The following is a 57,671-nucleotide window of genomic DNA, read 5'->3' as shown; positions in this document are numbered from 1 at the left end:
CCGCTTCGGGCTGTTGCCCGAGCCGGTGAAGCACCTGTTCGCGATCGCCGAACTGAAATTGCAAGCCAATGCGCTGGGCATCCGCAAACTGGAATTGGGCGAACAAGGTGGGCGGCTGGTGTTCGAGAGCAAGCCCAACATCGACCCGATGACCATCCTGCAGATGATCCAGAAACAGCCCAAGCTGTACGCGATGGACGGCCCGGACAAACTGAAACTCAAACTGCCGCTACCGGAACCCATCGACCGATTCAATGCCGCGCGCGGCCTGCTGACGGCGCTATCGCCACGCTGAGTGGCGCGCGCCTTAAAGACCACAAACACCTTGCCACATAGGCGGCACTGAGCGCGCGCATTCGGCACTTCCAACTGGATACCTGCAACACGACAGTCACTCGTGTAAGCAAGCGCGGCGGCGCGGAAAAAATCCTGCCGCTGAGCGCGATGGCGCGCGAGATCGGCCAGCATCTACATTGACCAGTGACACCTACCACCATCTTGCATGGCATGGTCGGTCAGGCGCTCAATCAACGTTGATGTATTGCGCGCAGCACAGCCACTGCGATGCACGCGCAATGCGAGGCATGACGATAGGCAGCGAGGTCATCGATCTCGGCCAAACCACTATGCGCAGAAGGCTCAGACATTCGCTCCCACCCAATCGCGCAGCAATATCGTTCTACAGTGACGCAACGTTGCGATGCAGCAAAAATTTCGCAGGCAACCTGCCATGCGGTCGTCACCAGGCAGATCGGAATCGCGCGGTTTTTATCCCGCAGCGCCGCTTGCCACCACGCCAGTGACATGCGAGTTTGGCGCGGCGCCGCAGCAGCGCACGCCCATCAGGAGCCGATCCGTTGAATGCGACCACCACCGAGCATGTCGCCGCAACCACTGCTACCACGCCGCGGCTTTCGTCCATCGAGAAATTCGGCTACGGTCTTGGCGATGCGGGCGGCACCATCGTCACCTGCCTGATCGCCAACTTCCTGACTTTTTTCTATACCGATGTCTTCGGGCTGACGCCGGCACTGGTCGGCACCCTGTTCACCGTGCTGCGCGTGGCCGATGCGGTATCCGACCCATTGATGGGCCTCATCGCCGACCGTACCCGCAGCCGTTGGGGCCGTTTTCGCGGGTGGCAATTGTGGGTCGCGCTACCGATCGGCATCGCCTGCGTCTTGACCTTCAGCACGCCGCAGCTCAGCCAGAACGCCAAAATCGGCTACGCCTTCGCCAGCTATTTCCTGCTGTCGCTGTGCTACACCGCGATCAACGTGCCGTACTGCGCACTGATCAACAGCATGACCAACGACCATCGCGAGGTCGTCTCGGCCCAATCCTGGCGCTTCGTACTGTGCGGCATCGCCGGGTTCCTGGTCTCGGTCGGCCTGCCCTGGCTGGTGCGCGCGCTCGGTAACGGCGATGCCGCGCGCGGCTACAGCCTCGGTGTGGGCCTACTCGCCGTGCTGGCGGCCGCGATGTTCCTGTGCTGCTTTTTCGCCGTGCGCGAGCGGGTGCCATTCAGCCTGCTCGGCAACGCCAGCATCGGCGAACACCTGCGTGGGCTACTGCACAACGACCAGATGCGGCTGGTACTGCTGATGTCGTTCCTGCTGATCAACGTATTCAATCTCCGTGGCGGCGGCTACCTGTATTTCATCACCTATGTCCTCGGCGGCGACGGCGGTTACACCTCGCTGTTCTTCGCGATGGTGGCGCTGGCCACGGTGCTGGGCGCCATCGTGGTCAACGCGCTGTGCCGCCGCTTCGACCCACTGACGCTCTACCTGCATACCAACCTGGCACTGGCCGCACTGGGCACACTGCAATGGTGGATACCGACCGGGCCGACCCAGCAGACGCTGTGGCTGGGAGTGATTTTCGTCAACTGCCTGGTGCTGGGCTTCGCACTGCCGCTGCATTTTTCGCTGATGGCCTTCGCCGACGACTACGGCGCCTGGAAAAACCGACTGCGCTCCTCCGGCATCAACTTCGCCTTCAATCTTTTCTGCATCAAATTGGCCTGGGCATCGAGCGCGGTGGTGATCGGCGCTCTATTCGTACACGCTGGCTACCATGCAGGTGCCGCGCATCAGACCGCCGCCTCGCTGCGTGCGATCACCCTGCTGGAAACGCTGATTCCCGCCGGCCTGCACGTGATGCTGGCCGTGGCGATCCAACGCTGCCGCCTGCGTCGGCCACTACTGACCCGCATCGCCGCCGATCTTGCCACCCACCCGGTACGCTGACCCTCCTCGCCTTCGTCCAGGACGCATCCCCCATGCCGAATACTCCCTTGCCCTCCGCCGAGCTGCCACTGGACCGCCTGCGCATCGCCGCCCCCTTCTGGCAGCGCTACCAGCGCCTGGTGCAGGAGGTGGTACTGCCCTACCAATGGGATGCGCTCAACGACGCCGTGGCAGATGCCGCCCCCAGCCATGCAATCGAGAACTTCCGCATCGCCGCAGGACGCAGCGATGGCACCTTCTACGGCATGGTGTTCCAGGACAGCGACGTGGCCAAATGGCTGGAAGCGGTGGCCTATCTGCTGGCGCAGCATCCCGACCCGGTCCTGGAACGCAATGCCGATGCGACCATCGAACTGATCGGCGCCGCGCAGCAGGCCGACGGTTATCTCAACACCTACTTCACCGTCAAAGCGCCAGAACAACGCTGGACCAATCTGGCCGAGTGCCACGAACTGTATTGCGCCGGGCACATGATCGAAGCCGGCGTCGCCTATCACCAGGCCACTGGCAAACGCACCCTGCTCGACATCGTCTGCCGGCTCGCCGACCACATCGACGCCACCTTCGGCCCCGGCCCTACGCAGTTGCACGGCTACCCCGGCCACCCGGAAATCGAACTGGCGCTGATGCGCCTGTACGAGGCCACCAGCGAACCACGCTACCTGGCGCTGGCGCGCTACTTCGTCGAGCAACGCGGGCGCACGCCGCACTACTACGACATCGAACAGGAACAACGCGGCGGCAGCTTCTTCTGGGACGCATACGGCCCGGCCTGGATGATCAAGGACAAGGCCTACAGCCAGGCGCACCTGCCGGTGGCACTACAGGACAGCGCCGTCGGCCATGCCGTGCGCTTCGCCTACCTCTACGCCGGTGTGGCGCATCTGGCCCGGCACAGCGGCGACACCGGCCTGCGCACCGTCTGCGAACGACTATGGAACAACGCCACGCAGCGGCAGATGTACCTCACCGGGGCGATCGGCGCGCAGAGCCACGGCGAAGCCTTCAGCGTCGATTACGATCTGCCCAGCGACACCGCCTACAACGAAAGCTGCGCCTCAATCGGGCTGATGATGTTCGCCAAGCGCATGCTGCAACTGGCGCCGGACAGCCGCTACGCCGACGTGATGGAACGGGCGCTCTACAACACGGTGCTGGCCGGCATGGCCCTGGACGGCCGGCATTTCTTCTACGTCAATCCGCTGGAAGTGCAGCCGGCCACGGTACACGGCAACCACACCTTCGACCACGTCAAACCGGTGCGCCAGCGCTGGTTCGGCTGCGCCTGCTGCCCACCCAACATCGCCCGCGTGCTGACCTCGCTCGGCCACTACATCTACACCCGCCGCGACGACGCGCTGTACGTCAACCTCTACGTCGGCAGCGATGCGAGCCTGGAGGTACACGGACAGACCCTGACCCTGCAGCAGCGCGGCGACTACCCCTGGCAGGAACAGATCGAACTGCACGTGGACTGCACCACGCCCATCGAAGCCGCCCTGGCCCTGCGCCTGCCGGACTGGTGTCGCACGCCGCAACTGCGACTCAATGGCGAGCCAGTGGAAATCGACGCACACCGGCAACACGGTTACTGCATGCTGCGTCGGCGCTGGCAACAGGGCGACACGCTCCACCTGCACTTGCCAATGCCGGCGCTGCGGGTCAGCGCGCATCCGCGCGTGCGGCATCTGGCCGGCAAGGTCGCACTGCAACGTGGGCCGCTCGTGTACTGCCTAGAGCAAGCCGACAACGGCGCCCACCTGCACCAGTTGCGCCTGCCCGCCACTGCGGCGATCCATGCGATTGCCGGCAGCGGCGCGCTGGCCGGACAGGTGCTGCTGCAAGCCGAAGGCGAACGCCTGCACGGCGACGACAGCCGCGCCGACACCGCACCGCTGTACCGCTACGATGCGCCGCCGCCAACGCGACAGCCACAGACACTGATCTTCGTGCCGTATTTCGCCTGGGCCAACCGCGGCGAAGGCGAGATGCGGGTGTGGCTGGACGCTGGCGGCAACGGCTGAGCCAGTGGCGCAATGCACCACGCGCGCGCAGCAGCGTAGGCTGCGCGCGCAACGGTGCCTGTGGTCGGTACCGTGCGCGTGGCCGCAATGGTCTGGCGCTTACTTTGCCTTGCCCTGATTCGCCACTGCCTCGGCGGCGCGCTTGGCCGCTTCCGGATCGCCGAGATAGCGATAGGAGCGCACTTGCAAGGCGTCGTCCAGTTCGAACAGCAGCGGGATGCCGGTGGGGATGTTGAGTTCGAGAATCTCCTCGCGCGACACCCCGTTCAAATACTTGTAAAGCGCGCGCAGCGAATTGCCGTGCGCCGTGACCAGCACCGTCTGCCCAGCCTTGAGTTGCGGCGCGATGGCATCGTGCCAGTACGGCAGCACACGATCGAGCGTGCTCGCCAGCGACTCGGTCGCCGGCAACGCATTGCGGTCGAGCGTGGCGTAACGGCGATCGTGCAGCGGATGGCCCGGATCGGCGGCATCCATCGGCGGCGGCGGGATATCGTAGGAACGGCGCCAGATCTTGACCTGCTCTTCGCCGTGTTTGGCGGCGGTTTCGGCCTTGTCCAGCCCCTGCAAGCCACCGTAGTGACGCTCGTTGAGGCGCCAACTCTTGTGCACCGGCAACCAGTCCTGCTCCAGCACGTTCAACGCGCCCTGCAAGGTGTGAATGGCGCGCTTGAGCACCGAGGTATGCGCCACATCGAAGTGCAGCCCCTCCTCGCGCATCAGCCGACCGGCGGCCACGGCCTCCTGGCGGCCTTGCTCGGTGAGATCCACGTCCACCCAGCCGGTGAAACGGTTATCCAAGTTCCATTGGCTCTGGCCATGGCGCAACAATACGAGTTTGCGGGTCACTACGACGGTCTCCGTGAGAGGAAAAGACAGGACATTGCCTACGAATTGTAGCGGCATGACGCAATCGGGTGCCGTCACCGTCACGCCCCCCACGGGCAGGGCCCGATCCGCACGCACGCTCCTGGCGTCCCCTGCGCATCTTCAGCGCATCCACAGCGCGGCAACGCCCACGCTGTCAGCATGCGCACATGCAAATGTCTGAAAACTCCAACGTGTTCGGCGACTGGGATGGCAGCGTCGCGCAAGCCCGCGCCCTGCAAACGACGCTGGCGCGGCAGGTGCGGCTGCACGACGAGGTCACCGATCCACCACGCTGGCTGGCGGGCGTCGATGTCGGCTTCGAAGACGAGGGCCGCATCACCCGCGCCGCCGCCGTGCTGCTAGACGCACAGACGCTACAGCCGCAGCAGGCCGAGATCGCCCGCGTGCCTACCGCAATGGCCTACATCCCAGGCCTGCTGAGCTTCCGCGAATTGCCGGCACTCCTGGCCGCGCTGGCATTGCTGCGACAGCCTCCGGATCTGGTCTTCGTCGATGGCCAAGGCATCGCTCATCCGCGCCGGCTTGGCATCGCCGCACATTTTGGCGTGGTCACTGGACTACCCAGCATCGGCGTAGCGAAAAAATCGCTGGCCGGTCATTTCGACGCACCCGGCGCGCAAGCCGGCGACCACAGCCCGATCCTGCATCGCGGCGAAGTGGTCGGCTGGGCGCTGCGCAGCAAGGTACGCTGCAATCCGTTGATCGTCTCGCCAGGACACCGCGTGAGCGTGGACAGCGCCTTGCAATGGACCCAGCGTTATCTGCGCGGCTACCGTCTGCCGGAACCGACCCGGCTGGCCGATCGGCTGGCCTCGCGTCGTGGCGAGGTCGCCGTACACACCGGCGCAGTCGGGAGCCTGTTCTGAGCCGACGGCACGCGTGGTTGCCCTCGCCGCTTGAGCTTGCTCCTATTTGGCATCAAAAGGCACGTCGCTGATGTCGCCTCCATATCTCGACGACGATCATCTGTCCTGATCTGTTCCAAGACATACACCGATAAACATCGACATGCGCCATGGTCGCCACACGCCTTGACACGTCATGCGCCAAGGCGTGGTCACCCGCACGGATCTCAGCGTTTAGAGATCACGATGCCGCTAGCAGAAATGGTAGCTTGGCGGTCGTAGGGCCACCCACCACGAAAATAGGTGGACACCCCGGCCGTCGCAGTGCCGCCCCTGCATTTTGAGTCACTCATGGCGATAGCAAAATAATTGCAACCCTGGGTTACCTGGACACATGGCACTTTCTGAGCGTAGCCAACCTTGCAGCACACTGGACTGCTCAGATCACCTTCACTGATCAGCAATGCCTTGGCACCGTTAAGATTATTGTTGGCATACATTTTTCCGCCTGTACCTGCGACGCCAAAGCAACGCATATGGCCAGGGCGGCGGGGAAACACAGCAGCGCCCTGCACCAAAGACGAATGTTGGATTATCTGTTGTATCTCGTGCTGGTCATGCATTTTCTCCAGATGATAATGACAAAACGATTCAACGACGACAACACGCCATCGTCGCTTCCAACTCACCACATGCGACATGCGACATGCGAAGCATGTCTGCCACAGCAGACAGTGCCAGATCAGGATCATTAGCCGCAAATATCCAACCATTGGCATCGGCACGAAATGTGATATTTGCAGATGCGCCCAGCTAGTGAAACGACTGGAAATCCATCAAATCACAGCACACCGACGAATTTTTTACTATATAAATTCACAACAGGCGCGATGTAGAAAAATTTCACCCGAATACACATCATTCAATTTATTTAAACCGAGATCACCATCAGGCATGCCGATGCGACGGATGCCTGCCAGAGCCAACACCTGCCACGGTCGATTACCCCACGTCAGGGCACCAGGATGGGAGCGTTGGACAGCAGGCATCGTCATCGCGCCACATCTTGTTCGCCACTTTAAGAGCGTGCTCAAAGTCTCCCGCTGAGATGTGAGACGCTCCAGAGATGAAAAAGAGCTACCCAGCTGCCAGTGGCGCATTACAGTGGACACCCAGGCACTGCCGCATGCGGTGTTCGTGACGACTGCGGAGGTGACTGATCGCAAAAGAGCGCTGCAGGCGCTCGCGCGAGGTCACCGTCCACACCGACGCAGCCGGGAGGTTTTTTGAGGCAAGAGCCCGCGTACTCACTTTCGGCGTTTGCCGGCACCGTCTCAGAGGCTGCTCAGCTGAATGCCATTAACGGTGACTTTGATCAAATTACCTCGCGGACGCGGACGCGGATAAAAACTGATACTTAACCCTGCCATACCAGTACCAGCATCACACGTTGCCGTGCTCATGGCCTGCACTGTGTAGTTCACACCTCAACTCAGCACCGGCCCCTGGACATTGGTACCCTTGTATATCTTGTAGCAACCAACGTTATAGACCAGCAATCCCTTGGCCGCATCAATCTCGGTGGCGAGTTGTGTGGGCACACTTTGCGCCTGGACCGAACCAGCAAGACACGTCGCCAGGACGGCCGCGATACCTAGCAGACACTTGTGCCGAAAACGAATGTTAGATGCTGTTTTCATAAGAAATTTATCCTATCGATGTTGATTGAAGGAAACTATTCATATTTCAATTAATCATAAATGCAAGACCACACCAACAGAACAGTGTCCCGCACTGCGTCGGATGATAAACATGGTCGACACGGAGTTTCAGCGTGATCGCAACACAGTCGCCGTGAGGAGCCAAGGATTGTAACCTTCATTCCTAAGAACTGACGAATGAGCAGGCATCGCGCACAGTTCCAAGTTGACATTTAGGGATAACCTAAACAAGTTATACCCTCGTGATCAACGACTTTACAATCCAATGGGTTGGCCGCTCAAAAGACGCGGGAGATGAGATTGTTCAGTCCTTGGCGGCCGTTGCATGGCCAAGCCCACGCACCGGCCATGCACAACGCCCCCGCCAGACACCAGACACTGACTAGCGCACACCTAGCGCATGTCCACTTTTATAGCTCCGCCCACGCTATCACCTTGGCGATGGTGCTATCGTGCGAAACAGACAACTGCACTCCGGGACAGGCACTGCGCCGGGATAGGGAGGCAGTGATCGCCCGCCAGCAGGAGAACCGCTGCAGACAGCCGATATTGGCGTGAATGGATAAACAAACCGAAACCGTTGCAACAAGACCCATGGGGACATCGCGAATGAAGCTTGCCATCGTATGCAACGTGTTTCTGACGATGGCCGCCGCTCTGCCGGCGGCCACTGCTCTGGCGCAACAGTCCCAGAACTGCCCACAACTGCCGCCGCAGGTCAACTTGCAGTGGAACGAGCGCAGCGACAAGGGCCTCATCGTCTGCCGCGCGGCAACCGCCGACGGCCGCCAGGTGCTGGGCATCATGCTCACCGCGCGCGACCCGCGCATTCCGCTCCCGCGCGCGTTGCGCGAGGAAAAAGGCAGCATCGGTGGCGAGACGATCCAATGGTACCGACCCGACGTGGGTGGTGCCGAGCTACCCGGCCTGGCCTCGCGCCGCATCACCGTCGCAGAACTGAAAAAAGGCCAGTTCGCACAGGTATGGATCGATGCGAGCGATGCGCAGGAACTACAGTCACTGCAAGGGTTGGTACAAGCGCTGGACATGCATCAGGCCAGCCTGGCCTTGGAGCGCTGAGGGCAACGGCCAGGCGGATCGGCCTGGCGCTGCGCTAAAACGACACGGCCTATGCTGCGCTTAGAAGCGCCCTTCCTGGAAATCGACGAAGGCCTGCATCAATTCCTGGCGCGTGTTCATCACGAACGGTCCATGCCGTGCCACCGGCTCGTGCAAGGGCCGCCCAGCCACCAGGATCAGACGCGCCCCCCGCTCCCCAGCATGAAGCTGTAATAGATCGCCACCGCCAAGCACCGCCAAGGTCTGCGCGGACAGTGGCCGCGCCGGCGCGCCCGTGCCCACAACCGCCGCGCCTTCGAACATGTACGCAAACGCATTGTGTCCGGATGGCAGCAGATACGACCAGCTCGCATCCGCGGCCAACGCGATGTCCAGATACAACGGATCGGTGGCCGGCTGCGCAATCGGCCCATGGATTTCGCCGATCTGCCCGGCGATGACCTTGATCGTCACGCCCGCAGCCGGTTGGATCAGCGGAATGCGCTCCGGCGCGAACTCCTGATAACGCGGCGCGGTCATTTTCTCGCGCGCCGGCAGATTCACCCATAGCTGAAAACCGCGCATGCGCCCGGACTCTTGCTCCGGCATCTCCGAATGCACCAAACCACGACCGGCCGTCATCCACTGCACGCTCCCCGGGGTCAGCAGACCTTCGTTGCCGTGGTTGTCCTTGTGCCGCATGCGGCCATCGAGCATGTAGGTGACCGTCTCGAAACCGCGATGCGGATGGCTGGGAAAGCCGCCGATATAGTCTTCGGCGCGGTCGGTGCCGAATTCGTCCAGCAACAGGAACGGATCCAGCTCGGGCAGTTCGCCACCGCCGATCACGCGGGTCAACTTGACCCCATCGCCATCGGCGGTGGCATGGCCGCGAATCGTGCGCAGGATGCGCGCCGGGTCGGTCGTGGAGGTGTCGGTCATGGCAGGCAATCTCGCTGGGTAAGTCATCACTATGGGAGCGACCAATGCAGCAGCCAACCGTGATCAGCGCAACCCATCGTTCCATCGTGCAGATGTCGACGCGGCCACTGCCGGTGGCCGTGGCTGTGTCGCGGCCACATGCAGGTGAGCACCCAATATCAATGGCCGGCCTTGACCGCCCGCAGCATCGCGGCGACGCTTGTCGCATAACTCTAGGAGTACACGCTGCATGAAAAGCGTTTCCAAACTGGCCTGGGCCGCACTCGCCGTGCTGGCGGCGTTCTGTCTCGGCACGCTCGCCCTGCGCCGGGGCGAACCCATCAACGCATTGTGGATCGTGGTCGCCGCCGTCTCGATCTACCTGATCGCCTACCGCTTCTACAGCCGCTTCATCGCCGACACAGTGATGCGACTCGACCCAACACGGGCCACGCCCGCTGTCGTCAACAACGATGGCCTGGACTACGTGCCGACCAACAAACACGTGTTGTTCGGCCACCATTTCGCCGCCATCGCCGGTGCCGGGCCCCTGGTCGGGCCGGTACTGGCCGCGCAGATGGGCTACCTGCCCGGCCTGTTGTGGCTGGTGGTCGGCGTGGTCCTGGCCGGCGCGGTGCAGGATTTCATGGTGTTGTTCCTGTCCAGCCGCCGCGACGGTCGCTCGCTCGGCGAGCTGGTGCGCGAGGAAATGGGGCAGATTCCAGGCACCATCGCCCTGTTCGGCGCCTTCCTGATCATGATCATCATCCTGGCGGTGCTGGCGATGGTGGTGGTCAAGGCCCTGGCGCAAAGCCCGTGGGGCATGTTCACGGTGATCGCGACCATGCCCATCGCGCTGCTGATGGGCGTGTACATGCGCTACCTACGTCCTGGCAAGATCGGCGAGATTTCGGTGGTCGGGCTGATCCTGCTGCTGGCGGCGATCTGGTTCGGCGGTCGCATCGCCGCCGATCCGGTCTGGGCCGCCGCCTTCACCTTCACCGACATGCAGGTCACCTGGCTGCTGATCGGCTACGGCTTCGTCGCCTCGGTCCTGCCGGTGTGGCTGCTGCTGGCGCCGCGTGACTACCTGTCCACCTTTCTCAAGATCGGCACCATCCTCGCACTGGCCATCGGCATCGTGGTAGTCATGCCCGAGCTGAAGATGCCTGCGATCACCGCTTATGCCCACACCGGCATGGGCCCGGTGTGGGCCGGTGGCCTGTTCCCGTTCCTGTTCATCACCATCGCCTGCGGCGCGGTATCCGGCTTCCATGCCTTGATCGCCTCCGGCACCACGCCGAAGCTGCTCGCCAACGAGCAGCATATGCGCTACATCGGCTACGGCGGCATGCTGATGGAATCGTTCGTCGCGGTGATGGCACTGGTCGCGGCTTCGATCATCGAGCCGGGCGTGTACTTCGCGATGAACGCGCCGGCCTCGATGGTCGGCCACGACGCCATCGCGGTCGCGGCCAAGGTCTCGGAGTGGGGCTTCAGCATCACCCCGGACGTCCTTCAGGCGACCGCGCACGACATTGGCGAAAGCAGCATCCTGGCCCGCGCCGGCGGCGCGCCGACCCTGGCGGTGGGCATCGCGCAGATTCTGCACCAACTGCTGCCGGGTGAGAACATGATGGCGTTCTGGTACCACTTCGCGATTCTGTTCGAAGCGTTGTTCATCCTCACGGCGGTCGACGCCGGCACCCGCGCCGGCCGCTTCATGCTGCAGGACCTGCTCGGCAACTTCGTGCCGGCGCTGCGCCGTACCGAATCGTGGGGAGCCAATATACTCGCCACCGCCGGCTGCGTCGCACTGTGGGGCTATCTGCTGTACACCGGAGTCAAGGATCCGTATGGCGGCATTCGCACACTGTGGCCGCTCTTCGGCATTTCCAACCAGATGCTCGCCGGTATCGCGCTGATGCTGAGCACGGTGGTGCTGTTCAAACTCAAACGCGACCGCTACGCCTGGGTGACCCTGATCCCGGCGCTGTGGCTGCTGCTGTGCACCACCTGCGCCGGGCTGATCAAACTCTTCGACGCCGACCCCACGCAAGGCTTTCTGGCACAAGCACATACCTTCCGCGACGCCATTGCCAGCGGCACAATCACCGCACCGGCCACGTCGATGGCGCAGATGCAGCAGATCGTGACCAACGCCTACGTCAACACCGGGCTGACGGTGTTGTTCCTGTGCGTGGTCCTGGCGATCCTGATTTACTCGATCAAGACCATCCTCGCCGCACGCCGCAAGCCGCAGCGCAGCGACCGCGAAACTCCCTACGTCACACTACAACCACACCAAATGGCGGATCTGTGATGCGTACCGACCTGGTCCCCGTCGGCCAATACCAAGCGCACCGTCGATTGTGGCGACGACTGGTGCAGACCGCACGACTGTGCTGCGGCATTCCCGACTACGACAACTACGTTCGGCATATGCTGGAGAAACATCCGGAGCAGCAACCGATGGATTACAAAACCTTCTTCCGCGAGCGCCAGGAAGCGCGCTACGGCGGCAAGAGCGGGTTTCGTTGTTGCTGAGTCGTCCATGCAGTGCAGGCCATGGACGAGCGCATGGCCTCGGCGGCGCATCGGGCGGGCGTCGCTGTCTTGCCGATGCATCCTGTCACGCTGTTGGCTGGTCGTGCGCCATACCATGACCACCACCGGCCATGGCTTCAAAGACCCAATGGACAGGTCGGACGGTGGCGGCATCCGCTTCGTGACGTAAGATCGCAAGCGCATGGGAGATGCTTGCTTGCTCAAAATCAAAAGGAGAGGTCACGCGCGATGAGCCAGGACACCGACGATCACGACGATCACAGCGACAATCCCTATCGCCCGCGCAAACTCAAAATCAAAAGGAGAGGTCACGCGCGATGAGCCAGGACACCGACGATCACGACGATCACAGCGACAATCCCTATCGCCCGCGCAAACTCAAGGTGCGCGATCGGCTGCACGATCTGCAGCTCCTGCGCGATATGGCCATCATCAATGCGCGGGTGCGCGCCGAGCTTGGGCCACTGCCACCTGGCGGATTGCCGGTGGAACCCAAGCGCAAACCCGCGCCACTGCCGTACCCGCCAGCCGCCGCATCTGTGCTCCATTCCCCCGAGGATGCACGATCTGCAGCTCCTGCGCGATATGGCCATCATCAATGCGCGGGTGCGCGCCGAGCTTGGGCCACTGCCACCTGGCGGATTGCCGGTGGAACCCAAGCGCAAACCCGCGCCACTGCCGTACCCNGCTACCGGTCACCTCAATCCGCATCCGGTCAAACGCTACGAAGTGATTGCCACCTCGCATGCGCCGGGGCCATGGGATACGTTTGAGGGGGCCTACATCGGATATGACGTCATCAACCCGAAATGCGTGCCGATGATCCCGCTCGTTGGCCAACGACACATGCCCAATACCGGGCTCGATGTTCCCATGACACAGGTGGACGATCACACGTGGAAGGGATATTTCTACCGCGACGCCTTGTTGGACGAGGATTACTTCAAGCTTGGCATGTGCCACTGGGATGTCACCAGCGTTAGTGCCAGTGCCATAGCAAAAGGCGTTAGGTTTGCTTGGAGTGGTGCGTTTGAAGAACTCCTGCGTGATAGCCCTGAGACAACTTATTTCAAGAAGAACGCGTATGGAGATCGGTCTTTCGCTCACTATGGCGCACCTGACTACTCTCCTCTTCGTCCTGAATACAAACAGAACCCGAGTGAGTTCTTTCCCGTCACCATTGCTATCAAGGAAGTTAAGCCATGAACACTGCCGATCAAGTACGCGCTGACGCAGCCAATGACTCGTATTTCAATCGATCAAAAGTCGATATTGAGAAACATAAAAAAGTTCTTCTCAATGGACACTGGCACCAATTCTTTGGTTACGCAAACGACCCGATTACCGGATTCCACGCGACTGCATATCAAAATATCGCGACTGGTAACATCATCATCGCCTACCGTGGCACCGACCCGGCTTTATTTACCGGAGAGACCAAGGCGGAAAAAGCGCAGCATGCGCTCACCACTCTCCAGGACATCGCCGTCGATGCCACGATGGTGCGCGACGCCGTCAATCCGCAAAAAGCCGCTGCCGATGCGTTCACCGCGCAGATGCTCGCCAAAGCAGCCAAGCAGGGCATTCCCAAAGACCACGTGACCGTCACTGGCCACTCTCTCGGGGGCAAAAGCCGCTGCCGATGCGTTCACCGCGCAGATGCTCGCCAAAGCAGCCAAGCAGGGCATTCCCAAAGACCACGTGACCGTCACTGGCCACTCTCTCGGGGGCGCGCTGGCGCAGATCGAAGCGGCGGAATTCGGCCTGGCCGGCTCCACCTACAACGCTTACGGCGCGGTGAGCCTGCGTCATCACGTGCCGGAGGGCGGCACGGCGGTGACCAATTACGTCCTGGCAGGTGATCCGGTGAGTGCGGCCAGTCGGCATTACGGCACGGTGGACGTGCCGGAGGGCGGCACGGCGGTGACCAATTACGTCCTGGCAGGTGATCCGGTGAGTGCGGCCAGTCGGCATTACGGCACGGTGGTGACTTTGGCGACTCCAGAGAATGTGCAAGCGCTCAAAGACGCGCACTACCTCGACGTCAGCCACGGCGCATCGTCACCCAATCCGCTGCGGGCGATGCGCATGGGCGATCACAGCGGTACACACTTCACTGGCCCGCAGAGCGTGCTGTCCCCGGAGAGGCTGGCGCAGCTCGCGTGCTGTCCCCGGAGAGGCTGGCGCAGCTCCAAACAAGCCAACTACGCGCACAACAAGGCCGCCTTTGACCATGTTCGCCAGGACATACATCAGGACCGCGAGCTACTGAACATGGCCCTGAATCCTGGCGCGACTGCCGCCATGGCGGCGAAGGCGGAAGCACTGGCGCTGCAGAGGCGTGCCGAACATGCCTACGCGGCCAGTGGTCCCACTGTCGAACGCGTCATCACATGGCCCTGAATCCTGGCGCGACTGCCGCCATGGCGGCGAAGGCGGAAGCACTGGCGCTGCAGAGGCGTGCCGAACATGCCTACGCGGCCAGTGGTCCCACTGTCGAACGCGTCATCAATGCTGCGGCCGAACATGCTGCCGGCCAAGCTTACGAGACCGTCACCCATCCAGGGCAGTGGTTCGGTCAGAGCGCGCCAGCCGCATCCACGCCACATCCTGTCGTGGACAGGCAACAGGCGCAGCAACACCAAGCGCCGCATTTGGTGCGGTCTCCCACGCATGTACATGCACCGCCTCCACAGCACAGCACTGCTGCCCGAACATGCTGCCGGCCAAGCTTACGAGACCGTCACCCATCCAGGGCAGTGGTTCGGTCAGAGCGCGCCAGCCGCATCCACGCCACATCCTGTCGTGGACAGGCAACAGGCGCAGCAACACCAAGCGCCGCATTTGGTGCGGTCTCCCACGCATGTACATGCACCGCCTCCACAGCACAGCACTGCTGCCCATGTGAAAAACCGGCCAGCGTGGACATGCAGGAACAGGCGCGGATCGCGCAATTGCAGCAGCAGGAACAGCAAGCGCAGGCAGCGCGCGAGCAGCAACACCAGATCACGCAGCAACACGCGCAGTTGCACCGCCAAGCCATGGATGCACAGCAACACGAACGCGAACACGACCAGCGCCACAGCCAAGACACCCGTTCGCATCAACACGAACAGCGTCAGGCCGCCGAGCCGATGCTGCACACCCCGCCAGTGGCGAAACCGGCCAGCGTGGACATGCAGGAACAGGCGCGGATCGCGCAATTGCAGCAGCAGGAACAGCAAGCGCAGGCAGCGCGCGAGCAGCAACACCAGATCACGCAGCAACACGCGCAGTTGCACCGCCAAGCCATGGATGCACAGCAACACGAACGCGAACACGACCAGCGCCACAGCCAAGACACCCGTTCGCATCAACACGAACAGCGTCAGGCCGCCGAGCCGATGCTGCACACCCCGCCAGTGGCGCACACACACCACAGCTCCCGCTGATGACGGCACATCCCCTGGAGCCTGGCGACCGCAGCGTCGCCGTGCAGTCCTTGCAACAACACTTGCAGGCCATCGGTGCCACCGACCACGATGGCAAGGCCATCCGGGACGACAAGCACTACGGTCCACGCACCCAACAGGCGGTGGAGAACTTCCAGCGTTGGGCTGGCCGTGAGCCGACCGGTATCGCCGACCCAGGCACGCTCGAAGCGCTGCAGACGCATGCGCAGTTCGCCGCGCGGCAGAAGACACAGGACCTTGCCACCGACCACAGCTCCCGCTGATGACGGCACATCCCCTGGAGCCTGGCGACCGCAGCGTCGCCGTGCAGTCCTTGCAACAACACTTGCAGGCCATCGGTGCCACCGACCACGATGGCAAGGCCATCCGGGACGACAAGCACTACGGTCCACGCACCCAACAGGCGGTGGAGAACTTCCAGCGTTGGGCTGGCCGTGAGCCGACCGGTATCGCCGACCCAGGCACGCTCGAAGCGCTGCAGACGCATGCGCAGTTCGCCGCGCGGCAGAAGACACAGGACCTTGCCACCGACCGTCCGCCATTTGGCAGACCAAGCTAGGCCTGCGCCTTCCCATTCGACCGATGTCTGCCTGCGCCTTCCCATTCGACCGATGTCTTCGCCGAGCGCCCGAACCCGCCTCGCCCCGACCTCGCCACTGCGCAGCAGCAGGCAGCACCCAAAGCGCTGGAACCCTACAGCAGCCCCAATTCCCCCCCCGCTGCACGCGCTCTACGCACAGACCAAGGCCACCCTGGAGGAAAAGGGCATTCCGATGTCCGAGGAACGCCTGCATCAGGTCGTCGGCAAGATGGCGATCTACGATATGACACCAGCAGGGAAAAACGATTTCGTGGTCAAGGGCGATATTTTCGAGGGCTGCGATATCGATGTCTGCTATAAGCACTTCACGCTGGACCTGCGCGAGCCAGCCCCATCGGTGCAGTCCACGCTGCAGCAGGTGCAGAACCAGCAGCAGGTACAGGAAGCAGACAGAGTTGACGGCCATGCGGCAGCAGCCAAAATACGAGCATTCGTATGGCCGATAGCCAGACCGATGGCATGAGCGCCACCGCACGCGATACACGCGGACGCCGCCTCGTTCGATAAACCAAAGACGGCCCAATTGCAGGTGCGGGAACAGGCACGGATCGTGCAATTGCAGCAGGAACAGCACGCGCAGGCAACGCACGAGCAATATGCTGTCGCCTGGCTGGCACGGGAAACGTCCCATGCACCACCAGAGCCGCCAAGCCACGTCACTGCTCCCGTGGCGATCACTGCCGAGGATCTGCGGCCTCCCAAACGTCGCTCCTGGCTATTTACCTATTCGCCGGCAATGAACTCCTAAAAAACACCCAAGGCAGCGTTGCGTAAGGCCAATCGGCTGCAAGTGGTAGCATGGACCGTTTCCGCACCACGCGTCATCCATGGTCAGCCTATTCCGCCGCAACAAGCCCCAGGACAACGCTGGCGAAAGCCGCGCGCCACGTTACAGCATCGAGGAATTGGCTGCGGCCTTCCCGAAGTCCGCTGGCGCGGCGCCTGCCGCCGACGCCGAACCGACGGCGCCCACACACAGCGCGACGGAACCGTCTGCGCCGATGTCGAACACAGCCATCGCTCCTCCACCTGCCGAACCACTGCCGACATCGGCTCCACCAGCACACACCGACGCCCCCCCACCAGTTGCCGCGCCGCCCCACTCCATCTCCACGCCGACCCCTCCTGCAGCAACCACCGCAGTGGCAGCCGACGATGGCCTGGTGCGCAGCGATGCCTTACCCGCCGCGCCGGCGGGCAAACCCGGCTGGCGCGAGCGCCTGCGCAACAGCAGCTTCGCGCGCAGCGTGGGCGGCTTGTTCTCGCGCAATCCCAAACTCGACGATGATCTGCTCGATGCAATCGAGACCGCGCTGATCACCGCCGATGTCGGCATTCCCGCCACCACCGCGTTGATCGAGCAGTTGCGCAAGCGCATGAAAGCACGCGAGTTCGCCGACGCCGCAGCACTGCAGCGCGCACTGCGCGAGGATCTGCTGGCGATCCTGCGCCCCGTGGCCAGGCCATTGCAGATCGACGCCAACGCCAAACCCTTCGTGCTGCTGACCGTCGGCGTCAATGGCGTCGGCAAGACCACCACCATCGGTAAATTGGCCAAGCGCTTCAAGGACGAAGGTCATAGCCTGATGCTCGCCGCCGGCGATACCTTCCGCGCCGCGGCGGTGGCGCAGTTGCAAATCTGGGGCGAGCGCAACGGCGTGAGTGTCATCGCACAGGGCCAAAACGCCGACGCCGCTTCGGTGGCGTTCGACGCACTGCAAGCCGGCAAGGCGCGCGGCACCGATGTGCTGATCGCCGATACCGCTGGTCGTCTGCACACCCAGACCGGCTTGATGAACGAACTGGGCAAGATCCGTCGCGTCCTCGGCAAGCTGGATGCGAACGCACCACACGAAGTGCTGATGGTCATCGACGGCACCACCGGGCAGAACGCGCTGTCGCAGTTGCGCCAGTTCCATGCCGCGGTCGGCGTGACCGGGCTGGTGGTGACCAAGCTCGACGGCACGGCCAAAGGTGGCGTGGTGTTCGCGCTGGCGCGCGAGTTCGGCATCCCGATCCGCTTCGCCGGCATCGGCGAACGCCCCGAGGATTTGCGCGTGTTCGATGCCGAGGCATTCGTCGACGCATTGCTGCCCGAGGCGCTCGGCGGCTGACCCGACGGTTGGCCGCCGTTGTACTGCGCAGCGCACCACTGCAGAGAACCACTCGTGCAACAAGCACACTTTGCCATGCAGCTACCGTTGCAATCCCGTCATGCTGCGCCTAGTGCCTCATACACACTGGCTAGCAGCCTGTGCCGATGAGAACCAAGAGCACTCCCGCACCGATGCGCCAGCCCGCAGACCACTTTGCCGCCCATTTGCTCGCCTGGTTCGACCGCCATGGGCGCCACGACCTGCCGTGGCAGCATCCACGCAGCCCCTACCGGGTGTGGCTATCGGAAATCATGCTGCAGCAGACCCAGGTGGCGGTGGTGATCCCGTATTTCCTGCGCTTCCTGACGCACTTCCCCACGTTGTCCGCACTGGCCGCCGCCGACAACGACGCGGTGATGGCGCAATGGGCGGGGCTGGGCTACTACGCACGTGCGCGCAATCTGCATGCGGCGGCCAAGCAATGCGTGGCGTTGCACGACGGCGAGCTGCCGCGCGATTTCCAAGCGCTGAACGCGCTGCCGGGAATCGGACGCAGCACCGCCGGCGCGATTCTCAGCCAGGCCTGGAACGACCGCTTTCCGATCCTCGACGGCAACGTCAAACGCGTACTGACGCGCTACCACGGCATCGCCGGCTATCCGGGCCTGCCTGCGGTGGAAAAGCCTCTGTGGGCGATGGCGCAGGCCCATGTCGGTGCAGTTCCCGACGGCCGCATGGCCGATTACACCCAGGCGCAGATGGATTTCGGCGCCACCCTGTGTACCCGCGCCAATCCGGCCTGCGTGTTGTGCCCACTGCAGGAGGACTGCGTGGCGCGCCGCGACGGCCTGGTCGATGCACTCCCCACGCCCAAGCCCGGCAAGACCCTGCCAGAACGCGAGGCGGTAGCCCTGCTGCTGGAGAACGCCGCCGGCGATCTGCTCCTGCAGCGGAGGCCGCCAACCGGCATCTGGGCCGGGCTATGGACACTGCCGCAGGCCGAGACCGAAAGCACATTGCGCGACTGGTTCACCCGCCATGCCAGCGGCAGCGCCTTCGACGCGGCCGAGCCACTACCGCCCATCGTTCACACCTTCAGCCATTATCGCCTGCATCTGCAGCCGCTACGCCTGCGCAAGGTCGCCCTGCGCGATGCGCTGCGCGACAATGACGACCTGCGCTGGGTCGCGCGTGCCGCACTATCGGCGCTCGGCCTGCCGGCACCGATCCGCAAACTGCTCGATGGTCTTTAGCCGGTGTGATGTACCCCACGCACCAGCGCCACGACGCACTCTCAGGAACCGCTATGTCCCGTACCGTCTTCTGCCACTACCAACAACGCGACACCGAGGGCCTCGACTACGTGCCCTACCCCGGCGAACTGGGCAAGCGCGTGTTCGCGCAGATCGGCAAGGCCGGCTGGCAGGCATGGCTGGCGCACCAGACCATGCTGATCAACGAGAATCGGCTATCGCCGCGCGACCCCAAGCATCGCGCTTTTCTGGAGGCGGAGTTGGATAAATTCCTGTTCCAGGGCGGTGCCGCCAAGCCCGAAGGCTATGTCGCGCCCGAACAGGAATGCTGAGCGCCACACCGAGGCAGGGCCGACGCCCCCCCCCCCTTGTCGCCATCGCAACCGCGTGCCTACCTGCATGGCCCTGCCTGCGGACGCGGCATAAGACTGCTGCCGATGGCGCGCAACGGATCATGCCCCGTCACGATGAACCCGACAGCGCACCATGCGCCGTCATTCCGCTGTCAGCAACGCACACCAAGCAAGGGCGTGCCGTTGTCTTAACCGGCGTCAGACAGAATCAAATACCGCGCACCAAACGAAAACCCACGCGGGCGCTGGTGCTGTCCGAATCCTGCATCGAGCGCCACGCGGCACGGGTCTGCTCCGGGGCGCTGGCCCAATTGCCGCCGCGTACCACCCGCGAGCGGCAACCGGGGTTGTACCAGGCCGCGCCATCGGCGGGCGCGCGTCGGTAGCTGGCATGCCAGCAATCGGCGACCCACTCGCTGACGTTACCCGCCATGTCGTGCAACCCCCACACATTGGCGGCAAAACTGCCAACCGGCGCCGGCCCCCAAAGTCCATCGGTGTAACCAACAAAGGCGTTGTTCCAATGTCGGCCACTGGCCGAGAGATCGCCACTGCCGGTGAAATTACCGCTATCGCGCGGCGGCGTGGCGGCGTTGCCCCAGGGATAACGACCTTGGCTACCGGCGCGCAAGGCATATTCGAACTCGGCCTCGCTCGGCAACCGATAGTGGCGTCCGGTCTGCTGCGACAACCAGGCCGCGTAGGCCTCGGCATCGCGCACGCTGACGTGGATCACCGGGCTGTTCGGTGCCGCGCGCGCCCCCTTGTAGTCCGATTGCCAGTCCACGCCACTGCGACGCACAAAGTTGCCGCTGCGTTCGTCGTACACCGTAGAGTGGCCACGCCGGGTCGCGCGTGGTCGCACCTGCGTGGCCTGGACAAAGCGGCGAAACTCGGCCACCGTGACCTCCGTGATCGCCATGGCGAACCCACGCTCGAAGCGCACGTAGTGCTGCGGCATCTCGCTCGGTGCGGCATTCGGCTCGCTCTCGCCGGCGCCCATGCGGAAGCCACCGTGCGGCACCACAATCATCTGCGGGCCGCGCGTGCCATCGCGCATGGCGTCGGCGAATACCTGACCAGGGCGAAAGCTGCCGTAATGCGCCACCAGATCGATATGCTCGCGCAGCATGGCGGCAACCGGATCGCCAGGATCGGCGATACGCAACATTTCCTCGAGCCGCGCACGCGCAGCTTTCAAGCCGGCCGGCGTGACCAGATCGCGCAGACCGGCGTCGCATAACGCCGCAATCCGCGCGATACGCATCTGTTCCACTCGCTCGCGCGCATCGTGCACAGTGACGGCGTCATCGCGCACGCGCCCAGCGTGCGCCAGCCAAATGTCGGCAGCGGCAAAATCCGATGCCATGGCGGCCACCTCGGCACGCCGGATCAACGCGCTTTCCACCGCCGCCACGCCTTGCCGCGCACGCGCGTCATCGGCATCCAGTTCCTGGGCCTCGCGGAAATTGGCCAGCGCCCCGCCGCTGCCGTCCTCGCCGAGCCGACCAGCGCGCAGGTCGTCCTCACCTGCACGGTTGTAGGCCAACACCCGCGATGCGGTCTCGAACCGCTGCTGCAGACGCCACAGCGCCGGATCCTCCGCATCCAGCCAGCGCGCCACCATCGCGATGCGGTCAACGCGTTCCAGCACCGCATCCGAACGTTCCGGGTCGCGCAGCGCGTCCTCGCCGAGTTGCAACAGCCGCCGTCGCGCCTTGCGCAGGCCGTCGCGTGCGACGCGATCCTTCGGCGCTAGCGTGCGGATAGCCAGATACAGTGGAATCGCCGCCTGCGCATCCTCGAATAGATGGTCCTCGGCCAACGCACGCGCGGCATCGCGCCGCGCCTGGGCCAGGCCGCTGCGTGCGAGCGTCGGCAGCGGCGGCTGCCATTGCATCACGATCTGCGCGGCGTCTTCGCCACCGACGGTGACACTGGGCGCACGCACCGCTCTGGCCGGTGCCGCCGCAGCCGGCATCGGCGTGGACGTCTGCCGTGCACAGCCTCCAAGCATCCCCACCAGCAGAATCCAGACCATCACCGCGCCGTTCGTGCGCACCTTATCCTCCGAACAGATTGATCTCGTGACACGCGCGCCCTGCGCGCGTGCGACCGACGAGACGACGTTAGGCTATTCTCGCCTGCCTGAGCAAACCCTGCATTCAATCGGAAATCACGTGCCTTATTGGATCAAGCACCCCAACGAGCTGGCTGAGCGCTTGGCGCAACGACCAACCAGGATCGGACTGGATACCGAATTCGTCCGCGAACGTACCTACTGGCCGCAACTGGCGCTGGTGCAAATGGCGGTAGCCGAGGAGATCCTGTTGATCGATCCGCTGATCCCCGACATGCCGCAGGCGCTAGCGCCATGGCTGAGCGATCCAGGCATCCTCAAGATCATGCACAGCGCCAGCGAGGATCTGGTGACGTTCAAGTGCGCCTGCGGCACGTTGCCGCGGCCGCTGTTCGACACCCAGATCGCGGCCGGCTTGGCCGGCATCGGCGCTGGCATGGGCTACCAGAAGCTGGTTCTGGAGATCACCGGCATTCACCTGACCAAAGGCGAGACGCGCTCGGACTGGCTGCGCCGCCCGCTCTCGCCCGCACAACTGGACTATGCCGCCGACGACGTGCGCCATTTATTCGCGCTGCACGACAGCTTGCACGCACGGCTGCAGGTGCTGGATCGCAGTGTTTGGTTACAGGAAGACGGCGAGCGCCTGCTCGGTACAGTGGAGCAGGAGAACGCAGAACGCTGGCCACACCTGAGCATGCGCGCAGCGCAGTTCATGGAACGTCCCGCGCAACTGCGCCTGCTACGCCTGCTGCGCTGGCGCGATGCACAGGCCCGGCATAGCGATAAGCCACGCAGCTGGATCCTGGACAACGAACTGGCCGCCACGCTGGCACGCTCTCCACCGGACGATCGCCACGGCCTGCAAGCGCTATTGGACAAACATCCCCAAGCACCACGCAAGCTGGGCGATGCGGTATGGCAGGCGCTGACCACGCCATTGCCGGACGAGACGGACGCGCCACTGGCGCAGGCCTCCAGCGACAGCCACAAGGCAACATTGAAGCGACTCCAGGATGCGGTCGCCGCACGCAGCGCCGAGCTCGGCCTGCCCGACGGCCTGCTCGCCTCGCGCAAACATCTGGAAGCGCTGCTGGAAAGCGCGCAATGGCCGCTGCCGCTGGCCGGCTGGCGCCGGCGCGAACTGGAACCACGGCTGCAACCACTGCTGAACGGCGTGCGCTAGCCGCAGCGACTCGACCGGCACACCCGGTCGAGCCCGCGGAAAATCAAGAATCCTGCATAAAAGGCCAGCCCCTGGCCTTTACGGCCGGATCAATATTTGAACAGCGGAAACTTCAACTCCGGGTGGCGCGCCTTCCACTCGTTATAAGCGGCGGTACCTTCCCATGCGGCAAACGACTTGGGCGTGCGACCACGGCCAGACCAGGTTTCGCCGGTATGCGGCAACTGATACTTCGGCTTGACATCGCTACGACCACTGGCAGCCTTGGCGGCCTTGGGCGCTGGGCTGGTGACATAAGAAGCGATCTCGTTGCGCTGTTTGGCGGTGAAAAACTCGGCAAACTGCTCCAGCAGGGACAACACGTTGGCGTGCGCCGCATTGGTCTGACCCTCGCGCGCCTGCTTCTCCTGCTCTTCTAACTTGCGCATTTCTTCTTGCAGCTTGGCCTTGGCTTCGGCGATCTGTTGCAAGTTGCGAACTTCCGTCATTGAAAAGACCTATTTCTGTCGTGAATGTTTGGAATGGACGGAATAATAGCGTCCGGAAAGGCGAAATCACGCTTGGAGATTTCGGTGCGGCAGTATATCGGTATCGACCGATAAAATGTATGGCGTTCTGGCGAATAAACAACACCAGCGACGCAGATGTCGTTGCAGCGCGATGCAGCACAGCACCTGGGTCGCCCTACTCCCATTGCAGACGAGGCAGCGCCCCCTTGGCATGCGGCCTTGGCTCCAGCTAAACTATGGCTCTACGTGGGGCGGTAGCTCAGCTGGGAGAGCGTCGCGTTCGCAATGCGAAGGTCGAGGGTTCGATCCCCTTCCGCTCCACCATATTCCCGTCCTAGACGGTACGACCAAGGCTGGAAAGTCCTGACATTACAGGGTTTCCGGCCTTTTTCGTATTCAGTGCAATACAAGCCTGGACCAGCCAACTCTGGCGAAGGCCATCGCGCATGTCCCGGCTCGCCAATGTCGCGACAAGAGAACACAGGCGCGATACTGTCATCTCCTGTCCATGCCGCTCAGCAGTTTCGCTATGACCAAAGGCCCCCTCCGTCTTGATGTCGGCGTCAGCTACGCCCTGCCGCGTGCGGGGCTGCCAGCGGCGGTCAGCTTCCGCAAGTGGGTCGCGGTGGCGCTGAAAGGACGCATCCGCGAAGCCGATCTGGCGATCCGCTTGGTCGACCAACGCGAAGGCCGCGCACTGAATCAGCACTACCGTGGCAAGGACTACGCCACCAATGTACTCAGCTTCCCGGCCGAACTGCCCGACGGGCTACCCAAGGGAATCCGGCTGCCGCTGCTTGGCGATCTGGTGATTTGCGCGCCGGTGGTGGCGCGCGAGGCCGCCGAACAGGGCAAACCACTCAATGCCCACTACGCGCATCTGACGGTGCATGGGGTGCTGCACCTGCTCGGCTGGGATCACGAGGACGACAAGGAGGCCGAGGCGATGGAACAACTGGAACGCGAGATTCTGGCCGAACTTGGCCTGTCCGATCCCTACGCCGGCGAGCGTTGATCCGAGCATCCACTGCATTGCGGCAAGACCATCGCGCTCATCGCGCCTGTTGGAGGGCTGCAAGTGCGAGCTGGCGTCGCATTCGCCAACACCAGCAACCATCGCTGGCGCGCTGGTCAGCCAGCGGCACGGATGGTAGCGTGGAGCGGCACTGTCACTACCTGTTCGCCGCCCGGGGCTCCCAATGCCGACCCGTTCCTCGTTACTTCTGCTCGCGCTCAGTTGTGCAGTGCCGGCTACCGCCGCCAACACCACCTCCACCGCTGCAATCGACCTGCCGGCGCTGCTGGAATGCCACAAGCACGTCACCGATTTCGATGCGTTGAAGCCCCTGCTGAGCGATCCACTGAAAGCCGTGGCACATGGATGGCGGCCATTGCCGCAGACCAACCTCTTCATGAGCGAATACGCACTGGCTCGGCCAATCCACGTGTACGGTTACAGCACCGACCGGATTGCCTTTTCCGGCGCCAGCGTGATGGCGATCCTGGACCTGCCCGATCCGCGAGCGCTGGCCAAGCAACTGAAACTGGAAGCGGCGGTGGATACACCGGAGAAGGCCATGTTCGGCCGCGAAGTGCTCAGTCGCGATGTGCACGACCCCAAGACCGGCGAGCCGATGATCGAGTCGATCATCCTCAGCGTCTCCACGGTGAAGTCGCATCCGGGCAAGACCCTGGCCGGGTGCAGCTACAGCCTGGATTTGCCAGAGGTGCCGGGCGCGCCGCCAGCGCCGGACGTGCTGCATACGCAGCCCAGCGGGGGCTGAGCCCGGATCGGCGGGCACCGCGTGCCTGCAATGCGTGTCGTAATGCGCTCGCGATGGCCCTGCTAGACTTACGCCTAACGCCCGTTCGATCAGGCGAATACCCTCAGAACATGTCCGAAGAAGGCCCGAGTAGCTCCTCCCCCGAACCCCACGAAAAGCGCCGCGGCTGGCTTGAACGGCTGACTTCGGTGTTCTCCGGCGATCCGCACACCCGCGATGAACTGGTCGAAGTCCTACGCGACGCCCAGCACGATGGCCTGATCGCCAGCGACACCCTGCGCATGATGGAAGGCGCGCTGTCGGTCTCGGAACTGACCGTCGGCGATGTGATGGTGTCGCGTTCGCAAATGGTGTCGTTGCCAGCGGAGGCGCGCTTCCTGGATCTGATGAGGCAAGTGGTCGAATCCGGCCATTCCCGCTTCCCCGTCCATGGCGAGAACAAGGACGAGATCCTCGGCATCCTGCTGGCCAAGGACCTGCTACGCGGGGTAGTCGCCGACGATGGCCCCGGCACGGTGCGCGAGTTGCTGCGTCCGGCGGTGCTGATCCCGGAGTCGAAAAAACTCAACGTGCTGCTCAAGGAGTTCCGACTCTCGCGCAACCACATGGCGATCGTGGTCGACGAATACGGCGGCGTGGCCGGACTGGTGACCATCGAGGACGTGCTGGAGCAGATCGTCGGCGAGATCGACGACGAGCACGACGATGCCGAAGACGAGGCATCGCTGATCGCGGCACAGGCCGACGGCCAGTACGTGGTGGACGCGCTGACGCCGATCGAGGATTTCAACGAGCGCTTCAGCGCCGACTTCTCCGACGACGACTACGACACCATCGGCGGACTGCTCACCGAGGCAATCGGCCACCTGCCCGAGACCGGCGAGGAACTGACCATGGGACGCTTCGCGTTCCGTGTGGCACGCGCCGACGCGCGCCGGGTACAAGCGTTCCACCTCACCATCCTGCCAAACGACCCGCAGGAAGCGGCTTGAACGCGCCCCGCCCGCCTGACGCGCGCCGACGCGGCTGGCCGCACGTCTGTCTGAGTTTACTGCTGACGCTCTGGTCCGCGCTGACATTCGCACAGAACGACGCGCTGACGTCACCACCAGCGCTGGCCGCGCCGATGACGGCCGACGCCACGACACCGCGCATCGGCGTGGCCACCATGCAGCCGGGCGATGTGTTCTTCGAGCGCTTCGGCCACGATGCACTCGTGGTGCAGGACCCGCGCGATGGCCAAACCATTTCGTACAACTTCGGCTTCTTCGACCCCAGCGAAGCAGGCTTCGTCAGCCGCTTCGCCGCCGGCGACATGCGCTACTACCTGATGGCACTGCCACTGCAGGAAGATCTGGAGCAGTACCGCGAGGCCGGCCGTGGGGTGGACATCCAGTGGCTGGATCTAGCCCCGGCGCAGGCACGCGCGCTCGCACAAGCGCTGGCCTGGCGGGCACGACCGGAAAACGCGCGCTACCGCTACGACTATTACACCGCCAACTGCGCCACCATGGTGCGCGACACCTTGGACAAGGCCATGGGCGGCGCGCTGCACGCGCAACTGGCCGGACGTTCGCGCGGCAACACCTACCGCAGCGAGTCGGTACGACTGGCCTCGCCTGCATCCTGGATGTGGCTGGGATTCGACCTGGGTTTAGGGCCGTTCGCAGATCAGCCGCTGTCGCGCTGGGACGAAGCGTTCGTCCCGATGCGCTTGGCCGAGAGTTTGAACGAGGTCCACAACAATGCTGGCCGCCCGCTGGTACAGGCACGCCAACGGCTCCTGCCACAACGGCTGGCCCCGGAACCACCGGAGCAGGCACGGCATTGCTGGCCGTGGCTGCTGCTCGGCCTGGCTATCGCGGCAGGCGTGCTGGCACTGGGCCGACATCCGCGCTGGCTGGCGACACTGGCGATGCCCTTCTGGCTGCTCTGCGCGCTCGGCGGCTGCGTCTTGCTGTACTTGTGGGGTTTCAGCGCGCATCGCGCGGCGTGGGGCAACCGCAATCTGCTGCTGCTGGATCCGCTGTGCCTGCCGCTGCTGATCGGCGCCCTGAGTGTGCTGCGCGGCCATCGTCCAGGGCGCTGGTTCGCCGTGTTGCTGTGGACGGTGACGGCACTGGCTGGGGCTACGCTGCTGATCCACTGGTTGTCGATGTTGCAGCCGCAATTCAACCTGCAATGGATCGCACTGCTGCTGCCGATCCACACGGCTCTTGCCTGGGCACTGACTCGCCAGCGCGGGTTGCCCTGACCTTGCCGCACGATTCCGCCACGCACGGGTCTATCTAATGGTTTCTGTCCCCAGCAATCCTGCCTGCGTCATCAACTGCGTGCACTACGATGGCCACGGTCGTCGTCACGACATCGCCTTGGCACAGATCAGCGACGCCCTGGCCGGCGACGATGGTTTCGTGTGGGTCGGCATGTACGAACCCGACGACACGGTGCTGGAGCAACTGCAAGACGAGTTCCAATTGCACGATCTGGCCATCGAAGACACGCGCAAGGCGCACCAGCGCCCGAAGGTCGAGGCGTTCGGCAATTCACTTTTCCTGGCCGTGCACACGGCGCAGGTGATCGACGAGCGCATCGTCTACGGCGAGACCCACGCCTTCCTGGGCACTCGCTTTCTGCTGACAGTGCGCCACGGCGCCTCGCTGCCGTATGCGCCGGTGCGCGAACGGCTGGAGCGCGAATCCAAACTGCTGCAGTTGGGGCCATCCTACGCGCTGTACGCGGTGCTGGACTACATCGTGGACAACTACCAACCGATCCTGGACGCGTTCCGGCACAGCCTGGAACGCCTGGAAAGCGACATCTTCGCCGAATCGTACCGCCGCGACACCGCAATCCGCCTGTACGAACTCAAGCGCGAACTCAACCAGATGCGGCTGGGTGTGGCCCCGTTGCAGGATGTGCTCGCCCATCTCAAGCGTCATCCCGGCCCGCTGATCCCGGACGAAGTGCGGCTCTACCTGCGCGATGTGCTCGACCACGCGGTGCGCACCAACGACGCCATCGACACCCTGCGCGAGATGCTGGGCACCGCCTTGAGCGTGAATCTATCGCTGGTCACCTTGGCCCAGGGCGAGACGGTCAAGCGTCTCGGCGCATGGGCCGCCCTACTCGCCGCGCCCACGCTGATCACCAGTTGGTATGGCATGAACTTCCAACATATGCCAGAGCTGAACTGGCCACTGGCCTATCCGCTGATGGTCGGCGGCGTGGGCGCGGTGTGCCTGGGGTTGTATGCGGCGTTCAAGCGGGCGAAATGGCTGTAATGACCAACGCCGAGCGATGAAGCAGCTCCAGAGCGGATTGAGATTGTCCGAGCAAGCCGCGGCCACGGGGTTTCACCCCACATAGACCGACTTGATGTTCATGAACTCATGGATGCCATGTGCCGCCAGTTCGCGACCGAAACCAGAACGCTTGACGCCGCCGAACGGCAGGCGCACATCGCTCTTGACACTGGCGTTGACGAACACCGTACCGCAGTGCAACTGACAGGCGACGCGTTCGCCGCGATCACGATCCGCGCTCCAGACGCTACCGCCTAACCCGAAGACCGTATCGTTGGCCACGCGCACCGCCTCGGCCTCATCGGCCACGCGCAGGATCGCGGCGACCGGACCGAACAACTCCTCGTCGTAGGCCGGCATCCCCGGCACCACGTGATCCAGGATGGAAGCCGGATAGCCGGCATGGGTGCTCAGGTCAGGCGCGCAGCCGAGCAACGGCGTGGCGCCCTTGGCAATGCTGGCCTGCACCTGATGGTGTAGGGCATCGCGCAAATCCTGCCGCGCCATCGGCGCAAGCGTGGTCGCCGGGTCCTGTGGATCGCCAAGACGGCGCGCGTGCGCCGCCGCAACGAAGCGCTGCACGAACGCATCGGCGAGCGCCTGCACCACCACGAAACGCTTGGCCGCGATGCAGGTCTGCCCGGCATTATCAAAGCGCGACTGCACAGCGGCGGCCACTGCCGCCTCCACGTCAGCATCGTCCAGCACCACGAACGCATCGCTGCCACCTAGTTCCATCACGCACTTCTTCAGTTGTCCGCCGGCGTTGGCGGCGATGGAACGGCCAGCGCGTTCGCTCCCGGTGAGCGTGACCGCAGCCACCCGCGCATCGCGCAGCACCTCGGCAGCCTGGTCGTTATCGATGTGCAACACATCGAACACCCCGCTCGGAACACCAGCCGCCTGCAACAGCACATGGATCGCATCGGCACAGCGTGGCACATTGGTGGCGTGCTTGAGCAAAGCAACATTCCCGGCCATCAGCGCCGGTGCCAGAAAGCGGAACACCTGCCAGAGCGGGAAATTCCATGGCATCACCGCCAGCACACACCCCAGCGGCTCGTAGCGCACGTAGCTGCGGCAGGCTTCGGTGGCGATAAGCTGCTCGCGCAGATAATCCGCCGCATGCTCGGCATAGTAATCGCAGGCCGCCGCGCACTTGTCGACCTCGGCCAGTGCCTCATGGCGCAATTTGCCCATCTCCGCGGTCATCAACCGTTGCAAGGGGATGCGCTGCGCACGTAGTTGCGCACCGACCTCGCGTAGCAAGGTACCGCGCTGCGTCAACGACATCGCCGCCCAAGCCGGGAACGCTTGCGCCGAAGCAGCCAGCCGCTGCTCGATGGCGGTGGCATCCATCAGTTCGACGGAGTATTCGACCTGTCCGGTGGTGGGATTGATCGTGGCGTAAGACATCGCGAGCCCTCTCGGAAAACCTGTGTTTAGCCTAGCGTGAAGAAGGTTGCCACCACGTCGTGGTGCCGCGGTGGCCTGCGGCACCACGACGTCATAACGAAAGCACTCGGTGCTCTTCAGGTAGGTTCCCGCGGTTTGGCTGTCAACGGTAAGGAGCCGATCCGATCAGGCTTCTCCACCATCTCTTGCAACCCAGTCGTATCGCCCTGCTCGAAAATCCAAAACACGCACGGACAATCCACGACGGCAAAGACAGATTCGTTGCGTTGAAACCATGCTGCACAACACCGTCGCTCTTCTGATTGAAGAACAATCTTGAGATAAGCGGCACACAAATAAAAAAATCATGAAATTATAATTCATTTATGAATAATATGTTTGTTAAAAAATATCATAACGCCTGATCGGCTACGTTCTGATTTGACGCCCCCTCAATAACTCGGCTGAACAATTTCGATGCAACTGAACTTTGGCGATACGGAGTACAACGGCAAGCGCAAGCAAACGCCTAGTGAAGTGTGCCGTGAAAGGAAATGATGGTGCTGATCCAGCCAAATTCCTCAAATTTGCGTCATCCAATAAACTGGTTAACTGGGGAAATGCATATCTTTCTCGCCAGAGCAAAAACCTGCACGGCGGAAATATCTTTGAAGCGACGATCATTATCGCGCCAAATTCGTTCGACAAAAAATAAGGACGGTGAACACGATAGAGAGATGCACCGGATGAAGAGGGGCAACCTATTATTATTTGACGAATCTGGGCTGTTCCAGCACGTGGGAATGTATGGCAGCTAACGCCGCTTACATCACCCTGATGCAAAAACTGCTGCACGGCAAGAAAAATACGGTGCGCGGCTATAGCGGCGATACCTGGTTGGAGACGCACAGGGATGATGGTGTCCAAATGCGAGCTGATCGCGGAGAAACCGTCGAAGCTTAAGCAGATCAACAACAAGGGCGAATTGAAATGTGCCGAGCGCTGAAGTACCCGTTCTGGGTCATCAAGCGCCATTCGGCTATCTCAAGGTGCTTTATCGCGGATTTTCCAAGAATACGGTGCAATTGCCGACACTGTTTTCACTATTGAACCTGTGCCTGAAGCGAGCGCAATGGCTGTCTGCTGCAGGGAAGTTGCGTCTGCGATCCTGGAATTTTCTCAGGAATTTGCCGAAAAAGTGCGAAACCACGAAATTTGAAGTGCGAACTGAGTGAATGTTGTTTTATTTTCTGTAATTAGACCTAGTTGCTTCATAATTTACTCAATCGAGGATATAAGTAAAAATGAGAATAATTATTCTTTGTTTAATTTTATTTATTTCATATAATTCAGTGAAGCCAGTGGCGGCCCACGCTTTAGATGTAGATTCAACTAAGGAGAAGGTTTACCTTATTGCAAGCTCCTCGCGGTATGACGAGAGAGTCATACCGAAAATCAAGGCGTTTCTTTACCGACTTGGCTATGTGGCCGACACGAGATACCTGGATCAGAATCCCACCTTGCTCGGCTATGTGAATAATGATGAAAAACGTGCGGCAACTTTGATAAAGGCGCTAAGCGATAAGAATGTGAAATACCTCTGGTTTGTCAGGGGTGGTTACGGCGCACTCAATCTTTATCCTGCCTTGCATGAGAACCGAGCATTGATATCGAAATCAACGCGAAAAATCATCATCGGCTTCAGTGATGTCACTGCTATTCACAGCTTTGTGAATCATGAATTGAACTGGCCTAGTATTCATGGTGTGCTTGCCGAGTACAACAAGGAAATGCATGAATTGGATAGCAAGAAAGTTATTAACATGAACAGCAGCCTGATTGAGGCATTTCAGGCCTTTGATAAAGGAGTGAACTACGCTGGCGTCGAACCACTGAATAGCCTGGCTTTAAAGAGCGTAAGCGGTAAAATCGATGGTGGAAATCTGACGCTGCTGCGGTCATTTTTTTCAACAATTTATGAAAGCATTTACTCTGAAAAAATAATCTTACTGGAAGATAAGGGGGTTTCCCCTGAGCAGCTCGATAGAACTCTACACCAAATTCAATACAACATAAAATTTCGACCAAACGCCGTGATTTTTGGTGAATTTCACAGCCTGAATGCAGGGGAAAATGAAGCGTCATTATATAGGCATGTGATGCAGGGATTTGCAAAAAGAGTCAACTATCCCGTCTATTATTACCCTAAATTTGGTCACGGCAAAGATAATCAACCATTCATCATGAATCAGCGTGCGGATATTTCATGTGGTGAGCCATCCGGATTATGTAATCTGACTCAACCGCCTGTGACGCATGATCGGGATCTGTAAATGGGGGCTGTCAAACAGGTCCTAGTCGGCCTACCGCAGCGGCAGTTGCATGTCACGCCGACACCGCTTCCCGCTTCCCGCTGCGCGCCATCCACCAACCGCCAAGGCAAGCGACAAGCGATACCAACAACACCATCAGCGTCGCCAGGGCGTTGATCTTGGGCGTCAGGCCCATCCGCACCGAGGAGAACACGATCATCGGCAAGGTGGTCGTGTCCGGGCCGGCGAGAAAGTTGGCAACCACCACGTCGTCCAGCGACAAGGTGAACGCCAGCAGCCAGCCGGCCACCAACGCCGGCGCGATGATCGGCACGGTAATCAGGCAGAACACACCCAGTCGATTGGCGCCCAGGTCCATCGCCGCCTCCTCCAACGCACGGTCCAATGCCTGCAGCCGCGAAGACACCACCACCGTGACGAAGGACAGGGTGAAGGTGACGTGCGCGACCCATATCGCAATGACGCCCTTGGGCGCGACACCGATCACCCCACCGATCGACACCAGCAGCAGCAGGATCGACAGACCAATCATCACCTCCGGCATCACCAGCGGCGCGGTCACCAACGCCGCGAACAGGCGCTGACCAGGAAAGCGCCGCAAACGGGTCAGCGCCAACGCCGCAAGCGTGCCGAGCACCAGTGAGGCGGTCGCGGTCGATAACGCGAGCTTGAGGCTGATCCACGCCGCGCGCAGGATCTGCCGGTCATGCAGCAACGCGCCATACCAGCGCGTGGAAAAAGTCAACTATCCCGTCTATTATTACCCTAAATTTGGTCACGGCAAAGATAATCAACCATTCATCATGAATCAGCGTGCGGATATTTCATGTGGTGAGCCATCCGGATTATGTAATCTGACTCAACCGCCTGTGACGCATGATCGGGATCTGTAAATGGGGGCTGTCAAACAGGTCCTAGTCGGCCTACCGCAGCGGCAGTTGCATGTCACGCCGACACCGCTTCCCGCTTCCCGCTGCGCGCCATCCACCAACCGCCAAGGCAAGCGACAAGCGATACCAACAACACCATCAGCGTCGCCAGGGCGTTGATCTTGGGCGTCAGGCCCATCCGCACCGAGGAGAACACGATCATCGGCAAGGTGGTCGTGTCCGGGCCGGCGAGAAAGTTGGCAACCACCACGTCGTCCAGCGACAAGGTGAACGCCAGCAGCCAGCCGGCCACCAACGCCGGCGCGATGATCGGCACGGTAATCAGGCAGAACACACCCAGTCGATTGGCGCCCAGGTCCATCGCCGCCTCCTCCAACGCACGGTCCAATGCCTGCAGCCGCGAAGACACCACCACCGTGACGAAGGACAGGGTGAAGGTGACGTGCGCGACCCATATCGCAATGACGCCCTTGGGCGCGACACCGATCACCCCACCGATCGACACCAGCAGCAGCAGGATCGACAGACCAATCATCACCTCCGGCATCACCAGCGGCGCGGTCACCAACGCCGCGAACAGGCGCTGACCAGGAAAGCGCCGCAAACGGGTCAGCGCCAACGCCGCAAGCGTGCCGAGCACCAGTGAGGCGGTCGCGGTCGATAACGCGAGCTTGAGGCTGATCCACGCCGCGCGCAGGATCTGCCGGTCATGCAGCAACGCGCCATACCAGCGCGTGGAAAACCCGGCCCAGACCGTCGCCAGCTTGGAGGCATTGAACGAATACGCCATCAGCAGCAGGATCGGCAGATACAAAAAAGCAAAGCCGGCCCCGAGCACGGCCCAGTGCAGCGCAATCCCCGTTCCTCTGCGTAGTAGGGACGTGCCCCTCATGCCGGGCCACCGTCGAGCTGGCGTTGCTGTTGACGATGAAACATCAGGATCGGCAGCACGAGCAACGCCAGCAGCGCGATCGCCAGCGCCGACGCCATGGGCCAATCACGATTACTGAAGAACGTTTCCCACAGCACGCGGCCGATCATCAGCGTGTCCGGCCCGCCCAGCATTTCCGGAATGACGAATTCGCCCACCGCCGGAATCATCACCAGCATGCAGCCGGCGATGATGCCAGGCCGCGACATCGGCAGGGTCACAGAGAGGAACGCCTGCCATGGCCGCGCCCCCAGGTCGTAGGCGGCCTCAAGCAGACGCTGGTCGCGCTTGATCAGGGTCGCGTACAGCGGCAGCACCATGAACGGCAGATAGCAGTAGACGATGCCGATGTAGGCGGCGAGCGGGGTATACAGGATGTGCAACGGCGCATCAATCAGCCCGAGCCCCAACAACAGGCGGTTGAGCAGGCCGTTGCTGTCAAGCATGCCGATCCAGGCGTAGACACGTATCAGGAACGAGATACACGATGGCAGTACCACCAGCATCATCGCCATGTTGCGCGCCGACGGCGACAGGCGCGTGATCGCATAGGCCAACGGATAACCAATCAGCAGGGTGAAAAAGGTGGAGATCCCGGCGATCTTGAGCGAGCCCCAGTAAGCCTGGATGTACTGATGATCACGCAATAACGTCAGATAATTCTGCAAGGTCAGGACCAAGGTCCGCACGCCGTCGCGGTCCTGCAGTAATGGGCTATACGGTGGACTACGGATCGCCTGCTCGGCGAAGGAGATACGCAGCACGATCAGAAACGGGATCGCGAAAAACAGCAGCATCCACAGATATGGCGCAGCGATCACCACCCAGCGCGCGCCAGGCAGACGCGGCCCCAGCCGCGTGCGCAGCATCCGCCATGACGCAGACAACGCGGCGGACACGCCCGCAGCGACGGGCGTGCTCATGCGCGTAGCACCACGCCATCGTGCTCGTCCCACCGCAGCCAAACCGTATCACCCCGGCTCAGGCGTTGGCTGGCATGACGCTGCTGATTGGTGACGCTGACCATCAGCGTGAAGCCGACCGGCAGGCGCACGTGGTAGACCGAATAGCTACCGAAATACGTGATGTCCTCGATCACGCCAAGGGCCTTGTTATGCGTCTGGGCCGGTGCCTGCTGGCCAATGCGCAGCTTCTCCGGACGCAGCGCGAAAAACACCGACTGTCCGCCACAACCAGGCAGGCCATGGCCGACGATGATGCGATCGGGGAACATCGCGCTGTGCAGGCGCGTACCATCTGGTTCGTCCGCGTCGATGCTGGCCTCGATCAGGTTGACCGAGCCGATGAACTCGGCGGCGAAGCGATTGGCCGGCTGCTCATAGATTGCGTCCGGGGTGCCGATCTGGCGGATAACGCCCGCATCCATCAGCGCAATGCGCGTGGCCATGGTCATCGCCTCTTCCTGGTCATGGGTGACCATCACGCAGGTGACGGCAGAGGCCTGGATGATCGCGCGCAACTCCAATTGCATTTGTGCGCGCAGTTGCTTGTCCAGCGCCGCCATCGGTTCGTCCAGCAGCAACAGCTTTGGTCGCTTGGCCAGTGCGCGTGCCAGCGCCACGCGCTGCTGCTGCCCACCGGAGAGCTGGTGCGGCTTGCGCTTGCCCAAGGTCTGCAACCGTACCAACTCCAACATCTCGCCGACGCGGGCAACGATGGCGGTACGCGAGAGGCCATCGAACCTCAGACCGAAGGCGATATTCTGCTCCACCGTCATATGCGGAAACAGCGCATAGGACTGAAACATCATATTGAGCGGGCGCTGGTAAGGCGGCAGGTCATCCAACGACTGACCGTCGAGCACGATGCGGCCACGGCTAGGTCGTTCGAACCCACCCAGACAGCGCAGCAACGTGGACTTGCCGCTGCCGGAACCGCCGAGCAAAGCGAAGATCTCGCCCTTGCCGATCTCCAGATCGATCGTATCCAGCGCAACGACACCCTCGTAGTCCTTGCACACACCGGCAATGGACAGATAACCACAGCCCGTGGTCGGCGGCGTGGGTGACTCCGGCAGAGGGTGGGGGCTGACTTGGCTCAACGCCATCGGTTGTTGCTCATGAAAACGCCATCGAGATGCGTCACCGATGCTGCTGACGAACGCAGCACACTGACGCACAGTGTAGCCGCGCTTGCCATCTGCGCGATACCGCAGCAGCGCGCTCACTTCAACAGCGACATCCCCACTCCCCCGCCTGCGCCGATCCAGGACAATGACGGCGCACGACGGCAAACCTGCATGCCTGTGCACTCTTCTTAAAGCACAGATGCCTGGACCGCACTTCCTGGGCGTCGATCAACGACTTCGCATCACCCCGGGAGATGGCAACGTGACGGGGCGTGCATGACGCACCATCCACCGCACCATTGGCGTGGCGCACGATCGTAACCACTGAAGACGCCGAGGCCTGTCGTTCAACGGCCGGTCTTGATCTGCGTCCACAAGCGGGTGTACAGCTTGTCCACCTCGGGCGGGTTGATCGCATAGGTGAACATCTTCGCCGCCACCGCTGGCGGTGGATAGATCGTCGGATCGTGACGGATCTGCGGATTCACCAGCGGTGTCGCCTTCGGTACCGGATTGGCGTAATGGATGAAATTGGTATTGGCCGCAGCCACTGCCGGCGTCAGCAGATCATTGATAAAGGCATACGCGTTCTCCGGATGTTTGGCATCCTTGGGGATGGCGAGCATGTCGAACCACTGCGGCGCGCCCTCCTTGGGAATCGAATAGGCCAGATGCACGCCGTTCTTGGCTTCCTCTGCGCGATCGCGCGCCTGGATGATGTCACCGGACCACCCCACCACCAGACAGGTACTCCCGTTGGCCAGAGAAGTCACATACTGCGAGGAGTTGAAGTTCTGCACATACGGGCGGATGCGTGTGAGCAACGCGGCGGCCTGCTCAAGCTTGGCCGCATCGGTGGTATGCGGATCCTCACCCAGATAATGCAGCGCGATCGGAATCAGGTCCGCGGGCGCATCCAACAGGGTCACGCCACAATCCTTTAGCCTGGCCAGGTAATCGGGCTTGAATACCAGATCCCAACTATTGGCGACGTCGGTGCTGCCGAAAGCCGCCTTGACCTTGTCCACGTTGTAACCGATGCCGGTGGTGCCGATCATGTATGGCACGCCATAGGTGTTGCCCGGGTCCTGCTGCGCGATGCGCTGCATGATCTGCGGGTCGAGGTTGGCAAGATTGGGGATCTTGCGCTTGTCCAACGGCAGGAACAGGCCAGCCTGGATTTGCCGGCCGAAGAAATTCAACGTCGGCACCACCACATCGTAGCCGCTGCCGCCGGCCAACAGCTTGGCTTCCACCATCTCGTCGCTGTCGAACACATCGTAGGTGACTTCGATGCCGGTCTTTTTTTCAAAATCGGGAATGGTGCTCTCGGCGATGTAGTTCGAGTAGTTGTAAACGTTCAGCACCTTTGCTGCGTCCACACCCGGATTGCGCCCATCGGCGCCGACGGATCCATCGCAGGCGGCCAGCAACGTCACCGAAAAGGAAAGCAAACAAAGAATGCATCGCCGCGGCGTCATGACATGGCTCCTGGGGTCCATGGAAAAATCGGGAAGCATCAGGCAGCGCGCGACACACAACAGACCGATAGCATCTCAGCGCAGCACAACGCGCCAGACTCAGGCGATTTGCCCAGCACGTGCGCGGCGTCCTTGCGTGCAATAGTGGCAGATGCGTTCGATATGCGGCAAGTCACGAGGCAGAGGAATGGACACGCCGGTCGCGCTCATGATCGATCCATTGATGAAAGACGACCACCGATCATGCGCTAGCCGATGCGGGCCGCGCTGAGTGCCTCATACATTCAACAACAAGAACTCCCGCTCCCACGAACTGATGACCCGGAAGAATGTCTCGTATTCCTTGCGCTTGACCGAAATATACGCCCGCACGAATCTTGGCCCCAACAATTCCTGCAGCGGCGTACAGTGCTGCAACCCATCCAGCGCCTCGCCGAGCGAACGTGGTAGTTGGTAACCGGTTACCTGACCACTGCCAGTCGTCGGAGCGGTCGGCTCCAATGCCTCGCGTATGCCCAGCAACCCGCAGGCGAGTGTCGCCGCCATCGCCAGATATGGATTGGCATCGGAGCCTGCGAAACGACTTTCCACACGCATATTCTCAGCCGTGTCAATCGGCACGCGCAGGCCACAGGTGCGGTTATCGAATCCCCACAGCACATTGCTAGGCGACACCTCGCCGAACATCAGACGACGGTAGGAATTGACATTGGGCGCCAGGAACGCCATCGCCATCGGCACGTACTTCTGCAGACCTGCCAGATAATGCGCAAAGGTACGACTGTACTCGCCGGCACGACGACCACTGAAGACATTCTTGCCGTGTTTGTCCAGCAGACTCTGGTGGATGTGCATCGCACTGCCCGGCTCGTTCTCCATCGGCTTGGCCAGGAACGTGGCGTAGACACCATGGCGCAATGCCGCCTCACGCATGGTGCGTTTGAACAGGAATACCTGGTCCGCCCGCGACAACGCATCGTCGTGGGTGAAGTTGACTTCCAACTGCGCCGCACCGGATTCATGGATCAAGGTATCCACGTCCAGTTCCATCGCATCGCAGTAGTCGTACATCAGATCCAGGATCGGGTCGAATTCGTTGACCGCGTCGATCGAATACGACTGCCGCGCCGTTTCCGGGCGACCGGAGCGACCAGCCGGCGGTAACAGTGGGAAATCCGGGTCGGTGTTTTTCTGTACCAGAAAGAATTCCAACTCCGGCGCCACCACTGGCTTGCAACCGATCTCCGCGTATGCCGCGAGCACGCCACGCAACACGTTGCGCGGTGCGAGCTCGTGCGGCAGGCCTTCCTTGGTGTAGCAATCATGGATGACCTGCGCGGTGGGATCCGTGGCCCAGGGCACCATGCGTACCGTGTCTGGATCCGGGCGCAACTGCATGTCCGAATCCGATGGTGAGATCAGTTCATCGTAATCGTCGGGATAATCGCCAGTCACCGTGGTGGCGAAAATGCCCTCGGGCAGTCGCGTACCGTAATCATGCGAAAACTTGGCGGCGGGAATGATCTTACCGCGCGCATTGCCAGTGATGTCCGGCACCAGGCATTCCACCTCGGTGATGTGGCGCTCCTTCAACCAGCGCCGCAGTGAACTTTCCTGTTTTTCGGAGCTGTGCTTGTGCGCGCGAGAACCGTTCGCCATGGGATTAGTCCTTACTGCGGCCGGCCGCATAGTGGCGACACGCGTCGCCGAAGAATTGGAAGATGCGCAGATAAAACGCATCGTCGAGGACACGCCATTCCGGGTGCCACTGCATGCCCAACAGGAATCCTGGACCGACACCGCGAAACGCTTCGATCAAGCCATCTGGCGCCAGCGCCTCGACAATCAGATCGCCGCCGAGCCGAGCCACGCCTTGACCATGCAGAGAATTCACACGCGCCCGCGCACCACCGGCGATCTCCTCCAACCAGCCCCCTTCGCTGAAGGTCACCTCATGCGCCGAGGCGAACTGCATCTCCAGCGGTGCATGCGGGTTTTCGCGGTGATCCAACAACCCAGGTTGCACATGCACTTGCTGGTGCAAGGTACCACCCAGCGCCACGTTGACCTCCTGAAAACCGCGGCAGATCGCCAAAATTGGCAGCCCCATGGAAATCGCCTGCGGGATGATGTCCAGCATGTTCGCATCCCGTACCGGATCATGCGGATTGCCAGGCCAGCTCGGCTCGTCACTGTAATGATGTGGCTCGATGTTACTGACCGCCCCCGTCAGCAACAGACCGTCGAGCCGGGACAACCACGCATATGGATCGATCGGCGGCTGCAGCAAAGGCAGCAGTACCGGAATCACACCCGCACCGTCGATGGCGGCGCGCGCATATTTCTCACCGGAGGCCAGAAAGGAATGCTGATCAATAAGCTTGGAGTCGGTCGGTAAGCCGACCAGAGGCGATACAGCCATGCGAAAAACTCGTGTGGCGTCGATGCAAGTTAACCCGCACGTTGTATTTTTACAACACGATACAAAATGGCCCGTGCGGCTCCCGCGCATCTCACGCCAGGCCGGCAGATGCCATAACGATGGCCCATCGCAGCGATACGCGGCACATGACCAGCCACACATATCGACCTTTTGTGTATTTTTGACACCAAGGCGCTCTGTTAGGCTTATCGGGTTACCACAGTGCGCCGCGATGACGACATGCACGACACTCCGCTGCTGCCCCCGGACGATGCCCGTACCCTGCAAGACATCACCGGCTGCGTGCAGATCGACCTGCTACTGCCCGACTGTAACGGCCTGCTGCGCGGCAAACGCATCACTCGCCAGGCACTGGAAAAGGTCTATCGCAACGGGGTGTGCCTGCCGATGTCGCTGATCGCCACCGACATCACCGGGAACACGGTGGAAGAAACCGGCCTGGGCTACGCCATCGGCGACGAGGACCGATTGTGCTTTCCGATACCCGGCACGTTGCGGCCGATTCCATGGGCGCAAGTGCCATCGGCGCAAGTGCTGCTGGCGATGCAGGACGCAGGCAACGCACTCGATTTCGCCCCGCGCCAGGTTCTGGCGCAAGTGCTGACACGATTGCAGGCGCTTGGGCTGACTGCAGTGATCGCAGTGGAACTGGAGTTCTACCTGTTCGATCCATGCGCAGACGCACACGGACGCCCGCAGACGCCACTGCAACCGCACAGCGGGCGGCGCAACGACAGCACCCAGGTCTATTCGATGCAGGATCTGGACGAGCAGCGCGAGTTCATCGACGCGGTGGCAAAAGCCTGCCAGGCACAGGGCATTCCGGCCGACACCGCGGTCGCCGAATACGCCCCCGGCCAATTCGAGATCAACCTCACCCATCGCGCCGACGCGCTGGCGGCCTGCGACGATGCGGTCCTGCTCAAGCGCGCGATCAAGGAGATCGCAAAGCAACAGGGGCTGCTCGCCAGCTTCATGGCCAAGCCGCTGGCAGGGCAATCCGGCAGTGGTCTGCATGTGCACGTGAGCCTGCTCGATGCTGCCGGCCACAATGTCTTCGCCTGCACACCACAGACCCCGGCAGCGCCACTGCGACACGCCATCGGAGGGCTGCAACACGTCGCCGACGACTGCTTGCTGCTATTCGCCCCGCATGCGAACAGCTATCGCCGCTTCGTTGCCAATGCCTTCGTGCCGCTCAACGATAGCTGGGGCTTCAACAATCGCACCGTGGCGATGCGGATACCACATAGCGACCCGGCCAACACCCGTATCGAACACCGCATCGCCGGTGCCGACGCAAATCCCTATCTGGTCGCCGCCGCCGTGCTGGCCGGCATCGAATACGGCTTGCAGCACCACATCGATCCAGGACCGCCGACCCAAGGCAATGCCTACGCGCAGAGCGCGCCACGCCACCCGCACTGGCGTGGCGCAATCGCGCGTTTCCTGGCCAGCGACTTCGTCAGCGAACGCTTCGGTGCACGCTTCCGCCACATCTACGGCCAGCAAAAGCGCCGCGAGATGCTGGATTTCCATACGCAGGTAAGCGACGTGGACTATCGCTGGTACCTGCGGACAGTGTGAAGAGCCGGAATGATCCAGAAGCGGGCACACGCAGGCATCAGACAGCAATCGCTCGAAACGCCATCGAGATGACGTTGATGCGCCGTCAACCAGCATGATCCGAACCGCTCCGCCCCCGCTGCACCGTGCCCCAGGCACCGAGCCGTCCATGGGCCCAGGCTCCTGGTACCTCGACAGCGCGACGCCCCTGCCGGCACAGCCCGCCCTGCGCGGGCAAGTACGAGCGGACGTCTGCATTCTCGGCGCCGGCTACACCGGTCTAAGCGCGGCGCTGACGCTGGCCGAGGCGGGGTATCGGGTCGCGGTCATGGAAGCGCAGCGCATAGGCTGGGGCGCGTCCGGACGCAATGGCGGCCAGGCCATCGTCGGCTACGGCTGCGAGCAACACACCCTGGAAACCCTGCTCGGCCAGGATGATGCACGCCTGCTGTTCGATTTTTCTCGCGATGGCATGCGCCTGCTGCGCGGGCGGATCCAACGCCATGCCATCGCCTGCGATTGGCGCGATGGCCATGCTCACGTGGCGATCACGCCGCGCCACGAGCGCACACTGCGCGCCGGCATCCTCGCGATGGCGCAACGCTACGATTATCCACTGCAATGGTGGGACCGGGGGCAACTGCAGGCGCAGCTAGGCAGTGCGCGTTATCGTGGCGCGATGTACGATGCGGCCAGTGGTCACCTGCATCCACTGGAATATGCCCGTGGCTTGGCACGCGCGGCACTGGCTGCTGGCGTGCGCATCTACGAGCAAAGCCCGGTGACCACGCTGATCCGCGGCGCGCGACCGATCTTGCGTAGCGCACACGGCGAGCTCCAAGGCGATTTCGCCATCCTCGCCGGCAATGCCTGGTTGCAAGGCATCGCCCCGGAACTGGAAACGCGCATCATGCCAGTGGGCACTTACATCGGTGCCAGCGCGCCGCTCGGCGCGGAACTAGCGCACGAGCTGATCGGCAATGACATGGCCGTAGCCGAGCTGATCGGCAATGACATGGCCGTAGCCGACGTAAACCTGGCACTGGACTACTTCCGCCTCAGCCGCGACCACCGCCTGCTGTTCGGCGGCGGCGCAAGCTATTCGGCACTGCCGCCGCCAGGCCTGCGCGGATTCATCACCCAACGCATGCGCAAGGTGTTCCCGCAACTGAACACGGTGGAACTGGATGACGTCTGGGGTGGCTATGTCGACATCACCCGCAACCGCGCCCCGCATTGGGGCCGGCTGACCCCGAACGTCTACTTCGCGCAGGGTTTTTGCGGCCATGGCGTCGCCACGACCGGCCTGGCCGGGGAGGCCATCGCCCTGGCGATCGCCGGGCAGTCGCAGCGCCTGGATGTGTTCGTAAGGATCCCGCACCGTCCTTTTCCGGGCGGCCGCCTGTTGCGTGCCCCGCTGCTGGCGGCGGCGATGTCCTGGTACAAACTACGCGACGCTCTGTGGTGAGACCAAAGCGGTGCAGGCAGCCCCATCGCGGCCTGGAACATGCGACCCGATGTGACGTAAATGCGAAGGCAGCCAGAGTGGATCCATGCAAGACCTGTTCCAGCGCTGAAAGGCCCTGGCAAGCCGCGCAACACGCGCCCTATCCCGCTTGGCCGTCGACAGCACGGCGCTGGGGCAGGCATTTTGCCTTGGCGCCAACGCCGCATCCGCAACACCGACGCCCAGTGGATCTGTCTATCGAAACCAATCACGCGCTCTAAAGTTGTCGCAGACGCAGCCGTTAAATCAGTTTCATACAGAAACGTCACTCTGCGAGGCTTACATGCCGCACATGTTGTCGGCCTCTACCATTATAAATGATCGCGTTAGCGGTTTAGAGAAGCAGCGCATCTTGTTGGTAGAGAATTCGCGCTCCTTCACCGACCTGCTACGCGCGGCCATCGAGCAACGCGTTGAGCTGCAGGTCACTGTCGTGTCCACGCTGGCCGAGGCGGGCAGCGCGCTGGACGATGGCGGCCCCTGGTTTTTGGTGCTCACCGGACTGGTGCTCGCAGATGGGAACCACGACAGCGTGGTGGACTTCTTCGTCGCCCGCGGCGTGCCGACCGTCGTGGTCAGCGGCGTGTACGACGAAGGGCTGCGCAAGCGCATCCTGAACCAGCAGATCATCGATTTCGTACTGAAAAACGCACCAGGCACCATCGACTATCTGGCTTGGTTGGTGCAGCGGCTGGTACGCAATCGCCGCATCGCCGCGCTCGTGGTGGACGATTCGGCGTCGGCACGGGCTTATGCGGCCTCCCTGCTGGTGATGTATGGCTACCAGGTCGTGGAAGCAGCCGACGGTGCCGCCGGGCTGAAGGCAGTGGAGGCGAATCCTGCAATCCGCCTGGCAGTGGTGGATCAAGAAATGCCAGGCATGGAGGGTGTGGAATTCACCCGCAGGCTGCGCGCCCTGCGCGCGCGGGACATGCTTGCGGTCATTGGGCTCTCCGGCACCAGCGACGCCTCGTTGGTTCCGCGTTTCCTCAAGAACGGCGCCAACGACTTCCTGCGCAAACCATTCTCGCGCGAAGAATTCTTCTGCCGGGTATCGCAGAACGTGGACCAACTGGAACTGATCGGCACACTGCAGGATCTGGCGACTCGCGATTTCCTCACCGGCCTGCCCAATCGCCGGCATTTCCTTGAGCAAAGCCAACGCATGTTGCCGCAATGCCTGACCGGTCAACAAACGGTCAGCGTGGCGATGCTCGACCTGGATCACTTCAAGCACGTCAACGACACCCTCGGCCACGACGCCGGCGACGAAGCGCTGCGTGCGGTCGCCTCGGTGCTGACCGCGCACGCACGACCGCAAGACCTGATCGCACGTTTTGGCGGTGAAGAGTTCTGCATGCTGGTGCCCGGTCTCGATGAGGCGGCCACCACCGATTACTTCGAAACCCTACGCGCGCGCGTCGCCGAGCTGCAGGTGAGTGTCGGCGAAAAAACGCTACGTCTTACCATCAGCATCGGCGTGTGCAGCAGCAAGATTAAGAACCAGGCGATGCATCCGTTTCTGGTAGAAGCCGACAAATACCTCTACCTGGCCAAAGCCGGTGGCCGCAACCGAGTCGAACACGCCCCACAGGGAGAAGCGTTCAACGGCGCAGTAGAGGCATTGCCAGCAAGGTCAGCAAGGTCATCAGTGCCGCAACACTGATGTAGTAACCGACCCAGGGCAGGCCGTAATTGGAGGCCAACCATGACGCCACAGATGGCGCGGGCGCAGCACCGAGAATACCGGCCAGGCTGAACGACAACGACGCGCCGGTATAGCGCACCGGCGGCGGATAGAGTTCGGCCAGCAAGGTGCCGCATGAGCCGTAACTCAGTCCAATACAGAAAAAACCCAGGGACAGAAATCCCAGCACGTGCCAAGGCTGACCGCCATGGAACAACGGCGCAAACAGCAGACCGAACAGCACGACGGCGGAACTGGCCACGATCATCGCCAGACGCGTTCCGCAGCGATCACCAAACCACGCCGACAGCGGGATGGCAACGGCGAAACACACGATAGCGAGCATCTGCAACAACAGGAATTGTTCACGGCTGTAGCGCAACGTCGTGGTGCCATAGCCAAGCGTGAACACCGTCATTAGGTAGAACAGGACGAAGGTCGCCAGCAAGGCCAACATGCCCATGAGCATCGCCACGACATGCTGCGACAGCACCTTCAGCATGGGCAAGCGCACCACCTCATTGCGATCCAGTGTGCGCTGGAAATCCGGTGTCTCATGGATACGCAGGCGTACCCACAGCCCGGTACCGACCAATAACCCACTCGCCAAAAACGGGATCCGCCAGCCCCAGCGCATAAACTGCGTCTCGTCCAGCAGCGCACCCAGCAGCAAAAAAATACCCGAGCAAGCACAACATGAAACCCAGCGGCGCGCCCAACTGCGGAAACACAACATGAAACCCAGCGGCGCGCCCAACTGCGGAAACATGCCGTACCAAGCACGCTTGCCCGGCGGTGCATTCTCCGTGGCCAGCAACACCGCCCCACCCCACTCACCTCCCAGCCCCAGACGCATTCTCCGTGGCCAGCAACACCGCCCCACCCCACTCACCTCCCAGCCCCAGACCCTGACCGAACCGGCACAGCACCAGCAACACCGGCGCCCACACACCGATATGCGCCTGGCTCGGCAACAGACCGATCAGCACCGTCGACAACCCCATGGTCAACAGCGCGGCCACCAGCGTTGCCTTGCGTCCAATCCGGTCGCCAAAATGACCGAACAGCGCCGCCCCCAACGGACGCGCGACGAACGCCACGGCAAAAGTCGCCAACGACTGCAATCGCGCTGCATTGAGATCGCCATCGGGGAAAAATAGCGCTGGAAACACCAGTACCGCAGCGGTGGCATAGATGTAAAAGTCGAAGAACTCAATGGTGGTGCCGACCAGACTGGCCAACAGCACACGACGTGGAGAGTTACGTACGGAAAGAAGATGGGACATCGGCAACCGGCCTACAGAGCACAATCCCGATTCTGGCAGATTCGCGCGACGATCACGTAATTTTTGCAACGACAAAACAACGACAACCGCCTGGAGATCGACTCAGACCACGCAGGCCCGCGCACGTCCTCCCTGCTTGGCCAGATACAGTTGCGCGTCGGCCAACTTCAGCAATGGCACCCCCATCGCATCCATGCCAGGCACCATCGCCGCCCCCCCAGACTGATACTCAGCCATGGTCCAAGCGGCGATGCGGCATGCGGATGCTGCCATTGCGCGATCCGCTGCAACATGCGCTGGGCCACATCGCGCACGCCCTCGGCGTCGCTCTCGGGAAGCAACGCAACGAACTCTTCTCCGCCATAACGGGCGATGAGATCGTATGGACGCAGCAAACAACCGGCGAGGGTCTGCGCGAGTAGACGCAAACACGCATCGCCAGACGGGTGACCGTAGCGTTATAGCGTTATCTTTTCCAGCGTCTCCACCACCTGCCACGACGTCACCGACTTGACCAGGTAATCCACGAACGGTACCTCGGCATGACGCTGCGCCTCGCCGAACACATCGCTTTGGTAGGCGGTTAACATCAACACCATTGGGGGCGTGGCACAGGCGGCTCGTATCCCAGCCGCGGCGGCGACGCCATCGATGCCCGGCAAACGCCAGTCCATCAGCACAGCATCGAAGCGCTTGCCGTGTTCATGCGCCTGCACTACTTGCGCGATCGCCTCTTCGCCGCTGCCCACGCCCGCCATGCCCCAACCGTAGGCACTCAACGCATCGATCAACGACTCGCGCACCAAGGCGCTGTCGTCCACCACCAGTACATGGCGGGCAGAACCCAGGCCGCTGATGGGAATCGCACTGTCGTTCGCGTCCAGCGCCAGTGAAAGGTCGAACCAGAACCGGTCGCGTCATAAATCGGCGAAGCGCTGACCAGCACATCCAACAGACGGCCATCGGCATGACGACGCAGGGTCTCGAAATGCGGTACATGCTCGCCCCGCGCGATACGCACCAACACAGACTCTTCCTCGTCCATCAGCTCGGGCGAGACGATCAAATCGCACAAGCGCTGGCCGACCGCTTGCGCCTCGGTATAGCCGAACAACTGTTCGGCGGCACGGTTCCAACTGGTCACCACGCCATCCAATGACTGGCCGATGATGGCATCGGCGGAGCTTTGCAAGACTGCGATCAGGTTTGCATGATCGCGAGCAACCTGTTTGCGTCGCAGACGATTATTGCCAAGGGCGAATACCAGCGCGGCGGCCAGTGCACTGAGCAACACTCCCGTGATCATGGCAGAGCTTACCGACCATAGGGCGTTGGCCACGACGAAATCCCCGCCAGTGGCCATGTGCATATGCCAGTGCCGCCCCATCACGGTGCGCCCCAGGAATGCGCGCGGTGCCTGCGCGAGTGGAGCGTACGGCGCATTGCGATAGAACGGAATCATCGTAGCGTCGGCATTGGTATCGCTCAAGGCCAATTCGATCCGATTGGGATCGACTTTAAGCGCCTGCATCACCTGCGGCATCAGCAATGGCGCATACGTCCAGCCCACCAATTCGCGCTGACGCAAGGCCACGGTCGATGGGGTAAGGCCACTGCGGTACACCGGCAACAACATCAGGAACGCCTGCACACCTTGTGCACCGGCTTGCGCCACGGGTATCGGACCACTCAGGCGCGGCTCTCCGCTCAGCGCCGCCGCCCAAGCCGCCGCGCGACAGGAAGGGTCCGAAGCGATATCCAGCCCTATCTGTGCAGCGTTATTGCCACTCGGCTCGATGTATTCGATAACGAAACGGTCGCCAGCATGCGGCGCCAGCGTGCGAATACGAAAATCCTGTCGCCGTGTTGCCTGCTGGGCGGCGAGGAAGCGTGGCTCGAGCGATAGAGCGCGTCTTCGATACGGCCGAAGGTGGCACGAGCCTTGACGTTCAACTGGGCCTGCACGTGCTGTGCGTTGTCGCGCTGGAATTGCAACGCCACGACAGACTTCAGCGCCATTCCCACCAACAGCATCGTCAGCGCAAAGTACAACGACAAACGATTGGCGCGCAGCTTCAGCATCGTCCGGCACTCCCCAGAGCCCGTTCCCCGGCAGGCCGACACTCGCCCCGCCACCATTGCATCGCGTCATGTCCCGTTTGTGTGGCGGAGGAACGTGCGCTATTGCTCAGCGCGTGATCGGCGCAATGACGGAAAGCTTGATGAAATTCTTCAAAATTTCGTGAATTTTATCAAAAAATATATGCAGCAAGCACAGTGATGACAGCGTTTCCGGCCTGGACGAGCGCTCCGCCCCGACCCATCGTTCCGCGCTGATCAATCCCACACGGGCATGAAAGATCGAGCGCACGAGGCTGATTGGCAGCGTTTCAAGGCACAGCGCCCTGCATCCGCGCTTGTGCGGCAGCCTCCCCCCGCCCCGCCTCAGTGAGCAGCGCCCACTCGCGCGCCTCGTGACGACACAGCAGCACCCATCCCGGCCCTGGACGCCCGTCCAGCGCTGCTTCACCGAGCCAGGCGAGAGTGCGCAGCAGCACGCTCATGCGCACATCCAGGCGCTTGCATAGACGTGGCAGCGGCAGCCCCTGCGGCGCTTGCGCCAAGACCTGCAGCACGCGCGCGGTCAGCAGCAGATCAGCTGACAAGCGCCATTCCGATATCGCGAGGCGCGGCGGCGACCGGGTCGGCCACATGCGGCGTCACCACCACCGGAATCGACTTGGAGGTCGGCGTGCGCGCCTCGTCGGCGAAGCTGGACAGCGGCACCAGCGGGTTGGTCTCCGGATAGTAGGCCGCCAGGCAACCACGCGGGATGTTGTACGCGACCAACATGAAGCGCTTGGCTTGGCGGCGCACGCCATCCTCGCACACGCTCTCCAGATCCACCCAGTCCCCGGCCTGCAACCCCAACTCGGCCATGTCGGCGGCATGGATGAACACCACCCGGCGCTCGCCGAACACACCGCGATAGCGGTCGTCCAGGCCGTAGACCGTGGTGTTGTACTGATCGTGCGAGCGGGTCGTGGCCAGGGTGAACACCGGTTGCCCCGGACGCGCGCGGCGCGCACGGTGGATCGGATGGTCGGTCGGCACCGCCTGCACCTTGAACACCGCGCGGCGCTCCGGCGTCTCCCACACGCGCTCGCGGGCGGAATTGGAGAGGCAAAAGCCCCCCGGTACGCGGACGCGCACATTGAAATCGGCGAAGTCGTCGAAGACCTGTGCGATCAGATCGCGGATGCGATCGTAGTCGGCAGCCAACCAGCGCCAGCGGATGGCACTGCGCGTGCCCAGGGTGGCCTCGGCCAGACGCGCCACGATCGCTACTTCCGACAACAGATGCGGCGAGGCCGGCGGATTGATCCCGGCCGACAGGTGCACCATGCTCATCGAATCCTCGACACTGACATGCTGCGGCCCGGCATCCTGGATGTCGATCTCGGTGCGCCCCAGACACGGCAGGATCAGCGCGTCGCGGCCATGCACCAGATGGCTGCGGTTGAGCTTGGTCGCCACGTGGACCGTCAGATCGCAGCGTTGTAATGCGCGATGAGTGACCTCGGTATCGGGCGTGGCGGTGGCGAAGTTCCCCCCCATGCCGAAGAACACCTTGCCGCGTCCAGCGGCCATGGCTTCGATCGCCGCGACCGTGTCGTAGCCATGCGCGCGCGGCGGATCGAAACCGAACACGGTCTGCAGCCGATCCAGAAACTCGACCGGAGGTTTTTCGTAAATCATCATCGTGCGATCGCCCTGCACATTGCTGTGACCACGGACCGGACACACGCCGGCACCGGGACGCCCCAGATGCCCGCGCAGCAGGAGCAGGTTGACGATCATCTGGATCGTCGCCACCGAATGCTTGTGCTGGGTGATGCCCATGCCCCAACAGGCGATCAACCGCTCCGATTTCAGGTAGATCTCACCGGCGTGGCGCAGTTCGACTTCACTCAACCCGGATTCTTCGACGATGACGTGCCACGGCTCGGCGATCACCTCGGCGGCAAACGCATCGAAATTGGCGGTGTGCTGGGTAATGAACGCCACGTCCAGCAACCGCGGCTGCCCCGCGCGCGCGGCCTCGGCATCGCGCTCGAGCACGTACTTGATGATGCCCTTGACCGCGGCCAGGTCGCCACCGATCTTCAACTGAAAGTAGTCCGATGCAATCCGCGTGGAGCCGTTGTACAGCATCTCCAGTTTGTCCTGCGGATCGGCGAATTTCTCCAGCCCACGTTCGCGCAACGGATTGAATGCGACGATCGAGGCACCACGCTTGGCAGCCTGGCGCAGTTCACCGAGCATGCGCGGATGATTGGTGCCGGGATTCTGGCCGAAGATGAAGATCGCATCGGCCAGTTCGAAATCGTGTAACGACACCGTGCCCTTGCCGACGCCGATCTGCGCCCCCAGCGCCGTCCCCGACGGCTCATGGCACATGTTCGAGCAGTCGGGAAAATTGTTGGTGCCGAACTGGCGCACGAACAACTGGTACAAGAACGCGGTTTCATTACTGGTGCGCCCAGAGGTATAGAAAATCGCTTCGTCGGGCGAGGCCAGGCCATTGAGATGCTCCGCGATCAGCGCGAACGCGGCATCCCATTCCACTGGCACGTAGTGGTCGCTGACGCTGTCGTAGCGCAACGGATGGGTCAGCCGACCCTGGCCTTCCAGCCAATAGTCACTGTACTTGGCCAACTGCGCGACGCTGTACTGCGCGAACAGCGCCGGACTGGCACGGCGTGCGGTGGATTCGGCGGCCACGGCTTTGGCGCCGTTCTCGCAGAATTCGAAGGTCGAGGTATGTTCGCGGTCAGGCCAAGCGCAGCCGGGACAATCGAACCCATCGGGCTGATTGGCATGCAGCAGGGTTTTTGCACCCTGCACGGCCACATCCTGTTCCAACAGATGCTTGGCAACCGAGCGCAGCGCGCCCCAGCCACCCGCCGGCTGCGTGTAAGCCTGGATGGTCTTCTTGCTCATGCGGGTTCTCCTGAATATTCGGACAAAGCAAACCGCTGCGGGTGGCTATAGACAACGCAATCGTGATCGCGGGCGAAGCCGATCAGAGTCAGGCCGGCGCTATCGGCCAACGCGATGGCCAGCGCCGTCGGCGCGGACATCGCGGCCAACAACGGGATACCGGCTTGCGCGGCCTTCAGCGCCATCTCATAACTGGCGCGGCTGGTTATCACAGCGAAACCGCAGGCCGGATCGATGCCTGCAGCAGCCAACGCCCCGATCAGCTTGTCCAAAGCGTTGTGCCGACCAACGTCCTCGCGTATCAGACGAACCTGGCCCTGCGCGTCGGCCCACGCTGCGGCATGGGTGGCGCCGGTCAACGCGTTGAGCGTCTGCTGTTCGCGCAATTCGCGCAACGCGCGCGCCAGTGCCGACGCCGCGATTGGGAGAGTGGCAGAGAGCCGCTTTGGCGCACGCAACACCGCCTCCAACGCGGCATTGCCACAGATACCGCAACCGCTGCGCCCATCCAGGTTGCGCTGCCGTGATTGCAGCGCGGCAGCGTGTTGCGGGGGAATCTGCAAACGCAGCGACACGCCTTCCAAGTGAGTCTCGATGGCGACAATGCGCAATTGCGCCGGCATTGCCACGATGCCCTCGCTGAGCGAGAACCCCAAAGCCAAATCCTGCAGATCTTCGGGTGTGGCCATCATCACCACGAAAGGCGCATCGTTGTAGACGAACGCCACCGGCACCTCAGCAGCCACCAGGTCATGGACCTGCGCAATGTGCCCATCGCGTTGGCGACACACCGCACGCGCTACGGCACCCGGTCTGGGACAGGCCTGCGATTCCACGGGACGCCTCCACCGATCAATCGAACAAGAACACCGCTCATACGGACGAGCTGGACACCGGCACGACGGCGCTACGCCCAACAGGGTCCTCAGCACTATGTTGTAGACCTGTGACGGTGGCGAAGCAAGGCCCGTATTAAGGATCCAGGGCGGCAGCCATGGCGCATCCTGCAACCAGCCGGCCTGCGGACATCTTGGGCGATGTGCGTGCCGTCGCTGGTCACACCCACTGCCCCTAAACCCGCCAGCCCTCGAACGGGTAGTAGATCCAAAAATTGGCCCGCGTGCCGGTGGTCAGTGTCGGGGAGTTGCTCGCGACCGGGAACGGCACCAGATTGACCGGTGTGAACACGAAGGAGAATTTTGGCGGGACTTCGGATATCACGTTGGGCTTGAACCCGCCCTACTAAACCTCAAAGATCGATGCATACCAATATGCGCGTTTGTCCCGGAACCAAGTTGAAAATCTCTCTTGGTCGAATGCGGATAGTTGTTGCATGGAAATTTCATAACGCCGAAATAATGACAGCAGCTCGCGCAAGCAATTTTCAGTGATTGCACCTGCACTGACACGCAAATAAATGACTGGCCCATGGCCCTCGCAGTTTTCGATGCAGGGGATTTTCTTCGCCCAGTCAAAAAACGCCGATTCGTCATTTGCGGAATAGAACCTGACTCTAAGTGCTTCGAGTTCGATTACATCATCAGTCATCGTCTCCGCCCTCCAGGGTAAACATTTATGTAGCCGCCGCCAGGTGTTTGAACATCCCAATGCGGTCCACCATGAGCACTGCCACCTGGCCCAGAAGGTACCCAAACATCACCGTTCGCATCTTCCCAACCACTGCCGGAACCATTTGGATTCTGAACGCCACCTGGCCCAGAAGGTACCCAAACATCACCGTTCGCATCTTCCCAACCACTGCCGGAACCATTTGGATTCTGAACCCAGCGATCGCCTTTTTTGCTTGGGCAATAGCCTTCGGCATCACCCGGCTTGCCTGGGGCTTTAGCACCATTAGGATCAGCAGCGTCTTTTGGTGGCTTATTGTACGCCCCGTTGATGCACGCGGCAAAATTTCCGGCCATCTCACATGATGGGGCACCCATGGGAGATGGCCACAACGCTCCGACAATAACACCACCAGGGCCAGCGCTCAGAATGCCGTCAATCTCGCCAACCCAAGGCGGCAAATAAGGGATGGGAGGTGCAATAACCGCCTCTAGCCCATAGGGGTCAATAAAGGAGATCGGATTACTCCCAACATAGGCGTAACTATTAGGACCGGCAGCCAATTGCAGCGGATCCTCACTAATAAACCGCCCCAACTCCGCCATGTAATACCGCGCACGGTAGTAATACAACCCGCTCTGGTCGTGCTCGCGACCGGTGTATTGATACGGGTTGTTGTAGCTCGTGCTGCTCTGTGTGGTCGCTCCATACGGATCGTAGTCGTAGCGCTGCACCGCATTGCCATTCGTGTCGGTCAATAGCCGCGTGCTACCCAACGCGTCGGTCAGGAAGTAGGTGCGTCCGCCGTTATCGTCGCGCGCATAGCGTTCGTCGATGCCCGGGCCGGTCAGGATCGGGTTGATCTTTGCTCCTTGCGTCTCCTGCACCGCGTCTACGCCGTCGTACAGGTATTGCGTGGTGGTGCCATTCTCCGTCCTGGCGCTGCGGCGGCCCAGCGCGTCGTAGCTGTAGCTGGCGATGACAATGCCACCCTGCGTGATCTGACTCAGGTGGTCGCGGTCGTCCCAGGTGTAGGTTCTGGTGCCGTCGCTGAGCAGGTGGCCGTCGGCGTCGTAGCTGCGTGCGTTGCCGTTGGCCTGGGTCTGACGGTTGTTGTCGTCGAAGCTGTTGTTGGTACTGGCAGGCGGCAGCGCTTGTGGGGCGTAGCTGCCAGTCTGTGCCACCAGTTGTCCCCGGCTGTCGTGACCGTAGCCCAGGCTGCCCAGCGCCGTTTGCTTGTCCCACCTTGCCCCAGGCAAGCCCCGTCACCTGGTTGGCGTCGTTGTACACGTACACCGTCTGTACCTGATTCGGCAGCGTCTTGCTGCTCAAGCGGTTGGCGTTGTCGTAGGCGAAGCTCACCGTGTCGCTACCCTGGGCAATGCTGGTCAGGCGGTCGCCGTCATCATAGGCATACTTCACTGGTGACTGCGTGGCGGGCTGCATGCTTGTCCGTCGGCCTACCGCGTCGTAGCCGTACACGATGCTGCCTTGCGGGCCGTTGGCCTGGGTCACTTGGTCGAAGCCGTCGTAGCTCCAGCTCAGCGTGCCCGACAGGCTGTCGGACAGCGCCATCAGCCGGTTGCCGGCGTCGTAGCTGGCGGTCAAGGTGCCGCCTGCGCCGGGCAGCGCGGCGCTGCTTGGGCGGCCCAGCGCGTCGTAGCTGTAGCTGGTGGTGCGGTTGCGTCGGTCGGTGTGGCTGGCGACACGGTCCATGCTGTCGTAGGTCCAGCTCTCCGCCTGGCCAAGGGCGTCGGTGCGGCTGATGCGGCGGTTGAGTGCGTCGTAGGCATAGGTGACGCCCGCACCGTTCGGCAGCAGGATCGCCGATACGTTGCCGTTGCTATCGAAGCCCGTGGCCACGCTGTTGCCCAACGGATCGACCGCCTTGGTCTGTCGGCCCAGTGCGTCGTATTCGAAACGCGAGACGTTGCCCTGCGCGTCCTGCACGCCGATCAAGCGACCCAGCGCGTCGTAGCGCAATTGCGTCTGCCGGCCCAGCGCGTCGGTGATCGCGGTCAGGTCGTCGTTGCTCCAGGTGAAGCTGCTGGTGTGGCCCAGTGGGTCGGTCACGCTCAGGCGTTGCCCGACACCGTTGCAAGTGGCGGTACTGGTCTGGCCCAGCGGCGTGGTCACAGAGGTCAGGCAGCGGTTCGTATAGCCGAAGCTGGTGGTGCGGCCCAGGGCATCAGTGATCGCGGCCAGGTCGCCATCGCCGTTGTAGGCGAGCGTGGTGCTGCGCGCCTGCGCGGTGCCGGCCAGTTGGGTGATCTGGAGCTGGCGTCCGGCGCTGTCGTAGGTGTACTCGGTACGCCGGCCCAGGGCGTCGGTGCGCGCGGTGGTCTGGCCGCTGGCCGTACGTGCGTAGGTGATGGTCTGCGCCAGGGGCGTGCCGTAGGCCAGCGTGTCGCTACTCGGGTAGTGACTGACCGGGTCGAACACCACCCGGCGCTGGCTGCCATCGGGCTTGGTCACCAGCACCCCGGTGGTGCCGCCATCCACGTGCGCGTAGTTGATCGTCAGCACCCCGCCATCGGCCTGGGTCTGTTTGACCACCCTGCCCGTCCAGGTGCCATTGGCGCTCTCGAACTCGTTGAACAGCACACGCTGCTGTTTGCTGTCGGTGATGGACTCCAAGCGCGCCTGATAGGGCAGCGTGTCGGCGCCTTCGCGGATCCCGGCGGCCTGGCGGATCTTGTAGTGATAACTGCGCGTGCTGCCGTCCGGGCGAGTCACCTGCGACAGGTAGCCGTCGTCGTTGTAGGCATAGGACCAGGTGTTGCCCAGCGGATCGCTCAGCGTCTTGATGCGGTTGTTGCCGTCGTAGCCGATGCTCAGCGAACGCCCCGTGGCCGAGACGATGTGGCTGACCCAGGCAAGCCCCGTCACCTGGTTGGCGTCGTTGTACACGTACACCGTCTGTACCTGATTCGGCAGCGTCTTGCTGCTCAAGCGGTTGGCGTTGTCGTAGGCGAAGCTCACCGTGTCGCTACCCTGGGCAATGCTGGTCAGGCGGTCGCCGTCATCATAGGCATACTTCACTGGTGACTGCGTGGCGGGCTGCATGCTTGTCCGTCGGCCTACCGCGTCGTAGCCGTACACGATGCTGCCTTGCGGGCCGTTGGCCTGGGTCACTTGGTCGAAGCCGTCGTAGCTCCAGCTCAGCGTGCCCGACAGGCTGTCGGACAGCGCCATCAGCCGGTTGCCGGCGTCGTAGCTGGCGGTCAAGGTGCCGCCTGCGCCGGGCAGCGCGGCGCTGCTTGGGCGGCCCAGCGCGTCGTAGCTGTAGCTGGTGGTGCGGTTGCGTCGGTCGGTGTGGCTGGCGACACGGTCCATGCTGTCGTAGGTCCAGCTCTCCGCCTGGCCAAGGGCGTCGGTGCGGCTGATGCGGCGGTTGAGTGCGTCGTAGGCATAGGTGACGCCCGCACCGTTCGGCAGCAGGATCGCCGATACGTTGCCGTTGCTATCGAAGCCCGTGGCCACGCTGTTGCCCAACGGATCGACCGCCTTGGTCTGTCGGCCCAGTGCGTCGTATTCGAAACGCGAGACGTTGCCCTGCGCGTCCTGCACGCCGATCAAGCGACCCAGCGCGTCGTAGCGCAATTGCGTCTGCCGGCCCAGCGCGTCGGTGATCGCGGTCAGGTCGTCGTTGCTCCAGGTGAAGCTGCTGGTGTGGCCCAGTGGGTCGGTCACGCTCAGGCGTTGCCCGACACCGTTGCAAGTGGCGGTACTGGTCTGGCCCAGCGGCGTGGTCACAGAGGTCAGGCAGCGGTTCGTATAGCCGAAGCTGGTGGTGCGGCCCAGGGCATCAGTGATCGCGGCCAGGTCGCCATCGCCGTTGTAGGCGAGCGTGGTGCTGCGCGCCTGCGCGGTGCCGGCCAGTTGGGTGATCTGGAGCTGGCGTCCGGCGCTGTCGTAGGTGTACTCGGTACGCCGGCCCAGGGCGTCGGTGCGCGCGGTGGTCTGGCCGCTGGCCGTACGTGCGTAGGTGATGGTCTGCGCCAGGGGCGTGCCGTAGGCCAGCGTGTCGCTACTCGGGTAGTGACTGACCGGGTCGAACACCACCCGGCGCTGGCTGCCATCGGGCTTGGTCACCAGCACCCCGGTGGTGCCGCCATCCACGTGCGCGTAGTTGATCGTCAGCACCCCGCCATCGGCCTGGGTCTGTTTGACCACCCTGCCCGTCCAGGTGCCATTGGCGCTCTCGAACTCGTTGAACAGCACACGCTGCTGTTTGCTGTCGGTGATGGACTCCAAGCGCGCCTGATAGGGCAGCGTGTCGGCGCCTTCGCGGATCCCGGCGGCCTGGCGGATCTTGTAGTGATAACTGCGCGTGCTGCCGTCCGGGCGAGTCACCTGCGACAGGTAGCCGTCGTCGTTGTAGGCATAGGACCAGGTGTTGCCCAGCGGATCGCTCAGCGTCTTGATGCGGTTGTTGCCGTCGTAGCCGATGCTCAGCGAACGCCCCGTGGCCGAGACGATGTGGCTGACCAAGCCGGCGTCGTAGGTGTAGTCCACCCGGTTGCCGAAGTGGTCGAGGCTCCACTCCAGCCGGTTAGGCGAATACTGGTTGAAATACATCATGCTGCC

The 57,671-nt window shown here is 62.4% G+C and carries 48 protein-coding genes, 1 tRNA gene and 6 pseudogenes (1 of these 55 running past the window's edge); 29 read left to right on the top strand and 26 right to left on the bottom strand.

Annotation, left to right across the window (positions count from 1 at the left end):
- The 3 genes from mfd to XANALMUS060_RS11355 all read left to right on the top strand — a co-directional run.
- Window positions 1–295 carry the final stretch of a transcription-repair coupling factor gene (gene mfd, locus XANALMUS060_RS11365; protein ID WP_045738499.1) on the top strand. It extends 3,206 nt beyond the left edge of the window, so 295 of the gene's 3,501 nt are visible here — the last part of the coding sequence; the start codon falls outside the window, past its left edge; it ends in the stop codon at window positions 293–295.
- Window positions 296–857: 562 nt separating this feature from the next.
- A complete protein-coding gene (locus XANALMUS060_RS11360; protein ID WP_045738527.1) occupies window positions 858–2,252 on the top strand; it encodes an MFS transporter in 1,395 nt (464 codons plus the stop codon).
- 32 nt (window positions 2,253–2,284) lie between these two features.
- Entirely contained in the window at window positions 2,285–4,276 is a 1,992-nt protein-coding gene (locus XANALMUS060_RS11355) for a beta-L-arabinofuranosidase domain-containing protein (RefSeq protein WP_045738498.1), read from the top strand.
- 99 nt (window positions 4,277–4,375) lie between these two features.
- On the opposite strand, the gene gpmA is transcribed toward XANALMUS060_RS11355, so the two are convergent.
- Complete coding sequence (gene gpmA / locus XANALMUS060_RS11350; RefSeq protein ID WP_045738526.1) at window positions 4,376–5,125, bottom strand: 2,3-diphosphoglycerate-dependent phosphoglycerate mutase; 750 nt, start codon at window positions 5,123–5,125, stop codon at window positions 4,376–4,378.
- Between the two features lie 194 nt (window positions 5,126–5,319).
- Here gpmA and nfi point away from each other — a divergent pair, with 194 nt between their 5' ends.
- Complete coding sequence (nfi, locus tag XANALMUS060_RS11345; RefSeq protein WP_045738525.1) at window positions 5,320–6,033, top strand: deoxyribonuclease V; 714 nt, start codon at window positions 5,320–5,322, stop codon at window positions 6,031–6,033.
- 206 nt (window positions 6,034–6,239) lie between these two features.
- Here nfi and XANALMUS060_RS19865 read toward each other — a convergent pair whose 3' ends face one another.
- Window positions 6,240–6,764, bottom strand: coding sequence for a hypothetical protein (locus XANALMUS060_RS19865; RefSeq protein ID WP_152640480.1), 525 nt, complete (start codon window positions 6,762–6,764; stop codon window positions 6,240–6,242).
- 406 nt (window positions 6,765–7,170) lie between these two features.
- Between XANALMUS060_RS19865 and XANALMUS060_RS19860 the strand changes: the two are divergent.
- Window positions 7,171–7,263 (top strand): annotated as a pseudogene (locus XANALMUS060_RS19860) (IS5/IS1182 family transposase); the annotation flags it as partial.
- Window positions 7,264–8,342: 1,079 nt separating this feature from the next.
- Window positions 8,343–8,813 carry a hypothetical protein gene (locus XANALMUS060_RS11335; RefSeq protein ID WP_045738496.1) on the top strand — a complete coding sequence of 157 codons (471 nt, stop codon included), beginning with the start codon at window positions 8,343–8,345 and terminating at the stop codon, window positions 8,811–8,813.
- Between the two features lie 60 nt (window positions 8,814–8,873).
- On the opposite strand, the gene XANALMUS060_RS11330 is transcribed toward XANALMUS060_RS11335, so the two are convergent.
- On the bottom strand, window positions 8,874–9,734 hold the full coding sequence (locus XANALMUS060_RS11330; protein ID WP_045738495.1) for a pirin family protein: 861 nt from the start codon (window positions 9,732–9,734) through the stop codon (window positions 8,874–8,876).
- Between the two features lie 229 nt (window positions 9,735–9,963).
- Between XANALMUS060_RS11330 and XANALMUS060_RS11325 the strand changes: the two genes are divergently transcribed.
- Together XANALMUS060_RS11325 and XANALMUS060_RS11320 are read left to right on the top strand one after the other, a co-directional pair.
- Entirely contained in the window at window positions 9,964–12,036 is a 2,073-nt protein-coding gene (locus tag XANALMUS060_RS11325; protein ID WP_045738494.1) for a carbon starvation CstA family protein, read from the top strand.
- On the top strand, window positions 12,036–12,260 hold the full coding sequence (locus XANALMUS060_RS11320; RefSeq protein WP_045738493.1) for a CstA-like transporter-associated (seleno)protein: 225 nt from the start codon (window positions 12,036–12,038) through the stop codon (window positions 12,258–12,260). The genes XANALMUS060_RS11325 and XANALMUS060_RS11320 overlap by 1 nt, the downstream gene beginning before the upstream one ends.
- A gap of 85 nt (window positions 12,261–12,345) precedes the next feature.
- Here XANALMUS060_RS11320 and XANALMUS060_RS20565 read toward each other — a convergent pair whose 3' ends face one another.
- On the bottom strand, window positions 12,346–12,504 hold the full coding sequence (locus tag XANALMUS060_RS20565) for a hypothetical protein (protein ID WP_161795410.1): 159 nt from the start codon (window positions 12,502–12,504) through the stop codon (window positions 12,346–12,348).
- A 335-nt stretch (window positions 12,505–12,839) separates the two neighbouring features.
- Between XANALMUS060_RS20565 and XANALMUS060_RS11310 the strand changes: the two genes are divergently transcribed.
- Window positions 12,840–13,487 carry a hypothetical protein gene (locus tag XANALMUS060_RS11310; protein ID WP_235430455.1) on the top strand — a complete coding sequence of 216 codons (648 nt, stop codon included), beginning with the start codon at window positions 12,840–12,842 and terminating at the stop codon, window positions 13,485–13,487.
- Between the two features lie 215 nt (window positions 13,488–13,702).
- Here XANALMUS060_RS11310 and XANALMUS060_RS20560 read toward each other — a convergent pair whose 3' ends face one another.
- Window positions 13,703–13,960 (bottom strand): hypothetical protein, encoded by a 258-nt coding sequence (locus XANALMUS060_RS20560; RefSeq protein WP_161795409.1) that lies wholly within the window; start codon window positions 13,958–13,960, stop codon window positions 13,703–13,705.
- 22 nt (window positions 13,961–13,982) lie between these two features.
- On the opposite strand from XANALMUS060_RS20560, the pseudogene XANALMUS060_RS22030 reads away from it, so the two are divergent.
- Window positions 13,983–14,180: pseudogene (locus XANALMUS060_RS22030) on the top strand (hypothetical protein); the annotation flags it as partial.
- An 869-nt stretch (window positions 14,181–15,049) separates the two neighbouring features.
- Here the strand turns inward: XANALMUS060_RS22030 and XANALMUS060_RS18615 are convergent.
- On the bottom strand, window positions 15,050–15,697 hold the full coding sequence (locus XANALMUS060_RS18615) for a hypothetical protein (protein ID WP_161795408.1): 648 nt from the start codon (window positions 15,695–15,697) through the stop codon (window positions 15,050–15,052).
- A gap of 14 nt (window positions 15,698–15,711) precedes the next feature.
- Between XANALMUS060_RS18615 and XANALMUS060_RS11285 the strand changes: the two genes are divergently transcribed.
- From XANALMUS060_RS11285 to XANALMUS060_RS11255, 6 genes are all read left to right on the top strand, one after another.
- Window positions 15,712–15,996, top strand: coding sequence for a peptidoglycan-binding domain-containing protein (locus XANALMUS060_RS11285; RefSeq protein ID WP_052688147.1), 285 nt, complete (start codon window positions 15,712–15,714; stop codon window positions 15,994–15,996).
- Entirely contained in the window at window positions 15,996–16,292 is a 297-nt protein-coding gene (locus XANALMUS060_RS11280) for a peptidoglycan-binding domain-containing protein (protein WP_045738488.1), read from the top strand. Before XANALMUS060_RS11285 ends, XANALMUS060_RS11280 begins: the two co-directional genes overlap by 1 nt.
- 214 nt (window positions 16,293–16,506) lie before the next feature.
- A complete protein-coding gene (locus XANALMUS060_RS11275) occupies window positions 16,507–16,797 on the top strand; it encodes a hypothetical protein (RefSeq protein ID WP_045738487.1) in 291 nt (96 codons plus the stop codon).
- Window positions 16,798–17,161: 364 nt separating this feature from the next.
- Window positions 17,162–18,448, top strand: coding sequence for a signal recognition particle-docking protein FtsY (gene ftsY / locus XANALMUS060_RS11265; protein ID WP_045738485.1), 1,287 nt, complete (start codon window positions 17,162–17,164; stop codon window positions 18,446–18,448).
- A gap of 173 nt (window positions 18,449–18,621) precedes the next feature.
- The gene (gene mutY / locus XANALMUS060_RS11260) at window positions 18,622–19,683 is read left to right on the top strand and encodes an A/G-specific adenine glycosylase (protein ID WP_045738484.1); all 1,062 of its coding nucleotides are present in this window, start codon (window positions 18,622–18,624) and stop codon (window positions 19,681–19,683) included.
- 53 nt (window positions 19,684–19,736) lie between these two features.
- Entirely contained in the window at window positions 19,737–20,015 is a 279-nt protein-coding gene (locus XANALMUS060_RS11255) for an oxidative damage protection protein (RefSeq protein ID WP_045738483.1), read from the top strand.
- 229 nt (window positions 20,016–20,244) lie between these two features.
- Here the strand turns inward: XANALMUS060_RS11255 and XANALMUS060_RS11250 are convergent, their stop codons facing one another.
- The gene (locus tag XANALMUS060_RS11250; protein WP_082065087.1) at window positions 20,245–22,017 is read right to left on the bottom strand and encodes a formylglycine-generating enzyme family protein; all 1,773 of its coding nucleotides are present in this window, start codon (window positions 22,015–22,017) and stop codon (window positions 20,245–20,247) included.
- 199 nt (window positions 22,018–22,216) lie between these two features.
- On the opposite strand from XANALMUS060_RS11250, the gene rnd reads away from it, so the two are divergent.
- Entirely contained in the window at window positions 22,217–23,302 is a 1,086-nt protein-coding gene (rnd, locus tag XANALMUS060_RS11245) for a ribonuclease D (protein WP_045738521.1), read from the top strand.
- Window positions 23,303–23,391: 89 nt separating this feature from the next.
- Here rnd and XANALMUS060_RS11240 read toward each other — a convergent pair whose 3' ends face one another.
- Window positions 23,392–23,790 carry an H-NS family nucleoid-associated regulatory protein gene (locus XANALMUS060_RS11240; RefSeq protein ID WP_045738481.1) on the bottom strand — a complete coding sequence of 133 codons (399 nt, stop codon included), beginning with the start codon at window positions 23,788–23,790 and terminating at the stop codon, window positions 23,392–23,394.
- A 269-nt stretch (window positions 23,791–24,059) separates the two neighbouring features.
- Between XANALMUS060_RS11240 and XANALMUS060_RS11235 the strand changes: the two genes are divergently transcribed.
- The 6 genes from XANALMUS060_RS11235 to XANALMUS060_RS11210 all read left to right on the top strand — a co-directional run bounded on the left by XANALMUS060_RS11235 (window position 24,060) and on the right by XANALMUS060_RS11210 (window position 28,879).
- Window positions 24,060–24,135, top strand: a tRNA-Ala gene (locus XANALMUS060_RS11235).
- A gap of 205 nt (window positions 24,136–24,340) precedes the next feature.
- Window positions 24,341–24,826 carry an rRNA maturation RNase YbeY gene (gene ybeY / locus XANALMUS060_RS11230; protein WP_045738480.1) on the top strand — a complete coding sequence of 162 codons (486 nt, stop codon included), beginning with the start codon at window positions 24,341–24,343 and terminating at the stop codon, window positions 24,824–24,826.
- Window positions 24,827–25,010: 184 nt separating this feature from the next.
- Window positions 25,011–25,595: a hypothetical protein gene (locus tag XANALMUS060_RS11225; protein ID WP_052688146.1), complete on the top strand. Its 585-nt coding sequence runs from the start codon at window positions 25,011–25,013 to the stop codon at window positions 25,593–25,595.
- Window positions 25,596–25,705: 110 nt separating this feature from the next.
- Window positions 25,706–26,587: a transporter associated domain-containing protein gene (locus XANALMUS060_RS11220; RefSeq protein ID WP_045738479.1), complete on the top strand. Its 882-nt coding sequence runs from the start codon at window positions 25,706–25,708 to the stop codon at window positions 26,585–26,587.
- Window positions 26,584–27,849 carry a DUF4105 domain-containing protein gene (locus XANALMUS060_RS11215; protein ID WP_200894043.1) on the top strand — a complete coding sequence of 422 codons (1,266 nt, stop codon included), beginning with the start codon at window positions 26,584–26,586 and terminating at the stop codon, window positions 27,847–27,849. Before XANALMUS060_RS11220 ends, XANALMUS060_RS11215 begins: the two co-directional genes overlap by 4 nt.
- Before the next feature lie 37 nt (window positions 27,850–27,886).
- The gene (locus XANALMUS060_RS11210) at window positions 27,887–28,879 is read left to right on the top strand and encodes a magnesium and cobalt transport protein CorA (RefSeq protein WP_045738478.1); all 993 of its coding nucleotides are present in this window, start codon (window positions 27,887–27,889) and stop codon (window positions 28,877–28,879) included.
- A 72-nt stretch (window positions 28,880–28,951) separates the two neighbouring features.
- On the opposite strand, the gene XANALMUS060_RS11205 is transcribed toward XANALMUS060_RS11210, so the two are convergent.
- Window positions 28,952–30,316 carry an NAD-dependent succinate-semialdehyde dehydrogenase gene (locus tag XANALMUS060_RS11205; protein ID WP_045738477.1) on the bottom strand — a complete coding sequence of 455 codons (1,365 nt, stop codon included), beginning with the start codon at window positions 30,314–30,316 and terminating at the stop codon, window positions 28,952–28,954.
- Between the two features lie 574 nt (window positions 30,317–30,890).
- Between XANALMUS060_RS11205 and XANALMUS060_RS22025 the strand changes: the two are divergent.
- Window positions 30,891–31,458: pseudogene (locus tag XANALMUS060_RS22025) on the top strand (IS5/IS1182 family transposase); the annotation flags it as partial.
- 198 nt (window positions 31,459–31,656) lie between these two features.
- A complete protein-coding gene (locus tag XANALMUS060_RS11200; protein ID WP_052688145.1) occupies window positions 31,657–32,628 on the top strand; it encodes an LD-carboxypeptidase in 972 nt (323 codons plus the stop codon).
- Window positions 32,629–32,680: 52 nt separating this feature from the next.
- On the opposite strand, the gene XANALMUS060_RS11195 is transcribed toward XANALMUS060_RS11200, so the two are convergent.
- The 7 genes from XANALMUS060_RS11195 to XANALMUS060_RS11165 form a co-directional block, all read right to left on the bottom strand.
- The gene (locus XANALMUS060_RS11195; RefSeq protein WP_045738476.1) at window positions 32,681–33,373 is read right to left on the bottom strand and encodes an ABC transporter permease subunit; all 693 of its coding nucleotides are present in this window, start codon (window positions 33,371–33,373) and stop codon (window positions 32,681–32,683) included.
- A 200-nt stretch (window positions 33,374–33,573) separates the two neighbouring features.
- Window positions 33,574–34,410: an ABC transporter permease subunit gene (locus XANALMUS060_RS11190; protein WP_045738475.1), complete on the bottom strand. Its 837-nt coding sequence runs from the start codon at window positions 34,408–34,410 to the stop codon at window positions 33,574–33,576.
- Window positions 34,407–35,318, bottom strand: a complete 912-nt coding sequence (locus tag XANALMUS060_RS11185; RefSeq protein ID WP_235430459.1) for an ABC transporter permease subunit — start codon at window positions 35,316–35,318, stop codon at window positions 34,407–34,409. The genes XANALMUS060_RS11190 and XANALMUS060_RS11185 overlap by 4 nt, the downstream gene beginning before the upstream one ends.
- A 50-nt stretch (window positions 35,319–35,368) precedes the next feature.
- Complete coding sequence (locus tag XANALMUS060_RS11180; RefSeq protein WP_045738517.1) at window positions 35,369–36,517, bottom strand: ABC transporter ATP-binding protein; 1,149 nt, start codon at window positions 36,515–36,517, stop codon at window positions 35,369–35,371.
- Window positions 36,518–36,885: 368 nt separating this feature from the next.
- Window positions 36,886–38,019, bottom strand: coding sequence for a polyamine ABC transporter substrate-binding protein (locus XANALMUS060_RS11175; RefSeq protein ID WP_045738473.1), 1,134 nt, complete (start codon window positions 38,017–38,019; stop codon window positions 36,886–36,888).
- 276 nt (window positions 38,020–38,295) lie between these two features.
- Window positions 38,296–39,678 (bottom strand): glutamine synthetase family protein, encoded by a 1,383-nt coding sequence (locus XANALMUS060_RS11170; RefSeq protein WP_045738472.1) that lies wholly within the window; start codon window positions 39,676–39,678, stop codon window positions 38,296–38,298.
- 4 nt (window positions 39,679–39,682) lie between these two features.
- Window positions 39,683–40,441 (bottom strand): gamma-glutamyl-gamma-aminobutyrate hydrolase family protein, encoded by a 759-nt coding sequence (locus tag XANALMUS060_RS11165; RefSeq protein WP_045738471.1) that lies wholly within the window; start codon window positions 40,439–40,441, stop codon window positions 39,683–39,685.
- A 240-nt stretch (window positions 40,442–40,681) separates the two neighbouring features.
- Between XANALMUS060_RS11165 and XANALMUS060_RS11160 the strand changes: the two genes are divergently transcribed.
- The 3 genes from XANALMUS060_RS11160 (at window position 40,682) to XANALMUS060_RS11150 (ending at window position 45,201) form a co-directional block, all read left to right on the top strand.
- Window positions 40,682–42,049 carry a glutamine synthetase family protein gene (locus XANALMUS060_RS11160; RefSeq protein WP_045738470.1) on the top strand — a complete coding sequence of 456 codons (1,368 nt, stop codon included), beginning with the start codon at window positions 40,682–40,684 and terminating at the stop codon, window positions 42,047–42,049.
- Window positions 42,050–42,197: 148 nt separating this feature from the next.
- A complete protein-coding gene (locus XANALMUS060_RS11155) occupies window positions 42,198–43,496 on the top strand; it encodes an FAD-binding oxidoreductase (protein WP_152640484.1) in 1,299 nt (432 codons plus the stop codon).
- Between the two features lie 331 nt (window positions 43,497–43,827).
- Window positions 43,828–45,201, top strand: a complete 1,374-nt coding sequence (locus XANALMUS060_RS11150; protein WP_161795406.1) for a diguanylate cyclase — start codon at window positions 43,828–43,830, stop codon at window positions 45,199–45,201.
- Here XANALMUS060_RS11150 and XANALMUS060_RS11145 read toward each other — a convergent pair.
- The 4 genes and pseudogenes from XANALMUS060_RS11145 to XANALMUS060_RS11135 form a co-directional block, all read right to left on the bottom strand.
- Window positions 45,140–46,508: pseudogene (locus XANALMUS060_RS11145) on the bottom strand (MFS transporter). The gene XANALMUS060_RS11150 and the pseudogene XANALMUS060_RS11145 overlap by 62 nt on opposite strands.
- A gap of 102 nt (window positions 46,509–46,610) precedes the next feature.
- Window positions 46,611–46,963: pseudogene (locus tag XANALMUS060_RS23040) on the bottom strand (diguanylate cyclase); the annotation flags it as partial.
- 3 nt (window positions 46,964–46,966) lie between these two features.
- Window positions 46,967–47,332: a response regulator gene (locus XANALMUS060_RS11140; RefSeq protein ID WP_045738467.1), complete on the bottom strand. Its 366-nt coding sequence runs from the start codon at window positions 47,330–47,332 to the stop codon at window positions 46,967–46,969.
- The gene (locus XANALMUS060_RS11135) at window positions 47,296–48,345 is read right to left on the bottom strand and encodes a CHASE domain-containing protein (protein WP_235430458.1); all 1,050 of its coding nucleotides are present in this window, start codon (window positions 48,343–48,345) and stop codon (window positions 47,296–47,298) included. The genes XANALMUS060_RS11140 and XANALMUS060_RS11135 overlap by 37 nt, the downstream gene beginning before the upstream one ends.
- Window positions 48,346–48,450: 105 nt before the next feature.
- Between XANALMUS060_RS11135 and XANALMUS060_RS20550 the strand changes: the two genes are divergently transcribed.
- Window positions 48,451–48,789, top strand: coding sequence for a hypothetical protein (locus XANALMUS060_RS20550; protein ID WP_161795404.1), 339 nt, complete (start codon window positions 48,451–48,453; stop codon window positions 48,787–48,789).
- Window positions 48,790–48,898: 109 nt separating this feature from the next.
- Here XANALMUS060_RS20550 and XANALMUS060_RS11125 read toward each other — a convergent pair whose 3' ends face one another.
- From XANALMUS060_RS11125 to XANALMUS060_RS22010, 6 genes and pseudogenes are all read right to left on the bottom strand, one after another.
- Complete coding sequence (locus XANALMUS060_RS11125; protein WP_045738516.1) at window positions 48,899–49,174, bottom strand: hypothetical protein; 276 nt, start codon at window positions 49,172–49,174, stop codon at window positions 48,899–48,901.
- On the bottom strand, window positions 49,164–51,512 hold the full coding sequence (locus XANALMUS060_RS11120; protein WP_045738464.1) for an FdhF/YdeP family oxidoreductase: 2,349 nt from the start codon (window positions 51,510–51,512) through the stop codon (window positions 49,164–49,166). Before XANALMUS060_RS11120 ends, XANALMUS060_RS11125 begins: the two co-directional genes overlap by 11 nt.
- Window positions 51,509–52,348 carry a formate dehydrogenase accessory sulfurtransferase FdhD gene (gene fdhD / locus XANALMUS060_RS11115; RefSeq protein WP_045738463.1) on the bottom strand — a complete coding sequence of 280 codons (840 nt, stop codon included), beginning with the start codon at window positions 52,346–52,348 and terminating at the stop codon, window positions 51,509–51,511. The genes XANALMUS060_RS11120 and fdhD overlap by 4 nt, the downstream gene beginning before the upstream one ends.
- A gap of 406 nt (window positions 52,349–52,754) precedes the next feature.
- Window positions 52,755–53,060, bottom strand: coding sequence for a hypothetical protein (locus tag XANALMUS060_RS19845; RefSeq protein WP_152640477.1), 306 nt, complete (start codon window positions 53,058–53,060; stop codon window positions 52,755–52,757).
- Entirely contained in the window at window positions 53,057–53,968 is a 912-nt protein-coding gene (locus tag XANALMUS060_RS19840) for an RHS repeat-associated core domain-containing protein (protein WP_235430454.1), read from the bottom strand. Before XANALMUS060_RS19840 ends, XANALMUS060_RS19845 begins: the two co-directional genes overlap by 4 nt.
- A pseudogene (locus XANALMUS060_RS22010) lies at window positions 53,889–57,671 on the bottom strand (hypothetical protein); the annotation flags it as partial. The pseudogene XANALMUS060_RS22010 and the gene XANALMUS060_RS19840, both read right to left, overlap by 80 nt.

The sequence above is a fragment of the Xanthomonas sp. MUS 060 genome (assembly GCF_000963215.1).
Taxonomy (GTDB): Bacteria; Pseudomonadota; Gammaproteobacteria; order Xanthomonadales; family Xanthomonadaceae; genus Xanthomonas_A.
Note: the sequence above shows the minus strand (reverse complement) of the source record. Positions and strands in the feature narration are given on the sequence as shown.

Bases quoted from the DNA above. Each gene is read 5' to 3' on its own strand.
- XANALMUS060_RS11225 (WP_052688146.1), top strand. From the start codon at position 25,011: ATGCCGACCCGTTCCTCGTTACTTCTGCTCGCGCTCAGTTGTGCAGTG.
- XANALMUS060_RS11325 (WP_045738494.1), top strand. From the start codon at position 9,964: ATGAAAAGCGTTTCCAAACTGGCCTGGGCCGCACTCGCCGTGCTGGCG.
- XANALMUS060_RS11240 (WP_045738481.1), bottom strand. From the start codon at position 23,790: ATGACGGAAGTTCGCAACTTGCAACAGATCGCCGAAGCCAAGGCCAAG.
- XANALMUS060_RS11150 (WP_161795406.1), top strand. From the start codon at position 43,828: ATGTTGTCGGCCTCTACCATTATAAATGATCGCGTTAGCGGTTTAGAG.
- XANALMUS060_RS11205 (WP_045738477.1), bottom strand. From the start codon at position 30,316: ATGTCTTACGCCACGATCAATCCCACCACCGGACAGGTCGAATACTCC.
- XANALMUS060_RS11255 (WP_045738483.1), top strand. From the start codon at position 19,737: ATGTCCCGTACCGTCTTCTGCCACTACCAACAACGCGACACCGAGGGC.
- XANALMUS060_RS11190 (WP_045738475.1), bottom strand. From the start codon at position 34,410: ATGAGGGGCACGTCCCTACTACGCAGAGGAACGGGGATTGCGCTGCAC.
- XANALMUS060_RS11165 (WP_045738471.1), bottom strand. From the start codon at position 40,441: ATGGCTGTATCGCCTCTGGTCGGCTTACCGACCGACTCCAAGCTTATT.
- XANALMUS060_RS11320 (WP_045738493.1), top strand. From the start codon at position 12,036: ATGCGTACCGACCTGGTCCCCGTCGGCCAATACCAAGCGCACCGTCGA.
- nfi (WP_045738525.1), top strand. From the start codon at position 5,320: ATGTCTGAAAACTCCAACGTGTTCGGCGACTGGGATGGCAGCGTCGCG.
- XANALMUS060_RS11185 (WP_235430459.1), bottom strand. From the start codon at position 35,318: ATGCTGCGCACGCGGCTGGGGCCGCGTCTGCCTGGCGCGCGCTGGGTG.
- XANALMUS060_RS11210 (WP_045738478.1), top strand. From the start codon at position 27,887: ATGGTTTCTGTCCCCAGCAATCCTGCCTGCGTCATCAACTGCGTGCAC.
- XANALMUS060_RS11220 (WP_045738479.1), top strand. From the start codon at position 25,706: ATGTCCGAAGAAGGCCCGAGTAGCTCCTCCCCCGAACCCCACGAAAAG.
- XANALMUS060_RS11250 (WP_082065087.1), bottom strand. From the start codon at position 22,017: ATGCCGGCTGCGGCGGCACCGGCCAGAGCGGTGCGTGCGCCCAGTGTC.
- ftsY (WP_045738485.1), top strand. From the start codon at position 17,162: ATGGTCAGCCTATTCCGCCGCAACAAGCCCCAGGACAACGCTGGCGAA.
- XANALMUS060_RS11170 (WP_045738472.1), bottom strand. From the start codon at position 39,678: ATGGCGAACGGTTCTCGCGCGCACAAGCACAGCTCCGAAAAACAGGAA.
- XANALMUS060_RS11335 (WP_045738496.1), top strand. From the start codon at position 8,343: ATGAAGCTTGCCATCGTATGCAACGTGTTTCTGACGATGGCCGCCGCT.
- XANALMUS060_RS11330 (WP_045738495.1), bottom strand. From the start codon at position 9,734: ATGACCGACACCTCCACGACCGACCCGGCGCGCATCCTGCGCACGATT.
- XANALMUS060_RS11160 (WP_045738470.1), top strand. From the start codon at position 40,682: ATGCACGACACTCCGCTGCTGCCCCCGGACGATGCCCGTACCCTGCAA.
- XANALMUS060_RS19865 (WP_152640480.1), bottom strand. From the start codon at position 6,764: ATGATCCTGATCTGGCACTGTCTGCTGTGGCAGACATGCTTCGCATGT.
- XANALMUS060_RS11180 (WP_045738517.1), bottom strand. From the start codon at position 36,517: ATGGCGTTGAGCCAAGTCAGCCCCCACCCTCTGCCGGAGTCACCCACG.
- mutY (WP_045738484.1), top strand. From the start codon at position 18,622: ATGCGCCAGCCCGCAGACCACTTTGCCGCCCATTTGCTCGCCTGGTTC.
- XANALMUS060_RS19845 (WP_152640477.1), bottom strand. From the start codon at position 53,060: ATGACTGATGATGTAATCGAACTCGAAGCACTTAGAGTCAGGTTCTAT.
- XANALMUS060_RS11275 (WP_045738487.1), top strand. From the start codon at position 16,507: ATGTCCGAGGAACGCCTGCATCAGGTCGTCGGCAAGATGGCGATCTAC.
- XANALMUS060_RS11175 (WP_045738473.1), bottom strand. From the start codon at position 38,019: ATGACGCCGCGGCGATGCATTCTTTGTTTGCTTTCCTTTTCGGTGACG.
- ybeY (WP_045738480.1), top strand. From the start codon at position 24,341: ATGACCAAAGGCCCCCTCCGTCTTGATGTCGGCGTCAGCTACGCCCTG.
- XANALMUS060_RS11120 (WP_045738464.1), bottom strand. From the start codon at position 51,512: ATGAGCAAGAAGACCATCCAGGCTTACACGCAGCCGGCGGGTGGCTGG.
- XANALMUS060_RS11285 (WP_052688147.1), top strand. From the start codon at position 15,712: ATGACGGCACATCCCCTGGAGCCTGGCGACCGCAGCGTCGCCGTGCAG.
- XANALMUS060_RS11155 (WP_152640484.1), top strand. From the start codon at position 42,198: ATGGGCCCAGGCTCCTGGTACCTCGACAGCGCGACGCCCCTGCCGGCA.
- XANALMUS060_RS11355 (WP_045738498.1), top strand. From the start codon at position 2,285: ATGCCGAATACTCCCTTGCCCTCCGCCGAGCTGCCACTGGACCGCCTG.
- XANALMUS060_RS11280 (WP_045738488.1), top strand. From the start codon at position 15,996: ATGACGGCACATCCCCTGGAGCCTGGCGACCGCAGCGTCGCCGTGCAG.